Below are 57,288 nucleotides of genomic sequence, written 5' to 3'. Positions count from 1 at the left end.
AACCCGCGTCAGATCAGCCGGGAACTGCTGACGAGGGAACAACTTGTTCCCGCTACAACGGTGAACGCGCTTGTGGCCTCCTGGTTGCAGTTCATGGTCTTCGATTGGTTCGACCATGGCGAGGGCTCTGAAGCTGATCAATGGGAAGTCGAGCTGCTGCCGGAAGACCCCTGGCCCGAACCCAGCCTCCGCATCAGGCGCTTCATCCCCGACGGCACCCGCCCGGACCCCGGCGCCAATCCGCCGACGTTCCTCAACACCGAGACCCATTGGTGGGACGCCTCGCAGATCTACGGCAGCAACTCCGAAGAACAGCATTTCTATCGGACGGGGTCAAGCGGGAAGCTGTACCTCGACAACGACGGTCTCCCGGTACCGCCCCAGGATCCCGAGAAGGATCCGACCCGCAAGCCAGGCTTCTGGCTGGGGCAGCTGATGATGCAGACGTTATTCCGCCGGGAGCACAATGCGATCTGCGACCGGCTCCGGGCCGAGTACCCGACGTGGTCGGATGAGGAGTATTTCCAGCGGGCACGTCTGATCAACGCGGCGCTGATCGCCAAAATCCACACGGTTGAATGGACGCCGGCCGTGATCAGCCACCCCACCACCGCCACCGCCCTGCGGCTGAATTGGTGGGGTCTGGCGGGCGAACGCATACACCGGATCTTCGGCCGGATCAGCAGCAGTGAAGTCATCAGCGGCATTCCCGGCTCGCCGACGGACCATGACGATGTTCCGTTCAGCATCACCGAGGAGTTCGGGGCGGTCTATCGGATGCATCCGCTGATACCAGACGACTACCGCTTCCGCAGCAACGACGACGACAGCCTGCTCGGCGAGCGGACCATGCGCGACATTGCAGGCCCGGACGGTTCCTTCCAGACAGCGCGGGAGATGTCGATGGCGAATGCGTTCTACACCTTCGGCACGATGCATCCCGGCCTGGTGACCTTGCATAACTTCCCGAAGTTCCTCCAGACCTTCGAGCGGCCCGATGGGGCCCTGATGGATCTGGCCGCCACCGACATTCTTCGGGAGCGCGAACAAGGAATTCCGCGGTACAACGAGTTCCGGCGCCTGCTGCACATGAAACCGTTCCGGACGTTCGAAGAACTGGCGGAAAACCCTGACGATGTCCCGACCCTGCGCCGGCTATATGAGGACGACATCGAAAAGGTCGATCTGATGGTCGGCATGTTCGCCGAAAAGCGGCCTGCAGGGTTTGCCTTCAGCGACACCGCGTTCCGGGTGTTCATCCTGATGGCCTCCCGCAGGCTCAACAGCGACCGGTTCTTCACCACGGACTACCGCCAGGAGGTGTACTCCAAAGCGGGCATGGACTGGATCGCCGACAATACGTTCGCCACGGTACTGATCCGGCATTATCCCGAATTATCCGACGCGCTGGGCGGCCTCAAGAACGCCTTCCTGCCTTGGCGGTCGGCGGCGACGGAACCGTGAGCGGCTACCGGGAGCTGCGTCTGGCGCTGGTCTGCACCGGCGGCGTCTCCCTCGCTGTGTACATGTTCGGGATCACCCGCGAGATCCAAGAGCTGCTCATCGCTTCGGCCGAGAACGAAACCGGCGGCGAGGGTACCCACGAACCGGCCACTCTCCGGGGCATCTACCGCGAAGCGCTGGCCCGCACCGGCCGCGACAGCGTTCCGGTGAAAGTCGTCGTCGACACCATCGCAGGAACGTCTGCAGGCGGCATCGACGGCGTCTACCTCGCCAAAGCCATCGCCGGGGACCTCACCCAGGACCCGTTGAGGGAGCTGTGGTTCGAGCAGGCGGACATCAGGAAGCTGCTGGCCGGGACCGGACCGGCGTGGTTCAAGGTGGCGCTTTTCATCAGCCGGCTGCTGTTCAGCGGTGGCCATGCCGAGGCGCCGCTGGGCGGCCGCCGGATGATCCGGCTGATCCATGAAGGCCTGAAGCAGATGGATCAGGAGGATGCCCGCCCGGGTGGAAACGGAACCCTAATCCCTCCCAATCAATCCCTGGACCTCTACATCACCCTCACAGACGGACGGGGGTACCGCAGATTGGTCAACGTGGTCCCGGGCGGAGAACTTCTGCAGGACAGGACGCACCGGCATGTGATGCATTTCCGGGCCACCCCGCCTGACCGTTCACCCGGGGCCTCGGGCAGCGGACGGAAAAACCAGTTCTCCGCGGCCTACAACCGTGCACTGACCTTCGCGGCGCGTGCCACGTCCAGTTTCCCCGGCGCTTTTCCGCCGGTCACACTCGCGGATTTCGGTGACGAAGTTTCCCTCTCAGGATTGGGCGAGTTTGATCCGGAACGGTTCTGCAGCGAATTCTTCGCGGAGTACGGCCTGCTCGAAGAGGATCCCCGGAAGTCCTGGTTCGTTGATGGGGGCGTGCTCGATAACCACCCCTTCGGACATGCCATCAAAGCCATAGAGCGCAAGGGCGCAGGTGCCGAAGTGGACCGGCGGATCGTCTATGTCCAGCCGTCTCCCGCCGGCCGGCCAACAGACCATCCGGAGACGGGAACCGCAGCCCGGCGCGGCGGCGCGGTGAAACTTCCGTCGTGGCTGGAGACGGTCCTGGCCGCGAAGAGCACTATTCCAGCCCATGAGCCCATCCTCGACGAGATCCTGTCACTCAGGAACCGGAACGACCGGATCCGGCGCCTCGCAGTGCTGGCGACGGAACAACTGCCGGACATACTCCACGTCTTGTCCCGCCACCCCGGCTGGCAGGCCGAGCCCGACTACGAGAAAATCCGGTCGCTTATCCACGCCATGCATGAGGAGGCCGAGCGTCGTCTCGGTATCCACATGGAGACATACCGCACCCTGAGACTTCAGTCATTGGCTGCAAACCTAGGCGATGCCGTCTGCACCGGTTTCGGCTACCCGACCGCCTCATCCCCGGCGGCGCTGATCCGCGACATCCTGACCCTCTGGATCCGGCGCATCGCCGCCGAGCTGGGAGACGCAGCCGGTTCCATGGCGTTCCTGAGCCTCTATGACCTTCCGTTCCGGGAACGCCGGCTGCGTTTCATCATTGACGGCCTCAATCTGTTGTACAAGTCAGACATGGCCTCCCCTGACAGGCCGGCGGTGGACAGGCTCAAGTTCCAGCTCTACGAAGCCCTGGACCGGCTCTGGAGTTTGCCCGGCCGAATGGGATCGGCCCTCGATCTGGAGGCCTACGCGCTCTTCGGACAGGATGCATTACGACCCTGGCTTGGCAAGGATCCTTCCGGTTTCATCGCGGAGCATGTGAGCGGGCTCGAAGTGTTCCTCAACGACGTCAAGAACTGGATGGATGCGGAACTCAACGATCTCGAGCGGCATTGCTGGGAGCAGATACATGAAGCAACGCGGTCATGGGCTCCGGAGGTCCGGACAAACATCCTGGCCCGATTCCTCGGCTTCCCGCTGTGGGACGTCACGAGCTTTCCCGTCACGGCACTGTCACAGGTGCCGCAATCCACCCCGATCAATATCAACCGTTTTAATCCCGATGACGCCTTGGCGCTGCAATGGGAAGGGCCGAAGCTCCTCAGCACCGACTTCAAAAGCTTCGGCGGGTTCTTCGAACGCCGACGACGTGAGAACGACTTCCTCTGGGGCCGCCTCGACGCAGTGGAACTGCTTCTGCGCCTAATCGACCCGGAGATAGATGACCGCACGCTCGCGGCCGCTTTCCGCTGCGTCCTGCAGGAGGAACACGCGCTGGGCGTCCTGGCCGGAGACGCTGACGGCGACCTGCGGCCCCGGCTGGAAGCAGCCATAGCCGGTCTTGAATCGCGGCCAACCGGGCAGTCCAGCAGCACCAACATCCGCCACAAATTGATCGCATAGGAGACGCATCATGGCTAAGAACATTCTGCTCATTCACGGGTTGTGGCTCACGCCGCGGGTGTGGGACAACTTCACCGGCTACTTCGAGGAGCGCGGGTACCGCGTGGCAGCACCCGGCTGGCCGGGAATCGGCGACCGCACCGTGGAGGCCGTGCGCCAGGATCCCGCGGAACTTGCCCAGCTGAGGATCTCCACTCTCGTGGACTTCTATGCAGAAAGCATCAGCAGCATGGAAGAACCTCCGGCCCTGATCGGCCACTCCATGGGCGGTCTCATTGTTCAGCTGTTGCTGGATCGCGGCCTTGGCTCGGCGGGTGTGGCCATCGATTCGGCGGCGCCCGCGCGCGTCCTGTCCTTCCCGATCTCCACGATGAAGGCGGTCTCACCTGCCCTGGCCAACCCGCGCAACCGGCAACGCGCCGTCGGACTGACACCCAAACAGTTCCACTATGCCTTCACGAACTCAATGTCCCCGGAAGCCAGCGACGAATTCTACGAGCGGTATTGCATACCGGCCCCCGGAAGGATCGTTTTCCAGAACGCCCTCGGCCACATGGTTCCACGCGCCGAAAGCCGGGTGAACATGCGCAATAGCAGCCGCGCGCCATTGCTGTTCGTCGCCGGCGGCGCAGACCACACCATCCCGCCCCAGACCAACAAGGCAAACTACCGCAAGCAGCGCAAATCAGCGGCCGGCACGGAATTCATGGAATTTCCCGGCAGGAACCACCTGCTCCTGGTCCAGGACGGCTGGGACGAAATTGCCGGCAGCATCGAGAAATGGCTAGCGGTACACGCAGCGGTCTGACCTGAACGAAAAGCACAGAGGACCCGCAAAACCGGCAGCTCCGGCCCTAGATCGGAAGGGTCACTCACAAGCAGCCAGTCCTTGATGGTCATGGCTTGCCGGGCAAGGAAACACGTCCTTGTGCCGGCGGCTGGGTCATGCGCGGGCGGCCAGGAACCGCTTGTCGAACACTTTATCGCCTGCTCCAAGCCTCAAGGGGACGACGACGCGGCCGACCCACTGGCCTAGAAATTAATCCCGGACTCCAGCACCACATTAGGCAGCCGGCGATTAGGGCGCTCCGTCGTCAGGTGTCTTCGGACAGTTCCTGGAGGTCGAAGGCATCGCGTGCCTGTTCGATGTGGGGCATCTGCGCTGCAGCCCATTCCAGGAGCACGTCGATGGGGTGGCGAAGTGTCTTGCCCAATGGTGTGATGCGGTACTCAACCGCCACGGGGCGCGAGCTCAGCAGCTTGCGTTCGACGATGCCGTTGCGTTCGAGGCGCCGCAGCGTCGCCGTCAAGGACTTCTGCGACAACGCGGGGATCGCGCGCCGCAGTTGGCTGAACCGGCACGGCCGCTCGCAAAGTTCGTTGAGCACGCTCAGTGACCACTTGTCGAGAACTTGATCGAGCAATTCCCGGTGTGGGGAGCTGATCTCCAGCGGGTCAGTGTGGCTAGTGGTATCCGGCATGAAACCTGGTCTCGTTGAAGTGTCCTGCATCTACTAGGTATCAAAGATATACCAAGTTCATCTCTCTTCTAAGGAGTCTCATGTCTGTTCAGCGTTTCAGCCCTGAAGGCCTGATGCAGCCCACCCCGTACCACCATGTCGCGCTCGGCACCGGTACGCGTCATGTTCACGTTGCCGGCCAGATCTCCCGCCTGGCGGATGCTACGCCCGTCGCGCCGGGTGATCTGGCCGGTCAGGTCGCCCAGGCTCTTCGTAATACGGCGACCGGGCTAGCCGGCGGTGGCGCGACCTTCGATGACGTGGTGCGTTTGACGTTCTACGTGACCTCCTGGGCTCCGGAGAAGATCACCGCTCTCATGGAAGGTATCGAAAGTGTCGCCGCAGAGACCGGACTGCCCACGCCGATGCCGCCGACCTCGCTGATCGGCGTCGAGTCTCTGTTTGAGCCCGACGTGCTCGTCGAGATCGAAGCAACCGCCGTTCTGGATTAGCAACACCGCCAAAGGCGACCGTCTGCGTACCTTGTAGTTCATGCAGCACCCGATCCGTACGGACGCGTGATCGCCTCGAGAAAATGCCCGTCAGGATCCGCGAAGTAGACGCCCCGTCCGCCATCGTTGTGGTTGATCTGCTGCGAGCGGGACCGTCCCGGGTCCGCCCAGTAGGGGATGCCCAGGGCCTGGATCCTTGCGAAGATTCCGTCGAAGTCCTCCTCGCTGACCAGGAAGGCGTAGTGCTGCGGGGAGATGGGCCGGTCTGCCGTGGCGAAATCGAGGGCAACTCCGTGGTCGAGGGGCACGGTCATGAAAGACCACATGGGCTGGGGCTTCGGCAGACCGAGCACGTTGGCCAGGAACTCCGCCGAACGGCGCTTGTCCGTTGCGTAGACGATGGTGTGGTTGAAAGTGACCGTCATGGTGACCTCCTCGGGTGTTTTGTCCAGCAGTCGGGGAAGCTTCGCACTTCGGGAACGTGCTTCAACATGACGGGTTCCACAACGTTTGATTTAAGGTTGGTCAGGCCTTGGCGACCGGGAGCACGAGCATGTAGCCGGCCGGCAGATTGCTGCTCCAGCGTCGCGGCTCGCGGACGACGAACTGCGTCGCCAACTGCTTCGGCGTGAGCAGGGCGTTGGGCGCGGGGGACGGTCCCCACCGCTCGTCGCCGTACGGGTAGAGCGGATCTTGAACGCGGATTCCGGTGACCGAGAAATCAGGGAACTGGTCGGGGTCGCCGAGTGACGCGAAGCCGCTCATCACCCATACGTGGCGCCCGCGCCACATGACCAGCCCGACCGGCCGGCCCGTGTCAGCGATGGCGCGCGCCGCGGTTCGTAGCGCTTCCTGGTAGTCGGCAATGCTGACGACGGTGTACGGACCCATTCCGACCTTGGTCAGCACTTGCGCCCAGCCCAGGGGATTGGCACCGTTGAACGAATTGGACGACCGTGCCCGGGCCATCTCCCACAGCTGACCCTGCTGAACGGGATCGGCCCAAGTCCGGCCCCTCGTGTCGTCGATGAGATTGTGCATGATCTGGATGCTCGCCGCCACACACCACTCGAAGGTGTACTGGGGAACGAAGTCCCCCTCCTGGTAGAGGTTGAGGGCGAACGCCCGGGGCACCGGCGCCGGCGTGGGAACCAATGTCGGAGTGGGGGATGGGGGCTGGTGAGGAGCTGGGATGTCATCGCGTGCGGCTGGCGGGGCCGAGGAGGTCTGGACCGGTCGATCGGTGGCAGCCTCATCGAGGCTGGTGGCGGGCGTGCAGCCCGAAAGAAGGGTCGCTGGGACGACGAACCAGGCCAGAATACGGAGCTGGACACCGATCATGATCAATCCATTTTATCGCGACGCGGCGGGAATGCGTCCTGCAGGGCCGGGCAGGGCGTCTCCACGGCGGGCGACCTCATGGCCTTGGCCGAAGCCCTCACTGATGGCAAGCTGCTCAACCCGGACCTTCAAAAGAAGCGGAGGGCTTGGCACACTGAGGTGACACTTCAATCCCCAACTGACGCTAAACGGGAAATGAGCGGTTCAGGTCAAATGGTCGAAGTCTCTTCGCGCCCAAGCAGCGTGCCGGTTGGCAGAATCATGCAGAACGGCCTTGGCTTCGGACGCGATTACATTGTTGAAGTTGCCGTAGATCCGGTCGAACGTGAGCCCTCCCAGCTGCGCGGCGAGTCGCAACGCCACCGCGCCGGATAGCGGCAAATGATTCGGGTAGCTGCGCATGAAGGCGATTGAGCGACGGTCTGGATTCGGGAATACGCTGTCACCGCTCAGCAGCACTCCTCTGCCGCCCGCTCCTGCAGCCCAGTGCGCCACAGCGCTGCCCGGGAAGTGCCCCCCGGTCTGGTGTAGCGTCAACCCTTCGGCGATGGTTCGCGTGCCGGACCAGTATTCGATGGTCGGATCGTTGCGCCCCAGCCATTGCCGGTCTGCGTCGGCAACTAGGACGGGGACGCCACCGAGCCGATGCGACCATTCGACCTGCACGCCGAACATGTGTGGATGGCTGGCGGCGATCGCCAGGACCTGGCCTCGCTCCAGCACTGCCTTCACAGCGCTGTCATCGACGTAGCCGACAGGATCCCACAGCAGCGAACCCTCGTGTGTCACGACAAGCTGGGCGGTCTGGCCGATCCCGACCTTTGGCTCGGTTTTGATCGCGATAAGTCCCGGCTCATTCTCCGTCAACAGTGTCTGCTGGCCCTCGTGCGCCAGCCCGTCCAGTGTGAGCCATCTTTGTCCGTCCTCGGGCACATACTGCCGCTCATCGGTGCAGATCGGGCAGACCACTGGGGTGGGTTCGTCGCGTTCGACGGCACAGGTTGCGCAGATCAGCATGGTCGGTCCCTTCTAAGCGCCACATATCCTGCTTTCCCGCCTTCTTCACCTCTGGTGGCGGGTTGGCGTGCCCAGACTATGGCACCGGAAAGTGTCCTAGGAAGAGATCCCTGCGGTATCTCAGTTAGCAGCCATTTCGTGCGCGAACTCGAGGGAATCCACGGGAGCCGGGCGAAGCCGCGACAGCATCTTGGCGCTGGCCGCCTCCACGAAGCCATGGAACAGCGCTTTCTCTTCCGCGAGCTGTTCCGGGTGCCACTGCACCCCCACACAGAAGCCCGCGCCGGGGTGCTCAATTGCTTCGACTATCTGGTCTTCACTCCAAGCGGTGGCGATGAGCCCTTCGCCAAGGCGGTCCACGGCCTGGTGGTGCGAAACGGGAACGGCTTCCAGTGCGTCAGCCCCCAAGAGCCGGCCCAGCCGGGAATCGCGCCGGATGTCGACACGGATGCCATTGAACTGGTAGCCGCCCAGCTGGTAATGGCCGGTTCCCAGGACGTCGGGCAGGTGCTGGTGCAGGGTGCCGCCCAGCGTGACGTTGAGCAGCTGTTCACCCCTGCAGATGCAGAGAAGAGGAACATCCTGGCGGATCGCTTCAAGGATCAGGGCGGCTTCCCACTCATCGCGTTCGGCATGGGGAGAGTCCGTTTCCGGATGCGGCTCCTGACCGTATCGGGCCGGATCCACATCCCAGCCGCCAGGTATGACCAGCCCGTCCAGCCTGCTGACAAGATGCTCTATCATGTCCCCGGTGGTGGGCTGCGGCGGGAGAAGGACCGGAACTGCGCCCGCGTCAAGGATGGGCGTGAGGTACTTCTCGGGGAGGAACGCCGCGCGCACGTTGCCGCACCCGTCGGTGCCGGCCCGCTCAAGATAGGTGGTCAGCCCAATGATCGGCTTGATTGCGGTGTCTGCGGCATTCATCCACATGTCCTTCCGGGAAAGTTCCTACTGCAAGGCTACGAACGGCATGTGTAATCCGTGTTACAGGGCCGTCACCATTGGGTATCCATACCAGCTCGCCGCCGGCAGGCCGGAACTCGGATCCAGTGGTCCCGCCTCAGTGGTGGGCCGGTCTGACCAATTCGTTGGTGAGGCGGGCAATGGCGTCCGTGGCTAGCCAAGTATTTGCCATAACCAGTCGCTTGTCGCGGGCGCTGAAGGGTGGTGTCGCTCAGCGGCAATGCAAACGGGGATGTCGCAGCGCCAGAAATACGACGCGGATTCCCGGAGGCGTCAGCGGGTCAGCAGCACGCTGATCTGGGTGCGGATGTCCTCCACGATCGTGTCGATGCTCAAAGCGGCGTTCACACTTATCGCCATGCTGAGGAACATGATCGCCGAGACGATGTGTGCCGTCGTTGCGGCGCTACCAGCCCCGAGCCGCTCATCCCTGCCAAGGACGGCAGCAACGGCTTCCTCGGTCTGCGCGACGATGGAGAGAGCCTTTCCGTGGTGTGGCTCCGTCGGATCGCCGAAGACCATCTCCCGCAGGTAGGTGCGCCCGTTGTCGACCTGGACGCGGTTGCATTCCACGATTGGCCGCACGATGGACATCACAGCATCCAACACATCCGGGATGGTTTCAGCATCAGCCCGGCCCCGCTCAAGGGCTTCCGCGTAGTGGGCGTTCTGCACGAGCAGGAGGAGTTCACCCTTGGTTTTGGCGTAGAGGAACAGGGTTCCAGTGCCGATGTCAGCCTTGTCAGCGATCTGCTGCGTCGTGACATCCTCGACGCCGTGCTCAGCGAACAGCTCGCTGGCTGCGGCAGTGATGCGGTCGAGTTTCTGCTGCTTGTTCCGCTCGCGCCGTCCGAGCGGATGGGAAGCGACAGACATGACGGTTCCTCCCCCGGAATAAACTGACTGGGCTCAATTATGAGTATAGGTCCCCGGTCCCATCAGCGTGCGAGGAACTCGACGGCGACGGCAGAAAACTTGGCGTGGAACTGGAAGATGCCGCCGTGACCGGAATCGGAGTAGAGGATCAGCTCGGATCCCTTGATGCGACGGTGCAGGTCCTCGGAGAGGATCGACGGCACCATGCGGTCGTTGTCGCCGTTGGCGATGAGGGTGGGCTGGGTGATTTTCGACAGGTCCGACGGGGCGGAGCGGCCGAACTTCTGGATTGCCTTCAGCTGGGTCTGGAAGGCCTTGGTGCTGATCGACTTGTCACGGTCGACGGTGCGCTCCTGAAGGCGCCTGACGAACGCCTTCGCGGCCGGCTTGCCGGTGGCGTTGCGGTTGAAGAACAGAAACTCCTTGGGGTCCGATCGCGTGAGGGTCGCACGGAGGGTGTCCCAGTAGGTGGTGCCGACAACCTTGTCCATGTCCTTGCCGCCGCGCGGCCCTGTTCCAGTCAGGACGAGCTTGCGGACCAGTCCGGGATGCTTAAGGATCAGGTCCTGGGCGATCATGCCGCCCATCGAGAAGGAGAAGACGTCGATCTTGTCGTACCCGAGGGCCTTGATGAAGGTATGGGCGTCGTCGGCCATGGCCTCGATGCTGTCGGGAACCTGACCCGTCGAGGCTCCGACGCCGGGCTGGTCAAAGGCGATGACGTGGCGGTTCTTCGCGATGGGGTCGATGATGCGGGGGTCCCAGTTGTCCAGAGTCGCGGCGAGGTGCACGAAGAAGACCACGGGGATGCCTCCCCTGGGTCCCAGCTCGCGGTACGCATAGGTGACACCCCCGGCGGTGACACTGCCGGCCGGTGCCTTGGCGTACGAGGTAATGACGGATTCGTTCGAAGCGTCGGTCTTTTTCATGATGCTGGTTCTCCTGGATTGCTGGGGATGCATGGTTGTCCGAGGCTCAGCTGCTGAGAGCGACGACGGCTTTGCCTCGGATGCCGCCCTCGGCCAGGGATTCCAGTGCCTGGGGAGTCTGGGCGAAGTCGAAGACCTTCCCCACGATCGGGCGCAGCACGCCCTCGTCCACGAGGGCTGCGATCTCACGCAACTGGTCGCCGCTGGCCCGCATGAAGAGGAACTCGTAGCTGACGCCGAGCTGCTTCGCCTGCCTCCGGATCTTGCTGCTGAGTACCGCGATCGCCAGACGCAGCACAGGGCCTAAACCGGCATCGCGCGCGAATGTGGGGTCTGGTGGGCCGGAGATCCCGATCGCCTTCCCGCCGGGCTTCAGGATGCGCAGCGACTTCTCGAGGTTCTCCCCGCCCAGGCTGTCCAACACCAGGTCGTATCCGGTGAGGAGTTGCTCAAAGTCGTGCGTGCGATAGTCGATCACGGTGTCCGCGCCGAGGTCGCGCACGAACTCGGCATTGGGACCGCTCGTGGTGGTTGCCACAGCAGCTCCGAGGTGTTTGGCGAGCTGGATCGCGATCGAGCCGACCCCGCCGGCGCCGGCGTGAATCAGAACCTTCTGCCCCGGCTGCACATTGCCCTTCTCGACGAGGGCCTGCCACGCTGTGAGTGCCACGAGTGGCAATGAACCTGCCTCGTCCATGCTGGCCGATGCGGGCTTCAGTGCCAGGTCGCCTTCGGCGACGGCGATGCGTTCGGCGAACGTGCCGATGCGGTCCTCGTCGGGGCGGCCGTAGACCTCATCGCCGGGCTTGAACCCTCGCACCTTTGCTCCGACACGGACGACGGTGCCGGCGACGTCATTGCCGAGGATCAGCTGGAGCTTGTAAGGCAGGATCTGCTTGAACTCACCCAGCCGGATCTTCTCGTCCAACTGGTTCAGGCCCGCTGCATGAACCTGAACGAGCACATCGCGGTCCCCGACGGTCGGCTCAGCGACGTCCGCTTCACGTAGCGGCTCCTTGTACTTGGTGATAACGAACGCCCGCATCGGGTGGTGCTCCTTCTGTGACCTGTGTTCATTGGTGCCCTCCCTGCGCGAGCATGACTTGTCCTGCAGCTCGCCCGCCTTGAGAAGTGAGCCTACTCAATTATGACTCTACTCAGTAAATTGTCAAGGACAATGGGCAGGCGCGGCTACACCCACAGGCGTTTTGTGGAGACTGTCCAGACGACCTGGGCACGCGGAAGACGCCGGCGCGCTCACCGAGGCAGCGCAGGTGGTGGCGCCACCAGCGTGCTGTCCGCCGTGGGTAGGGCAAGGGTGATCGATGGCTATTAGCCGTCCGGCCGGGGCGCTTTCTCGCGGCGCAGCAATTCCAGCTCTGAAAAGTTGTCCAGCGGAGGCCGCGTTCCCTTGTGGAAGACCATTCCTTCCGGCAGTCCCTCCACCGCCGCCCGCGTTCCGTTGATGTCCACGCTAACCCTCGCCGTGCCGACCGGTGCATTTGAACCATGCATGAAACCCCATGATTCCGGCAGCACAGGGTCCATCCAAAGCCCGCCCAGGGAGACATGGGCCTCGTAGCGCAGCAGGCTGCGGAGGAGCATCACCGGGGCAGCGGACGCCCAAGCCTGCGGAGAGCAGGCCGTCGGGTAAGGGAGCGGCTCCGGGCACCGGGAGCGGCTGAACCCGCAGAACAGTTCCGGCAGCCTGTTGTCCGTATATTCGGCGGCCTCTAAAAGCGCGGTGGAAAGGGTCTGGGCCTCCTTCACAAATCCATAGCGCATGAGGCCCGCAACTATGAGCGCATTGTCATGCGGCCAGACAGAGCCGTTGTGGTAGCTGACCGGATTGTACGCACCCATGTCCGTCGCCAAGGTGCGGACACCCCAGCCGCTGAACATCTCCGGAGACATGAGCCGGTCGGCCACCTGTTGGGCCTTGTCGGCATCCACAATGCCGGACCACAGGCAGTGGCCCATGTTGGAGGCGCAGGCATCGACCGGCCGCTTGTCCCGGTCGAGCGCGATCGCGTAGTACCCGCGCTCAGGCAACCAGAACACCTCGTTGAACCGCTTCTTCAACTGGGCTGCCCGGTCCTGGAGCTCAGCTGCCAAGTCCCGGTCGCCGGCGTCGTGGGCCATCCAGGCACGGGCGATATAAGCGCTGTAAACGTAACCCTGCACCTCGCACAACGCGATGGGAGGCTCCGCGAGGCTGCCGTCGGCAAAATTGATTCCATCCCAGGAGTCCTTCCAGCCCTGGTTGATAAGGCCTTGATCGTTAAGGCGCTCGTACTCGACGAACCCGTCACCGTCACTGTCGCCGTAGTCCCGGATCCAGTCCAGGGCACGGTCCGCGTGCGGAAGCAGTGCTGCGATGTCCTCCGCGGGAACCCCCCAGCGGGAGACTTCGCCCAGCAGGGCCACGAACAGGGGTGTGGCGTCGGTGCTGCCGTAGTAGGCGGACTTGCCGCCAAGTGCCAGACCCGTGCCGACGCCGAACCGCACCTCGTGCAGGATCCGCCCCGGTTGCTCTTCAGTCAGGACGTCCTCGACTGATCCCTGCCGGTCGGCCAGAGTCTGCAGCGTTCCGAGGGCGAGCGACGCATCGAGCGGCAGAATCATGGACGAGGACAGCAGCGAGTCCCGCCCGAACAGGGCCATGAACCAAGGCGCGCCCGCGGCGGCGACCATGCGGTCGGGATGGTCCGGGTCGACGATGCGCAGGGCGCCGAGATCGTCATGGCTGCGAAGCATCGTTCGCTGCACAGAAGGATTGCCCATTTTCACAACAGGGATAGTTGCAGCCCAGGCCTGTTGCCGCCGGTCCTGGGGAGAAACGGTATCCGGAGCCGGCTGGAAAAGCAGTCCTTCCGCGACGTCCCCCAATTCCGGAACTACTGTCGCCCGGACGCTCCACTCTCCTTGAGCAGGAATAACCGTGTGGAACCGGAGACCATCGGTGCTGACCTCGCAGTCAGCTGCCCGCACGATGACGTCCTTCCTTACCCCTTGCCAGACGGCCTCGATCCTCAGTGACCCGTCCTCGGGTCGACGTGTCTGTTCCCATTGCCGATGGAAGCGCCCATCTTTGACTTCAAAGAGGTCAGCGAAATCCGCATCCACGGAGAGCACGATTTCACAGGGGGACGGCTCTCGGGAGTAATTGTGAATGGTGATGTCCTCGAGTATTCCGGCCCCCAACTCCCGGTTGCGTATCACCGTTAGCGGGCTGTCTGCCCGGCCGTCGGCACGTACGGCCCTGCATGTGTAGGTTGCGCGAAACGGGGAAGAAGTCCAGGCACCCAGCGGCTCCAACTCCTGGCCGTTGACCGTGAGGCACCAGCGGGAAAGGATTCTCGTGTCCCGGTGGAAAACACCATGAGGGTGGTGGGCGAAGATGTCCCCGTTCTGCAGAGAAATGCAGAAGGACGATCCCTCCACGAGCGTTACCGCACCAAGTCCGGTAGGACCGGCTGCATTGTCTGCATTCCATCCGGCCATTGGCTCCCCTTTAAAGAAATCCTTCGGCGTTGCTTCGGTTGCTTGAATCTACGCCTCTCAGCGAATGCGCGCCATATCGTTTTCAATGAGCTAAAGAGGCCGAGCATCTGGGAAGTCGGTCGCGGGTGAGGCATGCCAATAGCGGGCTGAGGAAATGTCCCTCAACCCGCTATGGCAAAGCACCATTCTGCTGCTATCCGCCTGCAAAGACGAGGCTTGCCAGCGGGTATCCGACCAGTACGATGCTGAGGGCAGATACCAGCGTGGCATAGACGCCGTACCGTACGACGGCGCCGGGCTTGACCCAGGGGTCGCCAAAGATCAGGGCCACTGACGCGAGGGACGATGGCAGGGCAAAGCCCATTTGGGCCGCCAGGATCACCAGCGTTCCGACCAAGCGGTTGTCCACTCCGAGCGCTTCGGCGAGGGGAACGCAGACTGCAACGAACATGATGATCACTGGGACGTGATTGGCTACGTTGGTGATGAATGCGATGGCCAGTACCAGGACGAGCATTATCAGGAGCGGGCTCAGGCCGGACGCGAAGAGGGGGCTGAGGGCTCCGACGAGGAAGGTGGTCAGGCCCACCGCGTCCGAGGTAAGCAGCGTGCCAAAGAGCATCGCGCAGGCCACCAGTGAGATGACGCCCCAAGGGACAGTACGGAGAGCTGAGGCGTGATCGAGGAGCGGCTTGCCCTCAATCCGCAGGAGCATCAGCAGGATGACGCCGAAGAGCGTCGGGACAATCAACGTGATCTCGTCAAAGAAGGTGACGATTCCCGCTTGAGGATCGATGAGGCTGATGAGTCCAGGGAGAACCCAGGTGAGGACCACCAAGGAGAAGATGATCGCCGTGGCGGCTTCGCGCCGGCTCAGCGGTGCGGCGTTCTCGGATGCCAGCTCGGCGTAGTCGACGTTCTTGAACCGTTCCAGGCTTGGCTTGACGACGTATCGGAGGAACAGTGCGATGAGGCCGCCCGCGACGATTCCCACGGGAATTCCCACGAGCATGTACTCGACGAATCCGATCGATGCACCGCCGGAAGCGCCGGTGAAAACACCCAGGCCAATGAGGGTGACGGGATGGGAAATCGGGGTGATGGCGAAAGCGATGTTGATCAGGAACGTACAGCCGATGATGACGACGAGGGGATACTTCTCGCCGTAGGTGTATCCGAGCTTGCGGAAGACGGCGTTAAGGAGGGCGATCATGAACACCAGCGTGGGGATGAGGTCCAGGAACATGCCCAGGAAGAATGCGCAGGCGAATAGCGTGTAAGTGAATGCCCAGGGGCTTCGCTGCGCCCACCGGCGCGAGAGGAACCAGTCGGCGATCCTGCTGGTGAGCCCGGATTCGTTGAGGGCGTAGGTCAGGAGGAGGCTGCCAATAACAAAGGCCACTACCCAGTTGCCCACGGATTCCTGGAGAGCCTTCCAGATGCCGTGGAGAGCTGCCGGCTCCATCACTGAATTGATAAAGAAGGCGCTCAGCGTGATGCCGAGGACGCTCGGCCACACCAAGTCCACGGTGGTCCATAGGTAGAGCGTTCCAGCAAAGACCCCGACCACCGCCATGCCGGTGGGTGTCATAGGAGCCGGGGCGGGGAGGAGCGAAATCACCGCCATCAGGGCAAGGCCAATGACCGTGTGGACAAGGTACGACGACTTTGTACGAGGACTCGTGGACTTTGTGAGTGGACTCGGCGCGGTTGTCTCAGTACGCCCGAGAGTTGTGGAAATCATGATTTGGTCCTTTGTGTAAGTTGTCCCGGGATCACCTCGACGTGATCCGGGAAGGCGTGTCCGCTAAGACGGGGAAATGATGAAGTCGCTGAATCCGCGGCTGCGGGCCGATATGCCGGAGATGGGCTCATTAACCCGGTTGGGGACTGTGCCGCACGCCTTGATCGAGATGAGCACGTCCAGGGGGCCTGGGGAAGGAGCTGGTGCCTGTTCGAGCACCATCGGGGCACTGACATTGTGCATTCGTGCTGCCAACATCGTTGTTGTTTCATCAGTTCTGGTCCTATGAAAATTCAGGGTTCGCGGACGGGCCGCACCAAGATAAACGGGGAACTGCAGGGATTCCTGTGAGTCATGAACGTCCTCTGCAGTGTCATTCAAGTGTTGCCGGTCACAGATTGCCCTGCCATCGGTTTCCCGCTGGGCGGGAAAGATGTTCATACGCTTTCGCAGGAGGCATCTGCGCACATCGGCCCTGAATTACGGCACAGCAAAAGGAGACTGGGCAGTCAATGACTGCCCAGTCTCCTTGTCCCGGCCCTGATAACGACGTCGAGCGTCAGGGCGCGCCAACGCGCGCGTAGGGGTCGGCGATGCCGAGGTATTGGGTGGTGGTGTATTCGGCGATGCCTTCGGTGCCGCCTTCGCGGCCGAGGCCGGAGTGCTTGACGCCGCCGAAGGGGGCGGCGGCGTTGGAGATGATGCCGGCGTTGAAGCCGACCATGCCGAATTCGATCTGTTCGGCCACGCGCAGGAGGCGGTTGAAGTCGCGGCTGTAGAGGTAGGAGGCGAGGCCGTATTCGCCGGCGTTGGCCAGGCGGATGGCGTCCGCCTCGGTGGCGAAGGTGGTGACGGGGGCTACGGGTCCGAAGATTTCCTGCCGGAGGATCGCGGCACCGTTCGGCACGTCACCGAGCACGGTGGGCTGGTAGAAGTAGCCGGCGCCGTCCACGGGTGCGCCGCCGGTGAGGGCGGTGGCTCCGGCGTCGACGGCGGCAGCCACGAGGGCGTGCACGTCGTCGCGGGCGCCGGCGTCGATCAGGGGACCTACTTGGGTGGCGGGTTCGGTGCCTCGCCCGGTGGTCAAGGCACCCATGGCTGCAGCGAACTTACGTGTGAACTCCTGCGCCACTGACTCATGGACGAGGAAGCGGTTGGCGGCGGTGCAGGCTTCGCCCATGTTCCGCATCTTGGCGGCCATGGCCCCTTCGACGGCGGCATCCAGATCGGCGTCTTCGAAGACGATGAACGGGGCGTTGCCGCCGAGCTCCATGGAGGTCCGCAGGACGTTGCCGGCGGCGTCGGCCATGAGGCGTTTGCCGACGGGGGTGGAGCCGGTGAAGGAGACTTTCCGCAGCCGCAGATCGGCCAGCAGCGGCCCGGAAATCCCGGCGGCGGAAGAGGATGCGACGACGTTGAGGACGCCGGCGGGCAGTCCGGCTTCCAGCATGGTCTGCGCGAAGTATTGGGCGGTGAGCGGGGTGAGTTTGGCGGGTTTGAGGACCATGGTGCAGCCTGCGGCGATGGCGGGGGCGACTTTGCGGGTGGCCATCGCGAGGGGGAAGTTCCAGGGCGTGATGAGCAGGCAGGGTCCGACGGGTTTGTGCTGGACGAGGATCTTGTTTTTGCCTTCGGGGGTGGTGAGGTAGCGGCCGTAGTCGCGGACGGTTTCTTCGGAGAACCAGCGCAGGAACTCGGCGCCGTAGGTCACTTCGCCGCGGGCTTCGGCCAGTGGTTTGCCCATTTCCAGGGTCATCAGCAGGGCGAAGTCCTCGGCGCGTGCAGTGACCAGGTCAAAGGCGCGCCGCAGGATCTCGGCCCGCACGCGGGGTGCGGTGCGCGCCCAGGACGCCTGGGCTGCGTCCGCGGCGTCCAAAGCGGCGAGAGCGTCCTCGCTGGTGGCGGAGGCGAGGGTAGCGAGTACCTCCCCGGTGGCGGGGTCGTGCACATCGAACGTGCCGCCGTCGGACGCGTCCCGCCATTGCCCGCCGATCAGCAGGCCGGCGGGGACAGAGGCAAGGAGTGCGGCTTCACGCTCGGATGAGATGGAGCCGGGTGAAACGGCAGGGGAGAATGCGGGGGAAATGGTCATGCGGAAGTCTCCTTGGGAATGCGAAGGTCTGAGGGGTTAGCAGGAGGATGGAGTGTCGCCGTCGGACGCTGGGTGCCGGGCGGAGGCTTAGTAGGCTTTGACTCTTTGCTCGACCACGAGGTGGATGAGCGCGAACACGTGGTCTTCGTCGATGGCTTTAAGAGCTGCTTCGATGGCTGCCGGGATGTCGGAGTCATATTCGACTTTGACGCCGAAGCCGCCGAACGCCTGGGCCATGAGCGCGAATTCCGGGTTCTTCAGCTGGGTACCGGAGATCCGTTCCGGGTAGTGCCGTTCCTGGTGGGTGCGGATGGTTCCGTATTCCTGGTTGTCCATGACGATGACCAGGGGAGTGGCGCTATATTGGGCGGCGGTGGCGAGTTCCTGGCCGTTCATGAGGAATTCGCCGTCTCCGGCGATGGTCACCACCCGCCTGCCCGGATACTCCAGGGAGGCTGCGATGGCGGAGGGAACGGAGTACCCCATGGAACCGTTGCGGGCGCTGATCATCGAGGCGTAGCGCTGGGTGGGGAAATAGCGGTGCGCCCAGTTGGTGTGTTCACCCGCCCCGAGGGTGACCATGGCGTCGGCCGGCAAGGTCGGCACCAGGTTGGCCATCAGAGTGTCCATCCGGGCCGGACCGGCAGTCGGCGTCGCCGGGGGGAGCGTGGCGAAGGACTCCTGTTCGGTGCGCATCCGCGCTGTCCACGCTTTCCACTCCTCTTTGACCGGAAGCTGGATCTTGGCCAGGTCCCGGATGAACACGTCAGGTTTGGCCACGATCTGGTAGGAAACCGGGCCGGAACGGCCCCGGAGGGAAGGATCGATGGTGACGAGGAAGTTCTTTTTGTTCCAGTCCTGGCGGCACAGAAACCCGTCGGTGATGACGTCGCCGGGGACAGTGCCGACGAAGATCAGCAGATCAGTTTCTTCCAGCAGGTCATAGGTGGGCCGTGGGCGGCCGTAACCGATAGGCCCCACGTACGACGGTGAATCGAACGGGACGGTGCCCTCGGTGCGCCATTCGGCGGCGGCCGGGATATGGTGCTCTTCCAGCCACTCGGTGAGCTTATCGGCCCCTTCCTGGGTCCAGTCGTTGCCTCCGGTCACAAACAGGGGCTTGGTTGAGGCGGCAAGGGCTCCCGCAAGGGCGTCTGAATCAGTGCCAGTCATTCCGCCGGTAGCCACAGGGATCGGCGGGTGCGGCGTCGGATCAATCTGTTTGCGGATCACGTCTTCGGGCAGCCCGACGACGACCGGGCCGGGTCTGCCACTCATGGCGGCGAAGAACGCCTCCGCCACGATTTCGGAGGCACGCTCGGCGTGGTCCAGGACCATAACGCGCTTGGCGCCGGTGTCGAACCAGGCTTTGATGTCGAACTCCTGGAAGGCCTCGCGGTCCCGGTGGGCGAAGGGGATCAGCCCCACAAACAGGACCATAGGCGTGGAATCCTGCCACGCGGTGTGCAGTCCCACATGGGCGTTCGCCGCACCGGGTCCCCGGGTGACCATCGCTACACCCGGCACTTGGTTCATTTTGCCGTCGGCTTCTGCCATGTAGGTGGCTCCGCCCTCGTGACGGCAAACAATCGTTTCGATGTCTGAACCATGCAGTCCGTCCAGGACGTCCAGGAAGCTCTCGCCCGGAACGATGTGGGTGCGCTTTACCCCATGGGCCACCAGGGAGTCGACGATGACGTGCCCTGCCGACTTGGTTGCTGGGGCTGCGACGTGTGTGGATGGAACCGGGCCGTTTGAAGTTTCTACTAGTGATGTCATCAGATTCCTGTGAAAAGTGGGATCGGGCAGTTGGTCATTGCTGGAGGGAACGCAGCTCCTAAGAGACGTAGCGGAGGCCTTTGGCCTCCAGTCGCGCGCGCATTCCGTCCTGAGCGTCAAGACTTAGGACCCCTTGGGCGTAGACAGCGCGTTTTTCCTCCTCAAAGGCCTCACGACGCCGGGCGGAGGCGAGGACACCGGAGGCGTCCTCGCGCGGAACTACACAGACGCCGTCGTCGTCCGCGACGATGACGTCGCCAGGGGAGATGAGGCGGCCGCCGCAGACGATCGGAAACTGGACGTCGGCGAGAGTCTCCTTGACGGTTCCCTGCGCACTGACCGCCTTGCTCCAGACAGGGAACCCCATGCGCCTGAGGATCGCGAGATCCCGTACACCTGCATCGATTACCAGGCCCCGGACGCCGCGCGCCATGGCGGACGTGGCGAGCAGGTCACCGAAATACCCGTCGTCGCACGGCGATGTGGGTGTCACGACGAGGATGTCGCCTGGCTGCGCTTGTTCGAGCGCCACATGGATCATCCAGTTATCGCCCGGAGCGACTTCGCAGGTGACAGCGGTGCCGGCGATCGAGACGTCTGACTGGCGCGCCTGCAGCCGCGAATGGAGTAGTCCTGTGCGCTCTTGGGCCTCATGTGTTGTCGCCACGCCCAGCTCTGCGAATGCAGATGCTATCTCGATGGGGGTGCGGACGGCGTTCTTCATGACTCGTGCCATGGGTCACGCCCCTACCGAAAAGTTGACGTCCACTACGCCGCCGGCGGTGGTCCGCTGCGACTCGTTGAGCAGGCCGGAACTGATCATGACGTCGATGGTTACCGCCAGCGCCTCGGGTGAGACTCGAAGCCCGGCCGGCCACATGCCCAGGCCCCGGGTGTATGTCAGGCCTCGGGCGGCAAGCTCAGGGTCGTCCGGGGTGGTAAGCCGCTGATAGATGGGCAGTGTTATGGCGTCGTTGGCCGGGTCATTGACGAAGTCGTGCGCTTCGGACAGGGCGGACACCAGATCCTGCACCGTTTCGTTGTTGTCACGCAGCCAGTCATCTTTGCCGATGATGGCGGCGAAAATGATCTCGGGAATAACATCAGCAACCTCCCCGAGTATGGTGTAGCCGGACTGTGCAGCGAGGAAGTTCCACGGCGCTGGTTGCGGGGCGGCATCAATTTCGTTTTCCTGCAGGGCAGCCCAGCGGGTGGTGTGCACCCCCGCGAGTACGAAGCTGTAATCTTCGGGATAGCTCAGCCCGGCTTCCTTGAGCATGAGCTGCGTGTAAATGGCGGTGCCTTCGGTGAGCGATGACGTGCCGATCCGCTTGCCGCGCAGCTGCTCGAGGGTGGTGATGTCCGGGCGCGCCACCAGCGACATCGGGAGCCGTTCAGAGTTGGACCCGACGATGCGCAGCGTGCCTCCTGACACGAAATCGGCCACAGCGCCTTCCGGCGGGGTGATCGCAAGGTCGGCTGTTCCGTCATGTACAGCGGCGGTCGCTTTATCGACTGAGCCGAGCCGCATGTACTCGATGCTGATGCCATGCCGCTCGAAAATGCCTTGCTCGTCGGCGATGAATACGGGGAGCCAGTTGAATCCCTGGGCTGCGCCGGCAAAGCGTACTTTCTTCAAGTTCTTGCTCATGTCTTCTCCGTGTTTCATGGGTTTACCGCCCCTGGGCGGTGAGTCGGGCGTCGAGGCGGGGGTAGACCCGGCGGGCATTGCCGCCCAGGACGGCATTCCGCTCTTTCGGGTCAATCTGCAGGGCGTCGATGTACCGCTTCGTGTCATCGAATGGGTGGCCTGTTTCCGGATCATCAGCTTTGACTGCTCCGAGCAGTTCGGAGCCGAATAAAATGTTTGAGGGGTCAATGACCGAGAACAGCGCGTTGATTCCCTCCTGGTGGTAGACGCAGGTGTCGAAGAAGACGTTGCGCATCAGGTGTTCGGCCAGCGGCGGCTTGTTCAGCATGAGAGACAAGCCCCGGTACCGGCCCCAGTGATAGGGAACGGCGCCTCCACCATGGGGAATGACCAGGCGCAGGTCCGGGTGCCGCTCGAACAGGTCGCCCGCGAGCAGCTGCATGAACACTGCGGTATCGGCACCAAGGTAGTGGGCGCCGGTGGTGTGCAGCGCGGGGGAGCACGAAGCTGAGACGTGAATCATCGCCGGCACGTCCAGCCGTTCCATGGCATCCCACAGCGGATCCCACCAGAGGTCGGTCAGAGGCGGGGCGGACCAGCTTCCACCTGACGGATCGGGGTTGAGGTTGCACCCCACGAAGCCAGCTTCAACGCAGCGTTCGAGTTCGTCGATGACAGGGCCTAGCTCTCCGTCGATGGTCTGTGGGAGTTGGCAGACGCCTGCAAAATTCTCGGGGAAGAGCTCGCAGATCCTCGCGATGGTGTCGTTGGACAACCGCGCCCAATCATTTGCGGTGTCCTGCCCGGGGACGTGATGGCCCATCCCTGATGCCCGCGGAGAAAGGATGGTGACGTCAGAACCGCGTTCGCGCTGCAGCCGCAGCTGGTTGGCAGTAATGATCTCGCGCAGTTCAACATCGGATATCCCGCTGTAGGGATCGGGAGCTTCACCCCGGCCCTCGGCGTAGGCGGTCTGCGCGGCACGGTAGTTATGGAATGCTGCCGGCTCAGTGGTGAAGTGGCCATGGCAGTCGATGGTCAGTGGTTGTGTCATTTGGGGTCCTTCGGGGAATTCGCTTCGGAGCTGCCGATGTTGCTCGGCCAGATGCCGTGCCTGCCGGGGGACAGAATCCCGTCAGGGTCCAGGGCGTCTTTGATCTGGGTGGCTACGCGCCGGTAGATGTTGTCGTTGAAGCTGTACTCGGCTGCGGCCAGGTCCATGAATTCCAGGTGGGGGCGGCTGTCACCAAACCCCAGCTTCCCCAGTTCGATGATCAGACGGCGGGCCAAGGCAAAGGCAGAGTCTGTGGAGTCTTTATCTGTCCTGTCGTAACGGACACCGGCGATCATCACCGCCGAACGTTCCCCTGTGACCATGATGCCGACGCCGAAATCGCGGCCGGCAGCCGTGAACTCCCGCCGGATCATATTGACGACGACCCGCATCGCGCTGCCCTGCAAGGGCACCACGGGGGACACATCAACGTGTGCGATGTCGGGCGGAGTGTTTTGAATTGCCTGGAGCGTTGGTTCGCCTGCCATGATCTGCTCGGCGGAGTATTCGAGCTGGTCGTACTCGTGAGGTGCGTAGGTTCGTCGAGCCTCCACCCGGCCGCTTGGAATGCTTTCCCAGGCATCACGGATCCGGCGCAGCTTCGCGTCGACGATCTCGGGTGCACCCCATACTGCCGCGCGCGCCGCCCACGCTCCGACGCCTGCCTGGGTTCCAATCTCGCGCAGCTCTGAGTCGGTGAAAGGGTGCTCCTGCCCCGGGACCGGCTCATCGCGCAGCATGTGGCACGCCCGGAGTGTGGAGTACAGCGCAGGCATGCCTTCGAGATGGCCGGCAAGGCGCAGTTCACGAACGGTGTCCACCGCCGCCTCGAAGTCCGCCTCGTCGTCGATGGCAAGGAGTAACGGAGCAAACGATTCGGGCCGGCGGGTCAGCCAGATGCCCATCCTGGTGACAATCCCGAAATTCGATTGCACGAACAACGGCTCAAGGTTGGGGCCCAGGCTCCGCTTATACGTGTGCCAGGCCGTACTGGAAGATATCGCTCCCTGGCCTGTTCGCAGAATTTCACCGTCAGGCATAACAACTTCAAGGCCCGCGGGAAGCATGTAGTCCGCACCGTACCGCTGGTAAGTGTGGCCGCCGTCCATGGTGTTGCCCACGATGGAACCCCAGCCGAGATCGGGGCAGGGGGTTGCGAGATCGTAGCCCTTCTCACGAACGGCGGCGTGGAGATCGAACCATGTCACTCCAGGCTCCACGACTGCGTAGGCGAGCTCCTCATTGATTTCAAGGATCCGGTTCATCCGCTGGAAGCCGACTTGGATGGACCCCCGAACTTTAGGGGAGGCACCTCCATGCCCGAGATTGCGCCCTTGGCTGTGGGGCCAGACCGGAATTCCGTAGCGCCGCGCAATTTCCAGGATCCCCTGAACCTGCTCCGTTGTGGTGGGCTGCACTACGGCTGAGGCGGCGTACTTCTCATCGCCGGTGAGCCAGTAATCGTCCTTGAACTCATCGATCCGGGCCCGTTCTATGTGAACGGCATCCTGTCCCAGGAGTCCGGACAGATCTTGGGTCATGGCATCGGAGATCGTGGGCAGCGCCGCGGCTTCGCTCATGGGACGCTAACCATGGGGGTTTTGGCGGCGAGGTTAACTCCAAGAATCTCCGTCAGGGCATCGGACAGTGCCTGCTTCGCCCCATCTCCGGCTGAGTGGAGGGAACGCCACGCGACGACGCCGTCAGGACGCACCAGCAGCGCACCGTCCTCATCAATCCCGCGGACCTTCTGCCAGCTGAAGTAGAGGTCTTGTGCGCTTTCGCCAATGACCCTCGCGCGTACACGGGAGTGCCCGATCTCCTCCACCGCGTTCACCCATGCTGTGCCCGAGAGCCCGGTCAGGAGCATGAAACAGCCGTCGCCCACCAGATCGAGCGTCGAGATGCGGTGGCCGGAGGCATCAACAAGCCAGGCGTGGGGGATCTTCGCGCCTGGACGGGTGGACGCCTGTGCGTAAAGTTCTTTGTCCCGGGCCCACACCTCGGGTTCGTCGGTGTCCGGAAGCACTGCCCCGGATTCGTAGCGGTGGTTCATCTCCACACCCTGTGCGTTGAACTCGTAATTCCTGAGCTCGAGCGCCCGTGCAAGTTCTGCCCGCGCCGCCTCGCCTTCGGCAGTTGGCGCAGTCAGTTTTTCGAGACCCGCCGGTCCGCCGGGACGATCCGCCGCGAAGGCCTGCTTCAGGGGCGCGAACTCCCGCCGCGACTGGTTCGCGCGCTCGACGATCTGCCGTCCGACGGGTGCCCGCTCATCGGTGTAGGAGTCCAGCAACGACGGTGCGGCGTCGCCGTTGATGACATAGGCCAGCTTCCACGCCAGGTTGAACGCGTCCTGGATGCAGGTGTTTGAACCCAGGCCGTTCGTCGGGGGATGGCGGTGGACGGCATCCCCACCGCAGAAGATGCGCTTGTTTGAGTAGTAGGGCGCGTAAGCCTCATTGACGTACCAAGGCCCCACCGAAGTGATTTCCGGCTCGAAATCCGGGTCGCCAATGTAGGCCTTGATCCGGGTCCGGGCTGTCTCAAAGCTCAGATCAGGATCCCCTTGTGAGATGTCGAACCCCCATCCGGCGATCCAGTTGTCCCAAGGCTTGACAGCGCGCAGAAGACCCAGGCCGATCTCACCGACAGCTGCATCCTGGTTCACGATCCAGTTCATGATCGACGGCCGGTGCGCGACGTACTTGGACAGGTCGCCGCGGAACTGCGCGTACACCGTCCCGGCCCGGGCCAGGACACCCTCGATGGGCAAGCCGGCGTCCTGGGCGACCTGGGAGCGTGCACCGTCGGCTCCAACGAGGTAGCGGGTGCGGTGCTGGTAGACGCGCCCGCTGGGGCGGTGTTCAAGCGTGACGGTGACGCCGTCGTCGTCCTGCACGCTGGACCGGTAAAGAGTGTTGAACTCGAACGATGCACGTCTCTTTGCCGCGCTGTTGAGAATAATCGGTTCCAAGTCCGACTGTGGAATGTCAACCATCGCGCAGGGGCTGGATAGACGGTAGTCTCCCTGCCGGTCGTCTCCCGTTCCGTAACTGCTGAGGCGCGCAATCTCCTTCCCGGCGAGGCTGGTCGTAAACTTTGTCTCGCCCATGAGGTGCCACGGGGTTGCCTGCTGCTTCACCTCTTCCTCGATGCCCAGGCTGCGGAGAACCTCCATGGCGCGGAGGTTGGTGATGTGTGCGCGGGGAGTGTGCGCGAGCCAGTTTTCCCGGCTGACTGCCAGCGTGCGTATGCCGTATGTCGCGAGTGCAAGCGCGGTGGTGGCGCCCATCGGACCTGTGCCGACGACCAGCACATCCGAGTCAAACGGCGCATTTGCGAGTGTCATGGTGCATCCTTCATTGGAGATCATTCATCGTCGTTGGGCGGTTGGGGACGCCACCTTCATGATTCGCGGCAGTGCGAACCTGAATCGGTGTCACGGGGTGGACGTCCCGGGTGCGGGCAGTATCTAGCCCAATACTTCAGCCGAACCTTCGGCTGTGCTCAGGGAGCGGTTCCGTTCAATGTGGACCCGCGAGAGGGCTGCAGCAGCATCGCGCACCGCATCAGCGTGGCGTTCGAGTTCCTGCTTGCCGCCGCGCTCGCTGGGGATGACCAGCGAGATGGAGGCGAGAACAAATCCGTCAGCGCCGAGGACTGGTGCGGCCACTGCGGAGACGCCTGCCTTCCATTCCTCGTTGTCGAACGCAACACCGGCTGCGCGGACCTCCCGCCACTTCTGCCGCATTGAATCCAGGCTGATGTCACTTGCCATGGCTTGTGACAGGGATGCGTATCTCGCCTCCCAGACTGTCTCCGGGGCGAACGCCACGAGGACCTTCGCGTCGGCCGACAGAAGTCCGCGGACCACCATGCCTGTCGAAGTGAAGGGTTTGAAGTGCCTTTCCGAGGTGACGACGTCCAGGGACAGCGTCCCCTCGTGGCCCCACACCGAAAGAAGGGCAGATTCAGTGGTGATCCGGGCCAGCTGTTCGAGGTATGGCCGGGCTTCATTCACCAGCAGGCTGGGGGATGTCTTTGCGTAAAGGCTTTGAAGCATACGCGGGCCGAGGGCGTAGTTGCCCGCCGCGTCTTGTTCCACCCACCCCAGCCGCTCCAGGGTGAGCATAAGACGCCGCACGGTCGCTTTCGGCAACTGGGATTCCTCCCGCAGCTCGCGCAGGGTCCACTCCGGCCGTTCCGTCGAAAAGAGTCCCAGCAGGTAAAGGCCACGCTCGAGAGTGCCCAGCGGCGCGGCCTCTCCTGCCTGATCGGCTGCGTAGTCAGGACCCTCGCTGTTGGTGGTCAAGGTGTTGGGAACGTCCACGGCGACCTCTTCCCCTTTCGTCAGATTCGGTGTTATGCTCCTCACAGAGTTCATTCAATGACTCTCTGAGGTTCACTCAGTGAACCATAGCAGGTAAATCGAGCGATAGCAATGGATGTCTCCACATCGGATCAAAGTAGATCCAGGCCTCCTATGTCGCGACCTTCTGCCTGAGTGACACGGCAGGACCAACCCCCAAGAGGCGGTGGGCCCGCCGACCGGGTGAACCCCTTAGTTGGGATTTGTGCCTAGGCAGAACCCATGAAAACGACCCCCACTGTGCTGTGGGAGAGGAGAACGACAATGACCGAGACCATGACTGCGGCACGGATGCATTCCGTCGGCGAACCAATGGTGATCGAAGAAGTGCCGCTGCCGATACCCACGGGCGGGGACGTCCGGGTCCGTGTTCACAGCTGCAACATCGTCCCCAACCTGGCTAACATCCTGGCGAACTGGACTACTTGGTTTCCGCAGAACCCGCTGCCGGCGCTTCCGGCCATCTTTGGGCTGGATCCCGCGGGCGTAGTTGAAGCCGTTGGCCCGGACGTGCGGGAATTTGCGCCCGGTGACCGTGTCTACGTGAATCCGGGACGTTCATGCGGGGCCTGCAAGGAATGCCGCAGCGGCCAGATCATGCACTGCCAGCACTTCGCATTCGCCGGCTACTTTGGGCTTACGCCGACCTCACAGCTGATGCTCGATCGATACCCCTATGGCGGACTGGCGGAAGCCATTCTCGCTCCTGAGGGTTCATTGGTCCGGCTTCCGGACAACCTCAGTTTCAATAAGGCGGCACGGTTCGGCTACCTCGGCACCGGGTATGCCGGACTGGCAAAGCTGCAATTGGGGCCGGGCAGCAGCCTGCTGATCAACGGCATCAGCGGAACTCTCGGACTTGGCACCGCGCTGTTCGCCCTGGCCCAGGGAGTAACCACCATCTTGGGCACAGGGAGGAACCGTGAGCTGCTGGAGCGGGTGCGGGCCATCGCTCCGGAACGAATCCAGGTCTTCTCCACGGATGATGGAGCCATCGATGAATGGGTGCGTGAGGTGACAGACGGTGGAGTGGACGGATACATCAGCGCGCTTGGTCCGAACACGCCCCACGCTCCCTTCCTTGAGGGGCTGCGTTCGCTGCGCAGGGGCGGCCGCGCAGTCAACGTCGGAGCCACGGCCGGCGACGTCCCCATCGATGTTCATCACCTGATGGACCAGCAGCAAACCCTCATCGGATCCTGCTGGTTCTCGCCCGGAGAAGGCCAGGAGATGGCGGCCCTGGCGGGTTCGGGCGCCGTCGATCTGTCGGTGTTTGAAGACGTGGTCTTCGATCTCGAGGAAGTAAATGACGCCATCAACGGTTTGGAAAACCGTAGTGGGGGCTTCAGCAACTACATCGTCTCTCCGACAGGTGGCCGGGAGCATGTTTGAACCGGTACTTGTGCCCGCGATTTCAGCGGCCGGAAAGGAAGCCCGTCAGGCCACACGGGAACAGGCTTCAGCCATCCGCCGGGTCGTGACGGGCGTCTCTGCCCAGGGTGAAGCCCGGATCGTGGCCGACGGTCCGCCGCCCCGTTCCCTTGCACACGTGGCGGTTCCGGGTATGGTGAACTCCGTCGTCTGGGCGACGTCGACGCCGCCACAGCCCGGGCACCGTGACGTCACGCCAGACCTCGTCACCGTCGTCCCGGAAGCCGGGGAATCGGTTGCCCTGCTGGTCACCTTCCCACCGGATACCGTCTTCACTGATCCCTTGTTCGACGCCGGTGAAGCGGCACGGGAACAGCTGGAGATCACGCCCGGGCTCGCGGAACTGTTCGAGCAGGACAAGCCAGGCTTCCATACGACTCCTACCGTCGACTATGGGGTCGTGGTGAGCGGAGAGATCATGCTCGACCTCGGGTCGGAGACAAGCATGCTGCGGCAAGGGGACATCATCGTGCAGAACGGAACCAGGCATGCATGGCGGAACCCAACGGATCAGCCGGCGACTGTGTTCTTCGTCCTTATAGGAGCGAAGCCGGCGTAAGAGATATCCGGGTATACCCGGATCCTCGGCGGTCCTCTCAAAAGCTTCGGCCGCGGGCCCAGCTCCCCAGGAGCGCAAAAGGCCCGCGGCCTTGGCGTCGCCACCCTTACTGGTCCTTCCGCATCCCGGATCCGCGGGGTCTAATGGATCTAACATCGCCTTGGGGGAGCTGCACTTCCTCGAGAGGATCAACTCATGGCTGGAAACAGCACTTATCCCGGTCTCTCGGTGGTCAGCAAGGCCGTCGCCATTTTGGGAGTCTTCTCCGAAGAGCGCACGGAGCTGGCGCTGACGGACTTGGCGCGGGCAACGGCCATGCCCACCAGCACGGTTCACCGCCTCGTTCAGGAACTGGTGGAATGCGGAGCCTTGGAGCGGACCGCCGCAGGACGTTACGTGATCGGGCTGAGACTGTGGGGTATTGCGGCACGTTCACCACACAACTACGCGTTGAGTGACGCAGCGACGCCATACATGCAGCAGGTGCTCGCATCGAACCATGGCCATGTCCACCTGGCAGCGTTGCACGGCCACGGCGCACTGGTCCTCGAGAAGCTGTCCTGGCCCCATGCCGAGAAGACCATCTCCCGGACAGGGAGCAAAATGCCGCTGCATGCCAGCGCCGCCGGACTGGTGCTGCTGGCGTATGCCCCCAATGCGTTTCAAGAAGCTGTGCTGGCAGCTCCCCTGAGTGCCTTTACGCCAAAGACCACAACAGATCCGCTTGTTCTCCGACGGATGTTGGCTGTGATCCGGCAAGAAGGCGTGTCCCGGAGCATGGAACAGCTTGTAGCCGGCATGGATGCCTGTGCAGCGCCGGTCTTCTGGCCTGATCACAGAGTGGCCGGCGCCATAGCCGGGATCGCAGCATCGGGAACCTACAAAATGGCGGACATGGAGCGGGCCGTCAGGAAGGCCGCCAAGGGTCTCACGGACTTTCTGGCTACCCCCGAATCTGCTGTGGGCTCACGCGCATCGTTCCATCCCGGGCTGCGGCCCATGGCCCACGCGGAATGAACTCCCTCGCAGGGGGATTGTTCCCAAAGAGCCCCATTTCAGGCGAGGTAGACGCCAATGCGATTGCCGTCGATCTCCTCGATCCTGATGTCGATGTCATAGACATCGTGGAGCATTGAGCCGTGCATAATTTCATCCGGGGTGCCCTGATGAATAAGGCGTCCGCTCTTCATGGCCAGGATGGTGTCCGAGTAGCAGGACGCGAAATTGATGTCGTGTACTACCAGGACAATGGTCTTGCCCAGCTCATCAGCCAGCCGCCGTAGCAATTTCATCATCTCTACCGAGTGCTTCATGTCCAGATTGTTCAGCGGCTCATCAAGGAGCAGGTACTCGGTGTCCTGGGCCAGGACCATCGCGATGTAGGCACGCTGCCGCTGGCCGCCGGAGAGCTCGTCGACGAACCTGTGCGCATGGGCGGTCAGGTCCAGCTGCTGGATCGCTTCTTCGACCACAGCAAGGTCCTCCACCGTGGGGCGGCCGCCCGAATGGGGGAACCGGCCAAAGGCCACCAGGTCACGGACCGTGAGGCGCATTGCCAGATGGTTTTCCTGTCGAAGGATGGCCATGGTCCTTGCGAGTTCGCGGCTCGGGGTGGCTGCCACGTCCAGGCCACCCACGGACACGGTTCCGCTTTCCAAGGGAAGCAGCCGGCTGATGAGGGACAGCAGGGTGGACTTGCCGGCACCGTTGGGCCCGATGATGGAGGTGATTCCGCCGCGGGGAATTACGCAGCTAACCGCATCCACGACGGTCTGTCCGCCGTACCTTTTGGAGACGTTCCTGACGTTGATCATGGGCGCGTCCCGGTCATTTCAATGAGCCTTTCAGCAGGAGGTAGAGGAAAAGAATGCCGCCGGTGAACTCGATGACCACGCTCAGGGCGGTTGCGAAGCCGAACACACGCTCCAGCACCACCTGGCCGCCCACAAGGGCAATTGTCCCGATGAGCACCACAATCGGTAAGAGCCTGGCGTGGCTGAAGCCGCGGCAGAGCTGATAGCCCAGGCTGACCACCAGCAAGCCGAAGAACGTCACGGGACCTACCAAGGCAGTGGAAACCGCCACCAGGAGTGAACAGGCCAACAGGATACGCATCACTGCCCGCCGGTGATCTACACCGACGTTGATGGCAATTTCACGTCCGAGCGCCAGGACGTCCAAGGTATGGCGTGACCTCCAGACACCGCCGCACACCAGGGCGATGATCAGGGCGGAGACTCCCAAAAGTGATGGCTCTACGTTGTTGAAACTGGCAAAGAACAGGTCCTGCAGGATAATGAACTCGCTCGGCTCCATGAGCCGCTGGAGCAGGGAAGAGAAGCCGCGGAAAAGGCTGCCCAGGATGATACCCACCAGGAGCAGCAGGTGAAGGGAACGCGTCGCGCCAGTGAACATCCACCGGTAAAGCAGCGCGCTGAAGGCAACCATGAGGATGACTTCCAGCCCAAACCGCAGCACAGACGGGGCAGCCACCACGGTGGCGGCCCCCAGGGTGAAGGTCAGCACGGTCTGCAGCAGGATAAACAGCGAATCGAAGCCCATGATGGAGGGCGTAAGGATCCGGTTGGCGGTGACGGTCTGGAACAGCAAGGTGGAAAAGCCAACCGCAACGGCCACCAGCAGCATGGCGGCCAGCTTGACGCTCCGCCGGGTCAGGACGTAGCCCGCATTGCCCTTAAGGTCGCTGAAGAGAAAGTAAGCGACGGCGGAAATGGCTGCAGCCAGGAGGATGCCCACCACAAGCCGCGGTGAGACGCTGCGCAGGGCAGCCCTGGGCAGGCCCGGTGCCTGGCGGATTGTTGTGCTATCAGGCACTGCGCTTCCTCAGGATCAGGAACAGGAACAGGATGGCCCCCACCACGGACATCACCACGCCCACGGGAACTTCGTAGGGATACCGGATCGTCCGGCCGATGACATCGCAGATGAGCACGAACCCTGCCCCGAACAAGGCTGTCCATGGAACGGCCCGGCGCAGATTGTCGCCAAACAGCAGGGAGACGATGTTGGGCACCACCAGACCGAGAAAAGGCACGGCGCCAACGGCAGTGACCACCACTGCGGAGATCAGCGAGACAATTACCAAGCCCAACCGCATGGTCCGCGCGTAGTGCAGGCCAAGGTTGGTGGTGAAGTCCTGTCCCATCCCGGCCACTGTGAAGCGGTCCGCGGCCAACAGTCCCACGAGCGTCAGGATGGCCACGATCCAGAGCAGTTCGTAGCGGCCGCGGAGGACGCCGGAGAAGTCGCCGATCATCCAGTTGCTCAGCGTCTGGAGCAAATCGTACCGGTAAGCGAAGAAAGTGGTGACGGCGGCGATGACACCGCCCAGCATGATGCCGACCAGCGGGATGAGGAGTGTGTTGCGGGCCGGCAGGCGGCGAAGAATGGCCAGGAAGAGGCCGGTTCCGAGCACTGCGAAGATGCTGGCCACCCCCATCGTGAGCAGCACCGGAGCCCCCGGCAGGAAGACGGTGACCACCAGGGTCCCCAGGGTGGCGGATTCGACCGTCCCCACCGTGGAAGGCTCCACAAAGCGGTTTCGTGCCATGAGTTGCATGATCAGACCGGCGACTGCAACGGACATGCCGGCCAGAACGACGGCGAGGGTGCGGGGGACCCGGGAGACCCAGAAGACATCCGCTGTTGCCGGATCGCCGGCCAGCAGGGATGGCAAGGACACGTCGCTGACGCCCACGAACATACTTCCGGTAGCCAGTGCCAGGACAACGACGGCGGCCGCAGCCAGGTCCGCACGCTCGCGGGTCCGGCTGCGGCGTGGCGGTGCTTCTGCAGACAGGGCCGTGGTGGTCATGGGATTATCAGTCAGTAACGGGTCAGTCTACCGATGCGGCTACCGCATCCACCATGGTCTTGACGTTGTTCAGACCGTAGCCCACGACGTACCAGCCGGCGGGGTCCAGGTTGATGACCTTGTTGTTCTTGGCCGCGTTGGTCGATTGGACGAGCTCGTTGTCCAGCAAGGAGTTGGCCGCTGCGGCCGTCGAACCGATGGCCGTGTCGCGGTTGATGACATAGAGGATGTCCGGGTTGGCCTCTTTGATGTACTCGAAGGAAACGGCCTGGCCGTGTGCTCCTTCGAGCTTGATATCGGCGGCGGTGGGAACTCCGAGGACATCATGGATGAGCCCGAACCGCGATCCGGCGCCGTAGGCGGTCACCTCTCCGCCGGAAGTCAGGAGGATCATTCCCTTTCCGGCGTCGGACGCTTTGGTCTTCGTCGTAGCGATCGCGGCGTCCACGGCGGCAAGCTTGGCTTCCACGTCCGCTTCCTTTTCAAAGATGGTCCCCAGGATTTTGGCCTGCGACTTGAAGCTTTCCATCGGCTGGGCGGCGTCAATGGACAAGTCGATGGTCGGGGCGATCTTGCTCAGCTCTGCGTAAGCGCCGGCCGTACGGCCCGAAATGATGATGAGGTCCGGTGCGCCGGCACTGACTGCCTCAAAGTCGGGTTCGGTGGGGGAACCGATCTTCGTGTACTTCCCGTCCGTGTATTTGCTGAGTGCCTCGGGGTAGCTGGCTTCGGGCACGCCGCTGGGCTCGACGCCCAGGGCATCAAGGGTATCCAGGACGCCGAGGTCGAACGTGAACACCCTTTCGGGGTTGACCGGTACTCCGTCGGTGGTTCCCTGAGCGTGGTCAACGGCAATAGTGATCGCCTTATCGGGGTTGGGCGTTTTTACCTCACCTCCGCCGCAAGCGGTCATGGCAAGAAGGGCTGCGCCTGCCGCCAGCACCACCAGATGGATCGACAGCCTCTTTGTCATGTCAGATTCTCCAGTTCGAATACATCACAGGATTGTTGCCTACTGGCTTTGTGACTCTATCCGTAAGGTTAGGCTGCCCTTCTAAACTCCAACGAATCATTTGGACTTTTTGTGCGGGAAATCACAAAGGCCACATCGGCCGTTGTCGGCCGTGAGGACGCGTTCTCGGCTCCGCCGATGGAGGAGCCGAGGCCGCCGGTTATGCCCGCGCCAGGCGTGCGGCCCCGGCTATTGCCGAGCTTCCAAGATCACTCTTTTCCAGAGCCTGCTGAGTTTCAACGGCATCGGTCCAAGCGTCGGTGGTGCTGACGGCGGCCCAGTTTGAGTTCAACAGTGCGAGCAGGGTGGTGTGCACTGTTTTTGCGTCGGCGAAGCCTGCGTCATTGGCGAGGTTGATGGCCCCGGTGGCGTTTGAGAGAACTTCGGTTTTGAAGCCGAGGAATTCCGCTTCCACGGCTGAGGCGAGGATGCAGTTGTTGGTCATGTAGCCGACGAGGGTGACGGTGTCGATGTCATGCTGGCGCAGCCAACCGGCGAGGTCGGTGTCTGCGTAGACGGAGCCGTACTGCTTGATGACACTCTTCCAGGCACCGGTCCTGCGGCGTTCGATGTCAGGATGAAGGTCGAATTCCGGTGTGCCTGGTGCGAAGACCGGTGCGCCTTCGCCTGCAGTGTGCTGAACGGCCACGACGGGGATGCCGGCGGCTGCCGCAGCGTCGACAGCCCGCGCGATCATCGGCAGGGACTCCTGGTGCGGCGGGTACTGGATCTCGAGGGGTCCATTGAAGTATTGCTGCTGGACGTCGATGAGGATGAGGGCGCGACGGGGCGTGTTCATGATGCTCTCCCGGATAGTGGTTTAGTGGCCGCCTGCTGGCAACCCTTCCATCTTTCGCGCTACAGCCATCGTCCACCAGTGGCACATATGCCTGTGTACGATTGATTTAGGCCAAACTATCGGGGAGGGGTGCATGCGGATCGCGGTGTACGCGTTTAACGACGTGACAATGTTCCACCTCGCAGTTCCGCAGATGGTGTTCGACGAGGTCGCGCGCCAGGGACTCGCTGAATGGAAGACCGTTCTTTTCTCCGACCAGGAGGGCCAGATTCGAACAGCAGAGGGCTACCTGCTGGGAGAGGTCCAGGGGCCGAAAGCTGCGGAAGACGCGGACGTCGTCGTCGTGCCCTCATGGTTCGACGACGGACGCGCTCCCAGCGAATCACTGCGGCAGGTCCTTCAGCAGGCACACGAGCGGGGCGTGACAATCCTGGGGCTTTGCCTTGGCGCTATCCCTGTTGCCGACGCTGGTCTGCTTACCGGACGTTCTGCCGTCACACATTGGCAGGCCTTCAATTCCTTCGGTGCCCGGCACCCTGATGTATTCCTCGATCAAACAGTGCTTTACATCGACCATGGTGACGTGTTGACGTCAGCCGGCACGGCGTCCGGACTCGATGCGTGCCTCCATCTGGTGCGGGGCCGTCTGGGTGCGGAGGCAGCGAACCAGATTGCACGCAGTCTGGTCATCGCCCCACACCGGGAGGGCGGACAGGCGCAGTACATTGAACACCCGCTTCCGCCCCGCTCCTCAGACGACCCGATGGCGCGCTTGCTCGAGTGGGCATTGGGCCGCCTGGGTGAGCCCCTGGACATCGATCGCCTCGCCGCACAGGCGCACATGAGTCGTCGAACCTTCGTCCGCGCCTTCCGGGCTTCAACAGGGACAACGCCGTCCGCCTGGATACGCACGCGACGCCTCGATGCCGCCCGGCGGCTGCTGGAAACCACCGACTTGTCCGTTGATCAGGTGGCCGCTGATTGCGGCTTCGGCAGCGCCGTGACCCTCCGACAGAACTTCGCAAGAGCCTTTTCCACCACCCCGACGGAATATAGACGCCACTTCGACGCCCAACTCAGCCGGGGTCCCTCACGCTCATTCGCTTGATTGGCCCTTACTTGTGGCGCTGTTCTTTATTGCTGCCCGGGCTGGCGGGGTGCGGCCAAGACCTGGTGGGGTAGTTGTCCAGCAGCCTGCTGGGCCGGAATTCGTCCTGGACGGGACGGCGCCGATGATACTGCGCCTATCAGCAGGCATGGCGCGGATTCCGACATGGAGTTCGGTGAGATGAGCGTTTCCCGTGTTCTTCAGGATCTCTTGGAGCCGGCGGATAAACTCGCTTGCCAAATCCGAATCGATGGCAGGGACAGTACCAGCTGTCGCGGTCGCATCAAGATCGAGTGCCTGCAGCAACAAGCGCCCACCGCCAGCGGGGCGGATGTTAAGCTTCGGGCTGGTCAGAATCCGGTCTATGGCTACAGGCAGGGGGTTCGTGACGGCAAGATACCCTACTGTCACATCGCCTGGCTCTTGGTACTCGGTAACCACCGGACCCAATCCTGCGGCTGCTGTGATGTCCATCTGACGCCAGAATAAGGGGCGTGGCACGATGCCTGCCCGGTCGGTCGCTGGCGCGAGCGGGCAGGCCGTTCGTTACCTGGTCTTCCACCAGCCCTGGCCGCCGCGGTCAAGACTGCGCCGTTATATCTGTTCCGCGGCTGCGCGAGAACACCCTTGGGCACACCGCGGGCATCAATCGATCCAGGGCCAACTTTCGCTTCTTTCGTTGCTCGAAATAATGCATTGCCCAAAGTGCAGTTAGTCGCGAGCTTCTTGTCTCGTACGTTCGTCTGACTGGATGCAAATCAAAGCCGGAATCGGGACGACCCATTGGCGATGCACTAACGAGTAAAAGAGGGGAAGGAGCACCTTATGGTCAAGGCGACCGTGATGAGCGATGCAACACCCGCAAGTCCCGGGAAGCGCACGCCCAAGGAAAATTTGGGTAGGCCATGCCGGGCTGATGTGTCCTTTCGCTTTTGAGCCAGGAACGACTTCAAGGTGAGTATCTGCGAGGCAACCCCGGGAGTGTCCCACGCCATCCGGCACAATGGCGGGATCTGCCAGATTCCCTTGGCTGCTCAAGCCTCGCCGATGATGCGACTTGATCCTGCTGCGGTGCCGGAGACGCGAGCGGGCCGCACCCTCTATGAAGGTACGGCCCGCTTGTCTAGCGTCAGGTCAAACGACGATCAGTCGAAGCCGTGGCAGTAGACCTTGCGGATGGTCTCGGTGACCTCCCAGCGGCCCGTCCAGCCCTTGGGCTGCACGACCACGTCGCCGGCAGAGACCTCGTAGACGTTGCCGGTGTCGCCGTCTGTTACGGTCACGCGGCCGCTCACGATGTAGCACACCTCGGTGTCCTCGCGGGGGGTGATGTTCCAGCCGCCGGGCTGGCACTCCCAAACACCGGTCTTGAAGTCGGTGTCGAACTTCAGGATGGCCGTCTTGGGGTCACCTGAGTCGTAGCCGGCACGGTAGCCGTTGGGCTCGAGCTCGCCCTGAATCTCGGCTGCAGGGACGTATACGTATGGACGCATGATTTTTCCTTCCACTGGGTTGTGAATTGTTGACGATCCTACTCTATCGATCAGTAGGCGTCTATGGCACGCCCGATCCAAAACCGCACCTGACATCGTTGCCGTCGGTTGCGTCCTTTAAGCTCCGGGCGGTCTTCAGCAGTGGCGCACGCATACCTCCGTCAGCACGCAGCCCGCGCCGAGCCTCGGCTGATCTGTACGCAACTCCGTTGCCCATGAGGACGTGCCGGCTGCGCTGAATTCCCAAGCTCGGTGCAGAGTGGCACGCCGTGTTGACCGCTGAGCAGGCCCAGGCCTACAAGCCGCGCTACCAGGCGTTCGAACGACATCTTCACGGTTAAGTCCCTGGACGAGCTGAACAAGCACCTCGGTCTCTAAACGCGGTTCAAATCCTAGAGCGTCAGTCAGATGACATAAGAGCATAAGCTGCAAGGGTCTGAGCACGGTATTGCACCGGGCTCAGGCCCTTGGGCTTTGTTGGGATTCTTTCGATGGTGTCCCAGCGCCGCCGGAACTCCGTGCCAGGCAAGCCCCAGCGTCATTACGCGCATGCACTCCATCAAGGTTAAGAAGTACGCTGCTGTCCTGAATACGGAGGAGGCCGGAGGGACGCATGGCTGCGAAGGATGGTTCCGAAGCCGCGCTTAAAACCAAGCCAACCAATGCATTCCGGCGGAAAAACGTAGTGCCGGATGTGACTGCCGGGCTATTGCTGTGCGCCTTTCTGATTCCTGCAGGCATGGCATACTCCACAGCCTCCGGGCTGCCGCCGGTGGCCGGGCTCTACGCCTCGATCGTCTCCCTCATCGTCTACGGCCTGATCGGTCCCTCACGGGTGCTGATCCTGGGCCCGGATTCAGCGCTGGCTCCCCTGATCGCAGCAGCTGTGATTCCCCTGTCAGGAGGCGACCCGCGCCGGGCCCTCGCGCTGGCCGGGCTGCTGGCAATCTTCGTCGGCGGCTTCCTGATCCTGGGCTACTTCCTAAAACTTGGCTTCCTGAGCAACCTGCTGTCCAGACCGATCCGCACGGGTTACCTGGCCGGGTTGGCCGCCGTCGTCGGGCTTAGTCAGTTGGCGGGTCTCCTCGGCAGGGATTCCGACGGCGTCAATGAGCCTTGGAGCCAATTCTCCTCCGCTATTGACCGCTTGGTGCGGGGCGATCTCAATGTCGTCGCCTCATTCATCGGTGGCGTAACCATCGTCATACTGCTCATTGCCGCCCGACTTCCGCCGAACTTCCGGCTCCTAGGCATCATCGTGTCAGTTGGGGGTTCCATGCTGGCATCCGCGACCCTAGGCCTGGACAAGATGCTGCCCGTTGTGGGCGCACTCCCAACTGGCCTCCCCATGCCCGCGCTTGGCGGGTTCGGCTGGGCAGACGTTACCGCAATGGCAGGTCCTGCTGCCGGAATCGCCCTGCTCGCTTTTGCCGATACCGCTGTTCTCTCCCGTAGCCTTGCCCAGCGCAACGGCGTGAGGGTGGATGGGGGCAAGGAAATGCTGGCTCTGGGCAGTGCCAACGCAGCTGCCGGTGTCCTGGGCGGGTTCCCCATCTCCGCCAGCACATCCCGCACGCCGGTGGCCTTGAACGCCGGCGCACGCACCAGGCTGGCTGGCCTGTCAGCGGGAATCTGGCTACTGGTGTTCATGTTGACGTTACCTGGAGTGACCGCCCACCTGCCCTCCAGTGTCTTGTCAGGAGTCGTCATTGTGGCAGCGGCTTCCATGGTAGATATCGGGGGCATGAAGGGCCTGATCAGAAGCAGCCGGATCGAAACCGCCCTCATGGCTGGTACGTTCGTGGGCGTGCTGGTGCTCGGAGTCCTGCCGGGCGTGGTCCTCGCGGTGGTGTTGTCGCTTGCTGTGTTCGTCCAGGCAGCGTTTTCTCCTTACCGGACCGAACTGGTTAAGGTCGAGGGAAGGCCGGGTTTCCACGATATAGGCCGCCATCCGGAGGGCCGGAGGATTCCGGGGCTGGCGTTGGTCCGGTTCGACGCGCCGCTGTTCTTCGCAAATGGTCAGGTCTTCGTCGAGCACGTGCGGGATATCGTGGACGCCTCTCCGCAGCCGGTCCACTCCGTCATTGTGGCGGCCGAGGGCATCACCGGCGTGGACACCACGGCCGTCGAGCACTTGGTTCAGCTGGACGAAGACTTGGAGAACAAAGGCATTAGCCTGGTCTTTGCTGAACTTAAGGGCCCGGTGAAGGATAGGCTGGCTAAATATGGATTGGCCGACCGCTTCGATCGGGCCCACCATTTCTCCACCGTCGAGAGCGCCGTAGAGCACTTCAGCGGGCAATCATGATGCTGCAGGACCTTCCCTCACCGGGCCGTCCCCGTTGATCCATAAGGACAGGACGATTTGCTAATGCCGTTGTATGAGTTTTCAGCCGTGGCCGTCTGCGTTGTGCTGGCCGGACTTGCGTTGTTTCAGGGTGCCCTCATTGGCGGGGCGCCGCTTGGCCGCATGGCCTGGGGCGGGCAGCACGTTGTCCTCCCCGTCAGGCTCAAGATCGGCAGTGCCCTCTCGATTCTCCTGTACGCACTGTTCGGCTACGCCGGGCTGGCGAAGGCAGGCTTGGTCCCGCCGCTGGTCAATGATGCTTTCACGGCGATCTTTGTCTGGGTGCTGGTGGCATACTTCGCCCTGGGCGTGCTCATGAATGCGATCTCCCGCAGCAAACCGGAACGTCTCACCATGACGCCGGTGGCGGCGGCCCTGCTCGGCCTCTACTTGTTCCTTGCTGTTGGCTGATGCAGTCCAGAGGCAGGTGCGGGAGAGACGCCCGGCGGGCACCCCTCCGCCGGTGATACTGGCGAAGAGATGCCCGTCCGGGGCTGCGGGTGCTGGTGCTCATTGTCTCCGGGAGCGGATCTATGACCTCTTTGACGCGGCACCATTCACTGTGAGCGCGTCAGGGATCTCACTTTCAATGTCCGCGGAGGACCACGCTGCTCCGGTTTGGACAGGATCCGACGCCAGTTCGGTGGCAGCCGAAGTTACGGTTTGGGCGGAGCCTGGCGACGGAGGTGCTGTGGCGGCCGCGGCGTGCTCGGCGAGGACGCCTGTCTGGTGCCGGATCTTCACGCGGTAGAGCAGCGCGCCGCCGATGGTGACGGCAGCGACGAACATGACGCCGCCCCACTGCAGGTACCACTCAAAGGGCGGCATCGAGTTGTAGATCTCCGGCCGCGGCCAGATCAGGTTCAGGGTCATGGCCCCGCCCCAGAGCACTGCGAGGATGTTCACGGGCAGGCCCCATTTGCCGAGGCTGAATCCTGCTTCTGCCCCGTCGTCCTGCAAAGGCCACTTCTTAAGGAACCGCCGCCGCAGCATCGGCACGGTGACCAGCAGGTAGGACAGGTAAATCAGGACGATGCTGATGCTGGAGAGGATGGTGAAAATCGCCGGCTGGGAGATGTTAACAATCAGCGGCATGATCGCGATGAGTCCAATGACGATGGCCGCGACAGTGGGGGTCTTCCGCTCGGGGTGCACCTTGCTGAGCTGACTGCTGAAGGGCAGGTTGTTGTCCCGTGCCATGGCGAACATCATGCGGATGGCGGCGGCGTGGACGGCGAGCGTGCAGACGATCACGGCCACGACAATGCAGACCAGGAAAGCCTTGCCGAACGGGCCGCCCAGCACGGAGAGCACAATGTACTGCAGACCGCCGTCGGCGGCTCCCAGCTTAGGGTCGTTCAGGTCAGGGGCGGCCAGGAGACCGCCGAGGAGGATCAGGCCGCCCAGCACGAAGGACGCGGTGATTGCGCGGAGGATGGCTTTGGGAGCGGTCTTTTTCGGGTCCTTGGTCTCCTCGCCGAGGGAACTGGCGGTGTCGAAGCCATACATCACGTAGCCGGACGCCATGGCGCCGATGAGGAACACCCCGAAGAAGCCAAGGTCATGGTCCTCGCCGAAGCCTGCGGTGTCGAAAAGGACCTCAGGTCCGCGCACCACATGCCAGGCAAGGGCCAGGATGAGGAGCACGGCAGCGGCGAGCTCCACGAAGACGCCGATGCTGTTGATCCTGGTCATCAACTTCACGCCGAAGGCGTTGATCAGGGTAGAGATGCTGATCATGATGCTGGCCAGCAGGACGCCGTTGACGGCGAAGTCGTAAGGGCCCGTTCCGTCTCCGATGATCTGGAAACCGGACCAGATCTGCGGCAGGGTGAGCTGCAGCGCAAGGGCCACGGCGCCAAGCGCCACGATCGAGGAGATCAGCAGCAGCCAGCCGGCCAGCCAGGCGAAGGTCCCTGACGAGAGCTGTTTGGCCCAGTTATAGACCGACCCGGCCACCGGGTAACGGCCGGCCAGTTCAGCGAAACACAGGGCCACCATGAGCTGGCCCGCGAAGACGAGGGGCCAGGACCAGGCATAGGCCGGCCCGGCCATGGAGAACCCAAAGTAAAACAGCTGAAAAACACCGGTAAGGATGGAGATGTAACTGACGCCGGCGGCGAAGCTGGCGAACTTGCCGATGCTCCGGTCCAGGGTCTGGGCATAGCCGAACTCGTCCATGCCGCTTGAATCAGTACTCTTGCTCGGTTCCAACATCTGAACTCCTAAGTCAGAAAAGCACGGTGGTGATGACCCGCGGCCGCCATTGGACGCGGGCGAAATCATCGGCCGGCCCCCGTGTGGCGGGTGCTCGGGCGTTTTCCCCCATATTGTTGATGCTTAGCCGGCTGCGCCTGCCCCCGTATCCTCAGCGGATGAGGCAGACCAGCAGGTGCGTGCGGGCTCGACGGGCTGCGGATGTGCCTGGCTCTGGTACTCGTCGAGGCCCGCGTCCGAGCTCAGTCGGCTCCTCGCCGGGGACAGACGCCGCATTTCCGCGAAGTCCCCCTAAGTGTGGCGCAGGTCATACGATGCAGACTAGTTGATGTTGAACATGTGTTCAAGACTTGTGGTGAACAGATGTTCAGGTTAGTCGCCCTCGTCCCGCCGGGATAAAGTGACAGAGGATCGACTCGGGCAGCCTCCGCGACGGTTGAGCAGGGCGCTGTGGATAAGGGTGAACCGGCGCTGGTCCGGAAAACGCGCGTGGAGGCAGCGTGGTGCACCCTCCACGGGCTCACCTGGCCAGCGCCGGATCCCGCCATGGGTTGCGCTGCCGGTCAGGCGAGGGAGGCGCTGAGCTCCGCCTCCGACGTCGTTATTTCGCCGGCCCCGCTGGCGCGAATGAGGTCGGCGCAACGCTCACCGATCATCATGACGGTGATGTTGGGGTTGACCGTGACGTGTTCAGGCATAACGGAGGCATCGGCGACGCGCAGGCCGGTGACGCCTTTGACCCGCAGCTCGGGATCGAGCGGCGACATGTCGTCGTACGCCGGTCCCATGCGGACGGTGCCGACGGGGTGGTAAACGGTGTTGTGCGTCTTGCGGATGTAGTCCTGCAGTTCCTCGTCGGTCTGCGCCTCGATTCCGGGGGAGAGCTCGCGGCCGGTCCAACCGGCCATGGCAGGCTGGGCGGCTATTTCGCGGGCCTTGCGGATACCGGCGACCATGACGCGCATGTCGTGGCCCTCCGGATCAGTGAAGTACCGCGGGTCGACCGCTGGTTTGTCGCGGAAGTCGCGGCTGCGCAGCCGGACGGTGCCGCGGGACCGGGCGTGCGTGACGTTCGGTGTGAGGCTGAAGCCGTTCTCCGTGGTGGGGTAGCCGTACCGCAGGGTGTTCATGTCGAACGGGACGGAGCCATAGTGCATCATCAGGTCCGGGCGGTCCAGGCCGTTCTCGGTCGGCGTGAAGATGCCGATCTCCCACCACTGGGTCGAAGTCTGCACCATCTGCTGCTTGGCCTCGAACTGCACGACGCCTTCGGGGTGGTCCTGCAGGTGCTCGCCGACGCCGGGGGAGTCGACCAGGACCTCGATGCCGTGTTCGGCGAGGTGCCCGGCGGGTCCGATGCCGGAGAGCATGAGCAGCTTGGGCGAGTCGATGGCACCGGTGGACAGGACTACCTCGCAGCGGGCGGAGAGCCGGTGGGTCCGGCCGAACGCCGAGTCCACGACGTCGACGCCGGTGCAGCGCTTGTCAGCGTCGAACACCAGCTGACGGGCGCGCAGCCCGGTCAGCAGCGTGAAGTTCGTGCGCTCGATTATCGGGTGGATGTAAGAGACTGAGCTGGAGGAGCGGGTGCCGTCCGCGCGGCGGTTGATCTGGAAAAAGTTGGCGCCGTTGATCACGGTGGTGCCGGAGTTGAACTTCGCGCGCGGAATGCCCGCCTGTTCGCAGGCGTCCAGGAGCGCGACGCCGGCGGGGTCCGCCGGGGGCACGTTCATCAGGTGCACGGGGCCTGAGGCGCCGTGGTGCGGTGCGTCCGGGCCGGCGTCCTCGTTGGTCTCGAGCCGCTGGTAGAGCGGCCAGGCCGCCTCAGCGTTCCAGCCGGTGGCGCCGTATTTGGACTCCCATTCGTCCAGGTCTTCGCGCGGGGCCCAGAAGGCTATGCAGGAGTTGTGGCTGGAGCAGCCACCCATGACCTTCGCGCGGGAGTGGCGCATGAAGGAGTTGCCGTTCTCCTGCGGTTCGATCGGGTAGTCCCAGTCGTAGCCGGATTCCAGCAGCTCCATCCAGCGGTTGAGCTGCAGTACCTCGGGCACGCCGCGGTCGTCCGGGCCGGCCTCCACCAGCGCCACGGACACGTCCTGGTCCTCGCTCAGGCGGGCGGCGACCGCAGCGCCGGCGGATCCGCCGCCGATGACGATGTAGTCGAACTCGCGGTCGTCGAGGTTCTCCACGTTGTCGATGTGCATCTAGTTCTCCTTGCCGTGGTCAGCGAACCAGCCGGTTACCTGCGGGCTGGTGTTCTGGTAGATGTGCTTGGGTTCCTGGTATTCGGCCAGGCCGGTCGGGCCAAGCTCGCGGCCGACGCCGGACTGGCCGAAGCCGCCCCACTCGGCCTGCGGGAGGTAGGGATGGAAGTCGTTGATCCAGACGGTCCCGTGCCGCAGCCGGCCGGCCACGCGCTGCGCCCTGCCGGCGTCCTGGGTCCAGACAGCGCCGGCCAGCCCGTAGATAGTGTCGTTGGCGGTCGCCACGGCCTCGTCCTCGGTGCGGAAGGTCTCGACGGTCACTACCGGGCCGAAGGCTTCGTCCACGACGACGGACATTCCCTTGTGTACGCGGTCCAGGACGGTTGGCTGGTAGTAGAAACCGGCGTCGTACTTCTCCCCGACAGGTGCCGCACCGCCGCACCGCAGCCGGGCACCCTCCTCCACGCCGCGCTGGACGTAGGCGTGGACCTTGTCCCGGTGGGCCGCGGAAATCAGCGGCCCGGTTTCGGTAGCCTCGTCGAACGGGCCGCCTAGACGGATGCCCTGCGCGCGGCGGACCAGCTCGTCGACGAAGCGCTCGGCGATCGATTCCTCGACCACCAGCCGCGCTCCGGCGGAGCAGACCTGCCCCGAGTGCACAAAGGCCCCGTTCAGTGCATTGTCGACGGCGGCGTCGAAGTCCGCGTCGGCGAACACCACGTTGGGGTTCTTGCCGCCGAGTTCCAGCGCCACCTTCTTCACGGTGCCGGCGGCTGCCGCGGCAATGCGCTTTCCGGTCTCCAGTCCGCCGGTAAAAGAGACAAGGTCGACGGCGGGATGTTCCGAGAGCGGTGCACCCGCCTCCGCGCCGGCGCCGGTGACGAGGTTGGCGACGCCGTCCGGCAGGCCCAGGTCCTGCAGCAGCTGCATGGCCAGGATGGCGGTGGACGGGGTCAGCTCGGAGGGCTTGAGCACGAACGTGCAGCCGGCGGCCAGGGCGGGCGCGATCTTCCACGCGGCCTGGAGCAGCGGGTAGTTCCACGGCGTGATCAGGCCGCAGACACCCACCGGTTCGTAGACGATCCTGCTCAGGACGGCGGGGTCCCCGGCGTCGACCACGCGGCCCGCCTGCTGCCCCGCGAGCCTTCCGAAATATTCGAAGCAGGCGGCGATGTCGTCGATGTCGATCCGGCTTTCGGCGATCCGCTTGCCGGTGTCCAGCGATTCGGCGCGGGCGAACTTCTCGCGGCGCTCGCGCAGTTCCGCGGCGACCTTGAGCAGGAAGGCCCCGCGCTCAGGTGCCGGGACCGAGGCCCAGATGCCGGAGTTGAAGGCCGCACGGGCCGCAGCGATGGCGCGCTCGGCATCTTCCCGGCCGGCCTCGGACACCGTGGCGACCAGTTCGCCGTCGGCGGGGTTGCGGATCTTGCGCACCGCGCCGGACGCCGCCGGCTCCCACGAGCCGTTGATGAACAGGGTGGATGCGGTTTCGGTCATAGTGTCTCCTTAGTAGTACGGCGACCAGTAATACGACGGCGACAGGCTCATCGACGGTCTTGTATCCGGGTTCCAATCCGCCTCGGGCGGAAAGCAGCCATGCGGTTGCAGCCATGGCTGCTTCCAGCCGCTGTGCCGGTCGGTCAGGTCCCTCTGGACCGGGTAGGTCTAATACTTGACGCTGTGTTGCCACCGTTGTGCGGGGCCAGCCCGCCCACCAGAAGCCTTCGGAGCTGGACTGTGTGGCTTGGGTCATACAAAGCAGAATAGTTCAGGTTGAACAAGTGTTCAAGACTTGTGCTGAACAAATGTTCAAGGCTAATCGCGAGTGGTACCCGCCCGGCGAAGTGGGCTTGGGACTTCCGAGACGCGTAGGCCGTGCGTTTATCGCGAAGCGGCGAAGGCGATCTGCTCCGTGCGGGTGATGCTTCGCTGGATGGAGGCGTTGTCCACGCCAAGGAGTGCTGTCAGCCACATGCCGTTTTGCACGACGACAATGTCGGCTGCCCGCTCCCTGCATTCATCGCGGGAAAGTTCGGGCTTGGCATTCCCAATCAGCGTAGCGAGCCCATCGAGATACCGCTCGAAGGCAGCCGCATTGATCAGAGCAAAGTCTTCATGGGCTTGCGCGAGAGCCCACAGGTGGAGACGCAGAGACAGGTACCGTGTGGTCAGGAGTTCCGCGGCCGCAACGCGCCGGAGGGCCTTTCGGAGCTGTTCGTCCGGGGGCGACCCCGGGTCGGGCGCGACCAGCATAAGATCGTGCTCGTCCATTCGGTGCAAGGCAGCACGGATCAAGCTCGACTTGTCTTCGTAGTAGTAATTCACGAGTCCCAGTGCGACGCCGGCTTCCCGCGCCACTGCACGCATATTGACACCTGAGATGCCGTGGCGCGACAGCAGGTCCAGTACAGCTTCGAGAATGCGCGACTGCCTGCCAACCTGTTCGCCGGGGTTCACGGTGCTTGTATCCACCCGGCCAGACTATTGCGAAACCAGAGAGAGTGCATCTCGCTAAGCTCGCGCGGGCAGGTCGCGGGCCTCGTATCCCAACGCTGGACGGGGGCGGATTCGGGCCCTTAACGCCTTGGGGAGTGCCTTCACGGTGGAAGACACTCCCCAAGCAGTTGGTGTCAGCATCTACGCTGACCGGGTTGGTGCTGGGCCTTACCGCAGTTCCTTGAAGGCACGACCCAGTGCTTCGATTAGGCGGTCGGCGTCATTCATGGAGAACGGCATCGGGGGGCGGAGCTTCAGGACATTGCCCTGGGCGCCGCAGGCCGAGATGAGAATCCGTTCTTCCCGGAGCCTATTTACGATGCCAGCGGCCGTATCGCCATCAGGGGTCAGCGTGGAGCGATCAGTCACCATATCGACTCCTACGAACAAGCCGCTTCCGCGGACTTCTGCGACCTGGTCCAAGCCCTGAGTGAGGTCCTTCAGTTCAGTGAGGATCTTTGCGCCAACTTTGAACGAATTTTCCATCAGCGATTCCTCGCGGATCACGTCCAGGACGGCCTGGGCCGCCGCGATGGCTACGGAATTCCCGCCGAAGGTGTTGAAGTAGCGGATGTTCTTGCCAAACTCCTGAAGCAGTTCGGGCTTGAAGACTGCCGCCGCGACGGGGATGCCGTTGCCCATGGGCTTGCCCATGGTGACGATGTCCGGGACGATTCCGTGACGCTGGAAGCCCCACCATTCCTCGCCCGTACGACCGAATCCGGGCTGGACTTCATCCGCGATGTACAGGCCGCCCACAGCATGGACTTCCTCAATGATCGGGCGCAGGAAGCCTGTCGGGCCGGCGAAGACACCGTCGGAGGAGAAGATGCTGTCGGCGATGAAGGCCGCCACTCCGATGCCGTGCCGGTGCAGGTCGGCGATGGCGGCACGGACCTGGTTCCGCAGGTGATCCTCCAGGGACCCCTGATCCGATGAGTACCGCAGGGCGTCCGGGGCGTCGATGACCCGGACGTTCGCACCCAGGGGCACACCGACGCCCAGGGACGGCGAGAAGGAGGACACTTCGGCTGTCAGGCCGTGGTACGCGCCGGAGGTGACGATGATGCCCTGGTTTCCGGTGGCGTATTTTGCCACGCGCATGGCGAGGTCGTTGGCTTCGGACCCGGTGCAGGTGAACATGACATGGCCAAGCTCGGCGGGGAACGTGGAAAGGAGCTGCTCGGAGTAGTCGAGGATGGATTCCTGAACATACCGGGTGTTGGTGTTCAGCGTCTGCATCTGCTCGTGGACGGCCGCGATGACCCGCGGGTGGGCATGACCGACAGAGGGGACGTTGTTGTAAACGTCGAGGTAGTCATTTCCCTCGCGGTCAAACAACGTGACGCCCTTGCCGCGAACGATTTCCAGGGGGTTGTCGTAGAAGAGCCGGTATCCGGGTCCGAGGCTCTGGTCCCGGCGCCGGATGCTCTTCTGCATCTGGTCCGGGAGCTCGCTAAGGCGGTTGGGATCAAAGCCGTTGACCATGGGTTTGGACGGCTTGCGGATGATCTGGGAAGAGTTGTCCATGGTTTCTCCTTGAGGCTAGTGCGTCTGGTTCAGGGTGTGGAAGGCAGTTTTGGTGCGGAGGCGGCGGCGGTGGCGGCGAGCCGGTCCCAGTCCGGCTTGGAGTGGGAGAGCAGATAATCGCGCCTTTGGGGCAATTGGCTTGCCCGCCACCCCGTGATCAGGGCCCGCAGGAGCAGGCGGGCCTGGGCTGAGATGATCAGGGCCTCCAACTCCTGAACGGGCAGCGGACTGGTACTCAAATAGCCATCCATGACGTGCAGTGCGTGCTCCCAGGGGCTGGACGGATCTGCTCCCAGGAGGTTGGCCATGGTGACGCTGAGGTCGAAGATCACCGGTGTCCGCACCGCGTCGCCGAAGTCGATAATCCCGGTCACGTAGTCCGCGCTGTCCGGGTCGACGAGGATATTGAACGGACTGAAATCGCCGTGGACTACCTGAGAGGTCAGGGTGTCCAGCAGCGGAACCACTGTCTCGTCGAACCGGTCGAAAATGTCTTCGGCCAGGGAGCGTTTGTGCTGCTCATCGACATAGTCAAGCAGCGGCCGCATCCGGTGGAAGTGTTTCAGGTCCCACAGGAGCAAACGGTCGGCGCGGGCATGATCGAAGTCCTGCAAAGCAACACCCAGACGGGCAAGGCTTGAGCCCACCAACTGAAGCTGGCCAGCCGACGCCCCGTGGTGGGCCAGCAACTCGCCTGGCATGAAGCGCATCACCCGAAGCACCCGGTCAAAGGGTCCTTCCGGTGACGGAATATGGACTTCGGTACTCCCCGTAAGGCTCTTTACTACACGCTGCACCGGAAGTTCGGGCGCAGTCCGCTCCAGATGCTCCATGCAAGCCGTCTGCAGGTGGACTATCACCGGATCCTCATCGGCTGTGGACAGCTTGACAAGATACATGTCATTTCCGTCCTGCAGACGAAAAGTCTCGTCCTTCTCAGTGGGAATGCGTTTCAGGTTGCCGTTCAGGCCGTAGGACTGTTCAAGGAGCTCCAGGACAGCTGAGTCGGCGAGCTGAGACTGTTCCACAAGGAGTCCGCTCTCTGATGCGACGGCGTCGATAAATTCGGAGTCGGTGCTGACATTCATGTCCTGGGCTCCTGCCGCTAGTGGGTAATTCGATGAGTAGGGAATTAATAAGTTGGGGGTTGAAGCCAGCTGCTGTGATTCACAACCCGTCATGCTGGCCCGAATCGGATGTTCTGCTGTTCTTCTGTTCAACAGTTCTACAGGCCAAAGTATGACACGTTCCCGACGGATCTAGCAAGGATTCCATGGCTTGTATGGGGCAGCGGGTTGCGTGGATGCATGCTTGACCCTCGCCATGCCGTCGATGCAGACAAGACGATGGATTGCCGGAGCCGCTGGGTTGGGTTAGGGGGAGTTAGCGGATTTCGGCTTCAGTGATGGCTGATTCGGCCAGGCCCCAGTACTCCAGGGACTCCTTGTATTCCGGGCTCTCCAGAACGGACTGGATGGCCTGCTGCAGGGCCGGTGTCAACGGTGAGCCCTTCTTCAGTGCCATGGCGACGTTGGTGTTCGTGCGGGTATCCATCCTCGGCTCCAGGATGGTGAAGTGGTCCGGCTGCTGCTCGTCGGCCCAGGCCAGGGCACTGGCGTCGTAGAAGACGCCGTCGATCCGCTTGGAGTCCAGCTGCGTCAGGGCCTCCTGGATGTTGGGCAGTGTCACGCCGTTGATGGCCGGCTGGCCCTTTTCCTCGCAGCTCCACTTCGAGACGTTCGGCAGGTGCCTCAGCTGTTGGGTGGAGCCCTTGGTTACACCGATGTTCTTGCCACAGAGCGTGTCGTTGGTCAGATTGTTCGGGTTGCCGTGGGGTACCGCGACGGCCGAGCCGCCCTTGAGGTAGTTGATCATGTCCAGGACCTTCAGCCGCTCTTCCGTGGCGGACATGGTGGTGGCGGTGAAGTCGTAGCGGCCGCCGTCAATGCCGGGAATGATGGTGTCGAAGGCGGTGTTTGCGAACTTCAGCTTCAGCCCCAGCTTCTTGGCGACCAGGCGGGCGAGGTCCGGGTTCACGCCGATGGGGGTGGTGTTGTCCTCGGCGAGGAAGGTCATTGGCGGGGAGCTTAGATCCATCGCCACGGTCAGCTCCCCCTTGGCCTTGTAGGACTCGGGCAGCAACGCCACGGCGGCTGCATCCGGCTGGACACCTTCGGAGATGTCACGGGTGTTTTGAGTCTTGGGAATGTCCGTTCCCTGGGTGTCCGTTGCCGTACCGCCACAGGCGGTGAGGGCAAGCAGGACAGCAAGCCCGGCGGCCCCAGTCTGGAATTTGTTTCTGGTCTTCATGGTGGTTCCCTTCGCATGCCCCTCAGACGAAGTTAATCCTTGGGTCAGGTCGATATTGAGGACAATCGGGGCATATTTCTGCTGAACAAGATGCAGATCTGGTCACTGCTCTACTTTCAATGGACTGTGATCTGGATCTCAGTTCACGTTTAATACAAGTACGCAATTGCTCAACTGTCAACAATAAAGACCTGTCTACTAGTCAACTGTTCAACTGTTGACAACAACTGCGGCGGGACTCTAGAGTCGACGTACTGGGCGGCCGGATCTTCACCACCAAGGGAAGCCGTGGAGCCCAGACACCTCATAAAAGCCGAAGGCCGCATGTGGCCTCTCCAAACTTCAATGAACGGACGAATCATGGCAGACTCCAACCGGCCGAAGTACATCTCCTTCGATATCTACGGCACGCTGATCAACTGGGATACTGATTCCACTACCTGCCGGCTGCTCGCGGGGCGTCTGCCTGAAGAGCAGTGGCCTGCGTTCAAGAAGGTGTTCCGCGGGTACCGGTTCGACGAGGTCCTTGGCGACTACAAGCCCTACGAGGAGATCCTTCAGAATTCCTTTGACCGGGTATGCAAGTTCTTTGGCATCGGGCCGACCCCTGGTGCGGGCGCAGAGTTCGCTGACGCTGTACGCAGCTTTGGTGCCCATGATGACGTGCCGGCTCCGCTGAAGCTCATGGGCGACAACTACAAGCTGGTGGCTCTGTCCAACGCCGACGACAGCTTTCTGGAGATCAGCATTCCCAAGCTCGGCGCTGACTTCCACGCCGTGTTGACTGCTGAGCAGGCCCAGGCCTACAAGCCGCGTTACCAGGCGTTCGAGTACATGCTCGATACCCTGAACGCCAAGCCGGAGGACTTCCTGCACATCGCCTCTCACACACGGTACGACATGCACCCCATGCACGACATGGGCTTCCGTAACCTCTGGGTGCTGGACCGTGGCTATGACCCCATCACCGGGGGCTACGACTACAACACCGTTAAGTCCCTGGACGAGGTCAACAAGCACCTCGGTCTCTAAACCGACGTCGAGGCGAAAGGTCAACCCGTGAAACTCAACCCCTATTGGCTGGACACTGCCGAACCATCCGGGGACTACCGGCGCACTCCGGTTCCCGAGAACGTCGATGTGGCAATCATCGGCGCCGGCTTCACCGGACTCTCCGCGGCCCTGGAATTTGCCCAGCAGGGCGCCAGCGTTGCCGTTTTCGAACGCCACACTGTTGGGTGGGGCGCGTCGGGCCGTAATGGGGGAATGGCGACGACCGGGTTGGCCATCGGTTTCAGCACGGCGGTGAAGCGCTACGGCGCCGCGCGTGCCGTGGAGATGTTCCGTGAATACAACGACGCCATCGACAGCATCGAGAAGCTGGTGCATGACAATGGCATCGAGTGTGACTACAAGCGGGACGGAAAGCTCTCGCTGGCCTTCCACAAGTCCCACTATGAGGGGTTCCTGAGGTCGCAGGAGAAGATGGCCGCCCTGGCCGACCATCATGTCACCGTTATCCCCAAGTCCGAGATCCACAGTGAAATCGGCACGGACTTCTACCAGGGGGCCATGCTGGACCCACTGGGAGCAGGGCTGCACGTGGGGAAGTTTGTGCATGGGTTGGGCGGGGCGGCTGTTGCCGCCGGGGCGGATATCTGCGAGGAAGCCGGTGTCACGGAGCTGAAGAAGGTTTCGGGCACGGTGCACGACGTGCACACCACCCGGGGCATCACCAGGGCCAAGCAGGTCCTGGTGGCTACCAGCGGTTACACCGGCAACGTCACACCGTGGCTGCAGCGCCGGGTTATCCCGGTGGGCAGCTTCATCATCTGTACGGAGCCGTTGCCCGAAGACGTGCTCAATCGGATCCTGCCGAACCGGCGGATGGCCTCGGACAGCAAGATGCTCTGTTACTACTTCCGGATTACGCCGGACAACCGTCTGCTGTTCGGCGGCCGGGCCCGTTTCGCGCTGTCCAGCCCGGACTCGGACGTCAAGAGCGCGGAGATCCTGCGCAAGGCCATGCTTGAGCTCTTCCCGTACCTGTCGAACGCCAAGGTGGATTACATCTGGGGCGGACTGGTGGACCTCTCCATGGACCAGATGGTCCACGCCGGTGTCCACGACGGGCTCTACTACTCCTTGGCCTACAGCGGACACGGGGTGCAGATGGCAGCCCACATGGGCAAGCGCATGGCCCACTACATGGCCGGCGACAAGTCCGCGAACGTGTGGGAAGGCCTGAAGAATCCGCCCGTGCCGGGCCACTTCGGCCCGCCTTGGTTCCTGCCCTTCATTGGTGGAGCCGCAAAAATCATCGACCGAGTCAAATAGGCAGGAAAGGACTCCCATGACTTCATCCACAATGGTTATTGAAGCCGGCCCGGATACAGGCTACGGCCGTGCCGAGGTTGCAGGCCTTCCCGGGGGTGCCTTCCTCGAAGGCCAATGGCAGACCACGGACATGGTTCTGGAAATTCGGGATCCTGAAGACGGCATCCTGCTCGGCCGGGTCTGCTCCTCTTCGCCCCAGGACGTCCGGCGTGCAATCACGCACATCCACCGCCACCTGCAGCACGAGGACTGGCCGTTGCGCTCACGCAGGGAGGCTCTCGAAAAGGCCACCCGCCTGCTGAGCGAGCAGTCCGTGCGCTTTGCGAGGATCATTGCGTCCGAAAGCAGCAAGACCATCACCGAAGCCGAACGTGAGGTGCGGCGCTGCGCCGAAACCCTGCGGCTCTCCGCCGCGGCCTCCGACGAGCTGGCGGGGGAGACCTGGGTTTCGAGGACAGCATGGCCGGTGCGGGCAAGATCGGCTGGTACAGCCGGAAGCCGGTTGGCATCGTCGCGGCGATCACTCCGTTCAACGACCCCCTAAACCTGGTGGCGCACAAACTGGGCCCTGCCCTCATCGGCGGGAACGGCGTCGTGCTCAAGCCCTCCACGCGCACGCCGCTGACCGGGCTGGCCTTTGTCCAGCTGCTGCTGGAAGCGGGCGTCCCGTCGGGGCGGATCGCCGCGATCGTCTCCGGGCCGGGCGTGTCCGAGGCCGTTGTCACCGATCCCCGGGTGGACCTGATTTCCTTTACCGGCGGTCCTGCGACGGCGGAACGCATCGCCGCGGCGGCGGGGGCGAAGAAGATCCTGTCCGAGCTCGGCGGGAACAACGCCACGATCGTGTGCGCTGACGCGGATCCGATTAAAGCAGCGGATGCCATCGTGGCCGGAGCCTTTGGTGTGGCTGGGCAGAACTGCCTCTCGGTTCAACGCGTCTACGTGCACACTTCGCTGTTCGAGGAGGTCCTGGAGCAGGTCGCCGCCGGTACCAGGGCGCTCAGGACGGGGCCGAAGCTTGACCGGGGCACCGATGTCGGGCCGTTGATTTCCGAGGCGGAGGCCCGGCGGGTGGAGGAATGGGTGGAAGAAGCCAAAGCGGCCGGCGCCACTGTCCATGTCGGCGGGGCCCGCCGGAACGCGTACTACGAGCCGACCGTCCTGACCGATGTGCCCACTGAGTGCCGGGTAATCCGGGATGAGGTATTCGGGCCGGTGGTCAGCATCCTGCCGTTCATCGAGGTCCGGGACGCGGTGTATGCGGCGAACACCACCGAGTTCGGTCTCCAGGCCGGGGTCTTCACCCAGTCCATTGATCTGGCCCTGGCCGTAGCGGAGAAACTGCACGTCGGCGCTGTGGTGATCAATGAGACCAGCGACGTCCGGATCGACTCGATGCCGTTTGGCGGCTTCAAGAAATCGGGGGTGGGACGCGAAGGCATCCGGCACTCGGTCCGCGAGATGACCGAACCCAAGAACACCATCATCAACCTTGGCGGCTCAACGGCCCGCTGGCAGATCGTCGGCGGCCTGACGGAACGGACATCCTCATGAGCAGCACCCACAGCATTGCCGTGATCGCCGGCGACGGCATCGGCAAAGAAGTCGTCCCCGCGGCCATCACCTGCCTCGAGCGGATAGCATCGATTCACTCTCTCAACTTGGCGTTCACCTATTTCGACTGGGGATCAGACTACTACGGCCGGCACGGGCGGATGATGCCGGCTGACGGGCTGGAACAGCTCGCCAAGCACGACGCGATCTTCCTGGGCGCCGTAGGCTCCCCGGAGGTTCCGGACACGGAATCGCTGTGGGGCCTGCTGATCCCGATCCGCCGGGAATTCCAGCAGTACATCAACCTCCGACCCGTGAAGACGCTCGACGGCGTGACCTCGCCGCTGGCGTCGGACAAGCCGATCGACATCCTGATCGTTCGGGAGAACAACGAAGGTGAATACTCCGAGGTCGGCGGGCGGATGTACCGCGGCCTGCCGCACGAGAGCGCGGTCCAGGAAACCATGTTCACCCGACTTGGAGTCTCACGCGCGGCCCGCTTCGCTGCCACGCTTGCTGCTTCCCGCCAGGGTAGGCTGACGTCCGCGACAAAGAGCAACGGCATCATCCACACCATGCCGTTCTGGGACGAAGTGGTGGAGGAAACCGCCCGGCAGTATCCCGGCGTGACCGTGACCCACGAGTTGGTGGACGCCCTGGCTGCGCATCTGGTCCTGAAGCCTTGGACGCTGGATGTCATCGTCGCGTCCAACCTCCTCGGAGACATCCTCTCCGACCTCGGCAGCGCCGTCACTGGCTCCATCGGCGTTGCGCCAAGCGCCAACCTGAACCCGGAGGGGGAGTTCCCATCCCTCTTCGAACCGGTGCACGGTTCGGCGCCGGACATCGCCGGGATGGGACTGGCCAACCCGGTAGGACAGATCTGGTCCGGAGCCATGATGCTGGAGCACCTCGGTCATCCCGAAGCCGCCGAGCACCTGCAGTCCGCGTTCGAATCGGCCCTGCGCGACGGTCACGGCACCCGCGACGTCGGTGGAACGTCGTCGACGTCGGAATTCACGGCAGCCGTCCTGACGGCCATCGACGCCCTCTCCCCGGTAGCGCCGGCATAACAACCGGCAGGACAGGCGCCAAGCGGGCCGTCATCGCCGTGCTCCGCCGGGAGGCGCTCCCGCCGCGCATTGCAGAACGGGGCTAGGACCAAAAAGCTTCGGTGTGTCATCGTCGGGGGAGGGGTTCCTGCAGCTCGCTTAGCTTGCTGTATGCCTCTCGGCGATAATGCCTCGGATCGATTCCCGATACTGGATGATCGTGTCTGAGATGACCTTCTCCGCCAGGACTGGGTCACGCGAGTCAAGCGCGTCAACAATGTTTTGGTGCTCGGCTTCGAGAGTATCCGGGTCCTCGTACTCGTGATGTTCAATGGAAAGCACGAACATGAAGTACCTCAGTTCGGTCACCAATTGCTGATAGAAGATCCTCAACTTCTGGCTTCCGAGGAGCCCGACGATCGCGCTGTGAACCGCAAGGTCCTTCTCGACAATCCTGAATGGATCTCCACTCTTCAAAACTGCCCGGAACTCCTCCATGGCGGCGTGAACCTCGTCCATGGAGGTGCTTTCGGAGATGCTCCGTGCGGCTGTGGTCTCCAGGTGATACCGCGCGTTGTAGACGTCCATGATCTCCGCGTCGGTGGGGTCCCAAACGATCGCGCCCTGATTTGCGCGGTGACGAATGAGGCCGCCGGCTTGAACTATGCGGACGGCTTCACGAACAGTGTTCCTGGAAAGTCCCAGGTTGTCGGCGAGGAGACTCTCCCTGAGGCGTTCACCTGGCTTGAGTCCTCCGCTCAGGATCATGGCTGTGAGACCATCCGCGACCTGCTGCACCGTGGACGAATGCACTATCTTAATCTGCTCAGCCATGCCTTCATGGTACAGCGTCGTCAACTGTAGGGCAGTAGACCACACCGTCGTTGCGGACGGCGTCTGCCGTTATGTTGCCCACCCGAGGGACTCACGGCTGCGCAGGACCGGTCAAGCCAGAGAAGGCCAGGTCCTGTGGACTTGGCCTTCTCTGGTTTTCAGTTTGCCAGGGTTCTGGTTGTGGGCTTGATTTCCTGGTTTGGGGTTGTGGTGGTGAGGTCGTCGACGGCCTTTTGCATGTGGTGTTTGAGGGCTCTCCGGAGTTCTTCCCTGTTGCCCGTTTCGAGGAAGCTGAGGATGTGCTCGTGCTCTTGGATCAGCGTCTGTGCTTGTGGGTAGGAGATTTCCAGCTTGCGAATGCACATTGTTGATTCGGCGGCCAAGGTTTCGTAGATTCTGGTCATTCTGCTGTTGCCGGCGGCTGCGACGATTGTGGTGTGGAATTGCATGTCCAGTTGGGCAATTGATTGCCAGTTGGTTGCGTCCACTTGTCTTTTCATGTTCCTGAGGATTGTTTTCAGGGCCTGGCAGGTGTTCTTGATGTGTTTGGGTGTGCTGTTGAGTAGGGAATCTGCGGCGTTTGTTTCCACAGCCTCACGCACGGCGTAGATTTCCTTGCTGTCCCGGGCTGAGATTTCGAGCACGAACACGCCACGGTTGCGTCGGCTGGTGAGGATGCCTTCCTGGCACAGGCGTTGCACGGCTTCCCGGACGGGGCTCCTGGAGGTGTTCAGTTGGACGGCGAGGATGGATTCGTTGATCTGCTCTCCGGGGTGGAAGATTCCCTGGATGATTTGTTCGCGCAGCTGATCGGCGATCAGCTGCGCGGTGGGCCTTCCCTCCATGGCGAACAGGCCTTTGGCTGCTATTGATCCGCTCATCTGAACCGGAGTTCTCAGATTGCTATTGCGGTGTATTTGATCTCGAGGAATTCCTCGATGCCGACCTTGCCGCCTTCGCGTCCCAGCCCCGACTGCTTGACCCCGCCAAAGGGTGCTGCCGGGTTGGAAACGATGCCGGTGTTGACGCCGACCATC

General features: G+C 62.9%; 51 protein-coding genes (1 of these 51 only partly in view). 15 read left to right on the top strand and 36 right to left on the bottom strand.

All coding sequences use genetic code 11. The features are described 5' to 3' along the window. The 3 genes in view from AC6CH3_RS07310 to AC6CH3_RS07300 are tightly spaced (at most 10 nt apart) and all read left to right on the top strand, a layout consistent with a single transcriptional unit that may run on beyond the window. Positions 1–1,464, top strand: the 3' portion of a protein-coding gene (locus tag AC6CH3_RS07310; RefSeq protein ID WP_498131796.1) for a peroxidase family protein. It extends 405 nt beyond the left edge of the window; the window shows 1,464 of its 1,869 coding nt (coding positions 406–1,869); its start codon lies beyond the left edge, outside the window; its stop codon occupies positions 1,462–1,464. Next, positions 1,461–3,842, top strand: a complete 2,382-nt coding sequence (locus AC6CH3_RS07305; RefSeq protein WP_498131795.1) for a patatin-like protein — start codon at positions 1,461–1,463, stop codon at positions 3,840–3,842. The genes AC6CH3_RS07310 and AC6CH3_RS07305 overlap by 4 nt, the downstream gene beginning before the upstream one ends. Positions 3,843–3,852: 10 nt before the next feature. After that, a complete protein-coding gene (locus AC6CH3_RS07300) occupies positions 3,853–4,650 on the top strand; it encodes an alpha/beta hydrolase (protein WP_498131794.1) in 798 nt (265 codons plus the stop codon). Positions 4,651–4,936: 286 nt separating this feature from the next. Here the strand turns inward: AC6CH3_RS07300 and AC6CH3_RS07295 are convergent, their stop codons facing one another. After that, positions 4,937–5,323 carry a winged helix-turn-helix transcriptional regulator gene (locus AC6CH3_RS07295; RefSeq protein ID WP_498131793.1) on the bottom strand — a complete coding sequence of 129 codons (387 nt, stop codon included), beginning with the start codon at positions 5,321–5,323 and terminating at the stop codon, positions 4,937–4,939. An 80-nt stretch (positions 5,324–5,403) separates the two neighbouring features. On the opposite strand from AC6CH3_RS07295, the gene AC6CH3_RS07290 reads away from it, so the two are divergent. After that, a complete protein-coding gene (locus AC6CH3_RS07290) occupies positions 5,404–5,814 on the top strand; it encodes a RidA family protein (RefSeq protein WP_498131792.1) in 411 nt (136 codons plus the stop codon). Positions 5,815–5,852: 38 nt separating this feature from the next. Here the strand turns inward: AC6CH3_RS07290 and AC6CH3_RS07285 are convergent, their stop codons facing one another. The 18 genes from AC6CH3_RS07285 to AC6CH3_RS07200 all read right to left on the bottom strand — a co-directional run bounded on the left by AC6CH3_RS07285 (position 5,853) and on the right by AC6CH3_RS07200 (position 27,148). Further along, on the bottom strand, positions 5,853–6,239 hold the full coding sequence (locus AC6CH3_RS07285) for a VOC family protein (protein ID WP_498131791.1): 387 nt from the start codon (positions 6,237–6,239) through the stop codon (positions 5,853–5,855). Between the two features lie 100 nt (positions 6,240–6,339). Continuing rightward, a complete protein-coding gene (locus AC6CH3_RS07280) occupies positions 6,340–7,155 on the bottom strand; it encodes a hypothetical protein (protein ID WP_498131790.1) in 816 nt (271 codons plus the stop codon). A gap of 204 nt (positions 7,156–7,359) precedes the next feature. Next, positions 7,360–8,172 carry an MBL fold metallo-hydrolase gene (locus AC6CH3_RS07275; protein WP_498131789.1) on the bottom strand — a complete coding sequence of 271 codons (813 nt, stop codon included), beginning with the start codon at positions 8,170–8,172 and terminating at the stop codon, positions 7,360–7,362. A 120-nt stretch (positions 8,173–8,292) separates the two neighbouring features. Continuing rightward, positions 8,293–9,096, bottom strand: coding sequence for a gamma-glutamyl-gamma-aminobutyrate hydrolase family protein (locus AC6CH3_RS07270; protein ID WP_498131788.1), 804 nt, complete (start codon positions 9,094–9,096; stop codon positions 8,293–8,295). A gap of 312 nt (positions 9,097–9,408) precedes the next feature. Beyond that, positions 9,409–10,011 carry a TetR/AcrR family transcriptional regulator gene (locus AC6CH3_RS07265; protein ID WP_498131787.1) on the bottom strand — a complete coding sequence of 201 codons (603 nt, stop codon included), beginning with the start codon at positions 10,009–10,011 and terminating at the stop codon, positions 9,409–9,411. 62 nt (positions 10,012–10,073) lie between these two features. After that, positions 10,074–10,940, bottom strand: a complete 867-nt coding sequence (locus AC6CH3_RS07260; protein ID WP_498131786.1) for an alpha/beta fold hydrolase — start codon at positions 10,938–10,940, stop codon at positions 10,074–10,076. A 46-nt stretch (positions 10,941–10,986) separates the two neighbouring features. Further along, on the bottom strand, positions 10,987–11,985 hold the full coding sequence (locus AC6CH3_RS07255; protein ID WP_498131785.1) for an NADP-dependent oxidoreductase: 999 nt from the start codon (positions 11,983–11,985) through the stop codon (positions 10,987–10,989). 287 nt (positions 11,986–12,272) lie between these two features. Beyond that, positions 12,273–14,444 carry an amylo-alpha-1,6-glucosidase gene (locus AC6CH3_RS07250; protein ID WP_498131784.1) on the bottom strand — a complete coding sequence of 724 codons (2,172 nt, stop codon included), beginning with the start codon at positions 14,442–14,444 and terminating at the stop codon, positions 12,273–12,275. 193 nt (positions 14,445–14,637) lie between these two features. Next, a complete protein-coding gene (locus tag AC6CH3_RS07245; protein WP_498131783.1) occupies positions 14,638–16,188 on the bottom strand; it encodes an SLC13 family permease in 1,551 nt (516 codons plus the stop codon). Positions 16,189–16,251: 63 nt separating this feature from the next. Continuing rightward, positions 16,252–16,446 (bottom strand): hypothetical protein, encoded by a 195-nt coding sequence (locus tag AC6CH3_RS07240; protein ID WP_498131782.1) that lies wholly within the window; start codon positions 16,444–16,446, stop codon positions 16,252–16,254. Positions 16,447–16,747: 301 nt separating this feature from the next. Further along, positions 16,748–18,280, bottom strand: coding sequence for an NAD-dependent succinate-semialdehyde dehydrogenase (locus AC6CH3_RS07235; RefSeq protein WP_498131781.1), 1,533 nt, complete (start codon positions 18,278–18,280; stop codon positions 16,748–16,750). An 87-nt stretch (positions 18,281–18,367) separates the two neighbouring features. Continuing rightward, positions 18,368–20,059: a thiamine pyrophosphate-dependent enzyme gene (locus tag AC6CH3_RS07230; protein WP_498131780.1), complete on the bottom strand. Its 1,692-nt coding sequence runs from the start codon at positions 20,057–20,059 to the stop codon at positions 18,368–18,370. Between the two features lie 58 nt (positions 20,060–20,117). After that, on the bottom strand, positions 20,118–20,795 hold the full coding sequence (locus AC6CH3_RS07225; RefSeq protein WP_498131779.1) for a 4-carboxy-4-hydroxy-2-oxoadipate aldolase/oxaloacetate decarboxylase: 678 nt from the start codon (positions 20,793–20,795) through the stop codon (positions 20,118–20,120). A 3-nt stretch (positions 20,796–20,798) separates the two neighbouring features. After that, positions 20,799–21,710: an ABC transporter substrate-binding protein gene (locus AC6CH3_RS07220; protein ID WP_498131778.1), complete on the bottom strand. Its 912-nt coding sequence runs from the start codon at positions 21,708–21,710 to the stop codon at positions 20,799–20,801. Positions 21,711–21,732: 22 nt separating this feature from the next. After that, on the bottom strand, positions 21,733–22,764 hold the full coding sequence (locus AC6CH3_RS07215) for an amidohydrolase family protein (RefSeq protein WP_498131777.1): 1,032 nt from the start codon (positions 22,762–22,764) through the stop codon (positions 21,733–21,735). Then, positions 22,761–24,344 (bottom strand): FAD-binding oxidoreductase, encoded by a 1,584-nt coding sequence (locus tag AC6CH3_RS07210; protein WP_498131776.1) that lies wholly within the window; start codon positions 24,342–24,344, stop codon positions 22,761–22,763. Before AC6CH3_RS07210 ends, AC6CH3_RS07215 begins: the two co-directional genes overlap by 4 nt. After that, positions 24,341–26,113 (bottom strand): FAD-dependent monooxygenase, encoded by a 1,773-nt coding sequence (locus AC6CH3_RS07205; RefSeq protein WP_498131775.1) that lies wholly within the window; start codon positions 26,111–26,113, stop codon positions 24,341–24,343. Before AC6CH3_RS07205 ends, AC6CH3_RS07210 begins: the two co-directional genes overlap by 4 nt. A gap of 123 nt (positions 26,114–26,236) precedes the next feature. Next, positions 26,237–27,148 carry an IclR family transcriptional regulator gene (locus AC6CH3_RS07200; RefSeq protein ID WP_498131774.1) on the bottom strand — a complete coding sequence of 304 codons (912 nt, stop codon included), beginning with the start codon at positions 27,146–27,148 and terminating at the stop codon, positions 26,237–26,239. A 249-nt stretch (positions 27,149–27,397) separates the two neighbouring features. Here AC6CH3_RS07200 and AC6CH3_RS07195 point away from each other — a divergent pair, with 249 nt between their 5' ends. From AC6CH3_RS07195 to AC6CH3_RS07185, 3 genes are all read left to right on the top strand, one after another. Beyond that, positions 27,398–28,525 (top strand): alcohol dehydrogenase catalytic domain-containing protein, encoded by a 1,128-nt coding sequence (locus AC6CH3_RS07195; protein ID WP_498131773.1) that lies wholly within the window; start codon positions 27,398–27,400, stop codon positions 28,523–28,525. After that, positions 28,518–29,123: a cupin domain-containing protein gene (locus AC6CH3_RS07190; RefSeq protein ID WP_498131772.1), complete on the top strand. Its 606-nt coding sequence runs from the start codon at positions 28,518–28,520 to the stop codon at positions 29,121–29,123. Before AC6CH3_RS07195 ends, AC6CH3_RS07190 begins: the two co-directional genes overlap by 8 nt. Before the next feature lie 195 nt (positions 29,124–29,318). Beyond that, positions 29,319–30,140, top strand: a complete 822-nt coding sequence (locus AC6CH3_RS07185) for an IclR family transcriptional regulator (protein WP_498131771.1) — start codon at positions 29,319–29,321, stop codon at positions 30,138–30,140. A gap of 38 nt (positions 30,141–30,178) precedes the next feature. Here the strand turns inward: AC6CH3_RS07185 and AC6CH3_RS07180 are convergent, their stop codons facing one another. The 5 genes from AC6CH3_RS07180 to AC6CH3_RS07160 all read right to left on the bottom strand — a co-directional run bounded on the left by AC6CH3_RS07180 (position 30,179) and on the right by AC6CH3_RS07160 (position 34,769). Next, positions 30,179–30,937, bottom strand: coding sequence for an iron ABC transporter ATP-binding protein (locus tag AC6CH3_RS07180; protein WP_498131770.1), 759 nt, complete (start codon positions 30,935–30,937; stop codon positions 30,179–30,181). Between the two features lie 13 nt (positions 30,938–30,950). Continuing rightward, positions 30,951–31,958 (bottom strand): iron chelate uptake ABC transporter family permease subunit, encoded by a 1,008-nt coding sequence (locus AC6CH3_RS07175; RefSeq protein ID WP_498131769.1) that lies wholly within the window; start codon positions 31,956–31,958, stop codon positions 30,951–30,953. Then, the gene (locus AC6CH3_RS07170) at positions 31,951–32,958 is read right to left on the bottom strand and encodes an ABC transporter permease (RefSeq protein WP_498131768.1); all 1,008 of its coding nucleotides are present in this window, start codon (positions 32,956–32,958) and stop codon (positions 31,951–31,953) included. The genes AC6CH3_RS07175 and AC6CH3_RS07170 overlap by 8 nt, the downstream gene beginning before the upstream one ends. Positions 32,959–32,980: 22 nt before the next feature. Beyond that, positions 32,981–33,931: a siderophore ABC transporter substrate-binding protein gene (locus AC6CH3_RS07165; RefSeq protein ID WP_498131767.1), complete on the bottom strand. Its 951-nt coding sequence runs from the start codon at positions 33,929–33,931 to the stop codon at positions 32,981–32,983. Between the two features lie 199 nt (positions 33,932–34,130). Beyond that, complete coding sequence (locus AC6CH3_RS07160) at positions 34,131–34,769, bottom strand: isochorismatase family protein (RefSeq protein ID WP_498131766.1); 639 nt, start codon at positions 34,767–34,769, stop codon at positions 34,131–34,133. A 133-nt stretch (positions 34,770–34,902) separates the two neighbouring features. Here AC6CH3_RS07160 and AC6CH3_RS07155 point away from each other — a divergent pair, with 133 nt between their 5' ends. Beyond that, entirely contained in the window at positions 34,903–35,877 is a 975-nt protein-coding gene (locus AC6CH3_RS07155) for a GlxA family transcriptional regulator (RefSeq protein ID WP_498131765.1), read from the top strand. Here AC6CH3_RS07155 and AC6CH3_RS07150 read toward each other — a convergent pair. Together AC6CH3_RS07150 and AC6CH3_RS07145 are read right to left on the bottom strand one after the other, a co-directional pair. Next, positions 35,866–36,351 carry a hypothetical protein gene (locus AC6CH3_RS07150; RefSeq protein WP_498131764.1) on the bottom strand — a complete coding sequence of 162 codons (486 nt, stop codon included), beginning with the start codon at positions 36,349–36,351 and terminating at the stop codon, positions 35,866–35,868. The two genes, AC6CH3_RS07155 and AC6CH3_RS07150, sit on opposite strands and share 12 nt — an antisense overlap. Before the next feature lie 671 nt (positions 36,352–37,022). Continuing rightward, the gene (locus AC6CH3_RS07145) at positions 37,023–37,370 is read right to left on the bottom strand and encodes a cupin domain-containing protein (RefSeq protein ID WP_498131763.1); all 348 of its coding nucleotides are present in this window, start codon (positions 37,368–37,370) and stop codon (positions 37,023–37,025) included. Between the two features lie 613 nt (positions 37,371–37,983). Here AC6CH3_RS07145 and AC6CH3_RS07140 point away from each other — a divergent pair. Further along, complete coding sequence (locus AC6CH3_RS07140) at positions 37,984–39,678, top strand: SulP family inorganic anion transporter (protein ID WP_498131762.1); 1,695 nt, start codon at positions 37,984–37,986, stop codon at positions 39,676–39,678. A 63-nt stretch (positions 39,679–39,741) separates the two neighbouring features. Then, positions 39,742–40,128, top strand: coding sequence for a hypothetical protein (locus AC6CH3_RS07135; RefSeq protein WP_498131761.1), 387 nt, complete (start codon positions 39,742–39,744; stop codon positions 40,126–40,128). A gap of 120 nt (positions 40,129–40,248) precedes the next feature. On the opposite strand, the gene AC6CH3_RS07130 is transcribed toward AC6CH3_RS07135, so the two are convergent. The 7 genes from AC6CH3_RS07130 to AC6CH3_RS07100 form a co-directional block, all read right to left on the bottom strand. Continuing rightward, positions 40,249–41,934, bottom strand: a complete 1,686-nt coding sequence (locus AC6CH3_RS07130; RefSeq protein WP_498131760.1) for an APC family permease — start codon at positions 41,932–41,934, stop codon at positions 40,249–40,251. Positions 41,935–42,497: 563 nt separating this feature from the next. After that, positions 42,498–44,138 carry a GMC family oxidoreductase gene (locus AC6CH3_RS07125; RefSeq protein WP_498131759.1) on the bottom strand — a complete coding sequence of 547 codons (1,641 nt, stop codon included), beginning with the start codon at positions 44,136–44,138 and terminating at the stop codon, positions 42,498–42,500. Next, a complete protein-coding gene (locus AC6CH3_RS07120) occupies positions 44,139–45,635 on the bottom strand; it encodes an aldehyde dehydrogenase family protein (protein ID WP_498131758.1) in 1,497 nt (498 codons plus the stop codon). Between the two features lie 384 nt (positions 45,636–46,019). Beyond that, positions 46,020–46,610 (bottom strand): TetR/AcrR family transcriptional regulator, encoded by a 591-nt coding sequence (locus AC6CH3_RS07115; RefSeq protein WP_498131757.1) that lies wholly within the window; start codon positions 46,608–46,610, stop codon positions 46,020–46,022. A gap of 192 nt (positions 46,611–46,802) precedes the next feature. Beyond that, the gene (locus AC6CH3_RS07110; RefSeq protein ID WP_498131756.1) at positions 46,803–48,164 is read right to left on the bottom strand and encodes an aspartate aminotransferase family protein; all 1,362 of its coding nucleotides are present in this window, start codon (positions 48,162–48,164) and stop codon (positions 46,803–46,805) included. A gap of 29 nt (positions 48,165–48,193) precedes the next feature. Then, complete coding sequence (locus tag AC6CH3_RS07105; protein ID WP_498131755.1) at positions 48,194–49,252, bottom strand: phosphotransferase; 1,059 nt, start codon at positions 49,250–49,252, stop codon at positions 48,194–48,196. Between the two features lie 295 nt (positions 49,253–49,547). Next, complete coding sequence (locus tag AC6CH3_RS07100; RefSeq protein ID WP_498131754.1) at positions 49,548–50,474, bottom strand: ABC transporter substrate-binding protein; 927 nt, start codon at positions 50,472–50,474, stop codon at positions 49,548–49,550. A gap of 360 nt (positions 50,475–50,834) precedes the next feature. Here AC6CH3_RS07100 and AC6CH3_RS07095 point away from each other — a divergent pair, with 360 nt between their 5' ends. From AC6CH3_RS07095 to AC6CH3_RS07075, 5 genes are read left to right on the top strand one after another with little or no spacing between them, the layout of a single operon-like run. Next, positions 50,835–51,506: a haloacid dehalogenase type II gene (locus AC6CH3_RS07095; RefSeq protein WP_498131753.1), complete on the top strand. Its 672-nt coding sequence runs from the start codon at positions 50,835–50,837 to the stop codon at positions 51,504–51,506. Positions 51,507–51,533: 27 nt separating this feature from the next. After that, complete coding sequence (locus tag AC6CH3_RS07090; RefSeq protein ID WP_498131752.1) at positions 51,534–52,811, top strand: NAD(P)/FAD-dependent oxidoreductase; 1,278 nt, start codon at positions 51,534–51,536, stop codon at positions 52,809–52,811. 16 nt (positions 52,812–52,827) lie between these two features. Beyond that, positions 52,828–53,355 (top strand): aldehyde dehydrogenase family protein, encoded by a 528-nt coding sequence (locus AC6CH3_RS07085; RefSeq protein WP_498131751.1) that lies wholly within the window; start codon positions 52,828–52,830, stop codon positions 53,353–53,355. After that, on the top strand, positions 53,271–54,365 hold the full coding sequence (locus tag AC6CH3_RS07080; RefSeq protein ID WP_498131750.1) for an aldehyde dehydrogenase family protein: 1,095 nt from the start codon (positions 53,271–53,273) through the stop codon (positions 54,363–54,365). The genes AC6CH3_RS07085 and AC6CH3_RS07080 overlap by 85 nt, the downstream gene beginning before the upstream one ends. Beyond that, positions 54,362–55,438: a tartrate dehydrogenase gene (locus AC6CH3_RS07075; protein ID WP_498131749.1), complete on the top strand. Its 1,077-nt coding sequence runs from the start codon at positions 54,362–54,364 to the stop codon at positions 55,436–55,438. The genes AC6CH3_RS07080 and AC6CH3_RS07075 overlap by 4 nt, the downstream gene beginning before the upstream one ends. 138 nt (positions 55,439–55,576) lie before the next feature. Here AC6CH3_RS07075 and AC6CH3_RS07070 read toward each other — a convergent pair whose 3' ends face one another. From AC6CH3_RS07070 to AC6CH3_RS07060, 3 genes are all read right to left on the bottom strand, one after another. Then, complete coding sequence (locus AC6CH3_RS07070) at positions 55,577–56,251, bottom strand: GntR family transcriptional regulator (protein ID WP_498131748.1); 675 nt, start codon at positions 56,249–56,251, stop codon at positions 55,577–55,579. Between the two features lie 158 nt (positions 56,252–56,409). Continuing rightward, positions 56,410–57,132 carry a GntR family transcriptional regulator gene (locus tag AC6CH3_RS07065; protein ID WP_498131747.1) on the bottom strand — a complete coding sequence of 241 codons (723 nt, stop codon included), beginning with the start codon at positions 57,130–57,132 and terminating at the stop codon, positions 56,410–56,412. 14 nt (positions 57,133–57,146) lie between these two features. Continuing rightward, on the bottom strand, positions 57,147–57,288 hold a 142-nt coding region (locus tag AC6CH3_RS07060), incomplete at its 5' end, for an aldehyde dehydrogenase family protein (RefSeq protein WP_498131926.1).

Source organism: Arthrobacter sp. GQ119, assembly GCF_059759125.1.
Note: the sequence above shows the minus strand (reverse complement) of the source record. Positions and strands in the feature narration are given on the sequence as shown.

Coding starts and splice junctions, on each gene's coding strand:
- AC6CH3_RS07160 (WP_498131766.1), bottom strand. CDS start 34,769: ATGAACACGCCCCGTCGCGCCCTCATCCTCATCGACGTCCAGCAGCAA.
- AC6CH3_RS07300 (WP_498131794.1), top strand. CDS start 3,853: ATGGCTAAGAACATTCTGCTCATTCACGGGTTGTGGCTCACGCCGCGG.
- AC6CH3_RS07260 (WP_498131786.1), bottom strand. CDS start 10,940: ATGAAAAAGACCGACGCTTCGAACGAATCCGTCATTACCTCGTACGCC.
- AC6CH3_RS07185 (WP_498131771.1), top strand. CDS start 29,319: ATGGCTGGAAACAGCACTTATCCCGGTCTCTCGGTGGTCAGCAAGGCC.
- AC6CH3_RS07220 (WP_498131778.1), bottom strand. CDS start 21,710: ATGAGCAAGAACTTGAAGAAAGTACGCTTTGCCGGCGCAGCCCAGGGA.
- AC6CH3_RS07210 (WP_498131776.1), bottom strand. CDS start 24,344: ATGAGCGAAGCCGCGGCGCTGCCCACGATCTCCGATGCCATGACCCAA.
- AC6CH3_RS07270 (WP_498131788.1), bottom strand. CDS start 9,096: ATGAATGCCGCAGACACCGCAATCAAGCCGATCATTGGGCTGACCACC.
- AC6CH3_RS07140 (WP_498131762.1), top strand. CDS start 37,984: ATGGCTGCGAAGGATGGTTCCGAAGCCGCGCTTAAAACCAAGCCAACC.
- AC6CH3_RS07240 (WP_498131782.1), bottom strand. CDS start 16,446: ATGTTGGCAGCACGAATGCACAATGTCAGTGCCCCGATGGTGCTCGAA.
- AC6CH3_RS07075 (WP_498131749.1), top strand. CDS start 54,362: ATGAGCAGCACCCACAGCATTGCCGTGATCGCCGGCGACGGCATCGGC.
- AC6CH3_RS07190 (WP_498131772.1), top strand. CDS start 28,518: ATGTTTGAACCGGTACTTGTGCCCGCGATTTCAGCGGCCGGAAAGGAA.
- AC6CH3_RS07255 (WP_498131785.1), bottom strand. CDS start 11,985: ATGCGGGCGTTCGTTATCACCAAGTACAAGGAGCCGCTACGTGAAGCG.
- AC6CH3_RS07065 (WP_498131747.1), bottom strand. CDS start 57,132: ATGAGCGGATCAATAGCAGCCAAAGGCCTGTTCGCCATGGAGGGAAGG.
- AC6CH3_RS07275 (WP_498131789.1), bottom strand. CDS start 8,172: ATGCTGATCTGCGCAACCTGTGCCGTCGAACGCGACGAACCCACCCCA.
- AC6CH3_RS07170 (WP_498131768.1), bottom strand. CDS start 32,958: ATGACCACCACGGCCCTGTCTGCAGAAGCACCGCCACGCCGCAGCCGG.
- AC6CH3_RS07205 (WP_498131775.1), bottom strand. CDS start 26,113: ATGACACTCGCAAATGCGCCGTTTGACTCGGATGTGCTGGTCGTCGGC.
- AC6CH3_RS07180 (WP_498131770.1), bottom strand. CDS start 30,937: ATGATCAACGTCAGGAACGTCTCCAAAAGGTACGGCGGACAGACCGTC.
- AC6CH3_RS07285 (WP_498131791.1), bottom strand. CDS start 6,239: ATGACGGTCACTTTCAACCACACCATCGTCTACGCAACGGACAAGCGC.
- AC6CH3_RS07215 (WP_498131777.1), bottom strand. CDS start 22,764: ATGACACAACCACTGACCATCGACTGCCATGGCCACTTCACCACTGAG.
- AC6CH3_RS07165 (WP_498131767.1), bottom strand. CDS start 33,931: ATGACAAAGAGGCTGTCGATCCATCTGGTGGTGCTGGCGGCAGGCGCA.
- AC6CH3_RS07250 (WP_498131784.1), bottom strand. CDS start 14,444: ATGGCCGGATGGAATGCAGACAATGCAGCCGGTCCTACCGGACTTGGT.
- AC6CH3_RS07155 (WP_498131765.1), top strand. CDS start 34,903: ATGCGGATCGCGGTGTACGCGTTTAACGACGTGACAATGTTCCACCTC.
- AC6CH3_RS07080 (WP_498131750.1), top strand. CDS start 53,271: ATGGCCGGTGCGGGCAAGATCGGCTGGTACAGCCGGAAGCCGGTTGGC.
- AC6CH3_RS07230 (WP_498131780.1), bottom strand. CDS start 20,059: ATGACATCACTAGTAGAAACTTCAAACGGCCCGGTTCCATCCACACAC.
- AC6CH3_RS07100 (WP_498131754.1), bottom strand. CDS start 50,474: ATGAAGACCAGAAACAAATTCCAGACTGGGGCCGCCGGGCTTGCTGTC.
- AC6CH3_RS07235 (WP_498131781.1), bottom strand. CDS start 18,280: ATGACCATTTCCCCCGCATTCTCCCCTGCCGTTTCACCCGGCTCCATC.
- AC6CH3_RS07070 (WP_498131748.1), bottom strand. CDS start 56,251: ATGGCTGAGCAGATTAAGATAGTGCATTCGTCCACGGTGCAGCAGGTC.
- AC6CH3_RS07120 (WP_498131758.1), bottom strand. CDS start 45,635: ATGACCGAAACCGCATCCACCCTGTTCATCAACGGCTCGTGGGAGCCG.
- AC6CH3_RS07085 (WP_498131751.1), top strand. CDS start 52,828: ATGACTTCATCCACAATGGTTATTGAAGCCGGCCCGGATACAGGCTAC.
- AC6CH3_RS07130 (WP_498131760.1), bottom strand. CDS start 41,934: ATGTTGGAACCGAGCAAGAGTACTGATTCAAGCGGCATGGACGAGTTC.
- AC6CH3_RS07200 (WP_498131774.1), bottom strand. CDS start 27,148: ATGAACTCTGTGAGGAGCATAACACCGAATCTGACGAAAGGGGAAGAG.
- AC6CH3_RS07245 (WP_498131783.1), bottom strand. CDS start 16,188: ATGATTTCCACAACTCTCGGGCGTACTGAGACAACCGCGCCGAGTCCA.
- AC6CH3_RS07105 (WP_498131755.1), bottom strand. CDS start 49,252: ATGAATGTCAGCACCGACTCCGAATTTATCGACGCCGTCGCATCAGAG.
- AC6CH3_RS07135 (WP_498131761.1), top strand. CDS start 39,742: ATGCCGTTGTATGAGTTTTCAGCCGTGGCCGTCTGCGTTGTGCTGGCC.
- AC6CH3_RS07110 (WP_498131756.1), bottom strand. CDS start 48,164: ATGGACAACTCTTCCCAGATCATCCGCAAGCCGTCCAAACCCATGGTC.
- AC6CH3_RS07125 (WP_498131759.1), bottom strand. CDS start 44,138: ATGCACATCGACAACGTGGAGAACCTCGACGACCGCGAGTTCGACTAC.
- AC6CH3_RS07095 (WP_498131753.1), top strand. CDS start 50,835: ATGGCAGACTCCAACCGGCCGAAGTACATCTCCTTCGATATCTACGGC.
- AC6CH3_RS07145 (WP_498131763.1), bottom strand. CDS start 37,370: ATGCGTCCATACGTATACGTCCCTGCAGCCGAGATTCAGGGCGAGCTC.
- AC6CH3_RS07265 (WP_498131787.1), bottom strand. CDS start 10,011: ATGTCTGTCGCTTCCCATCCGCTCGGACGGCGCGAGCGGAACAAGCAG.
- AC6CH3_RS07290 (WP_498131792.1), top strand. CDS start 5,404: ATGTCTGTTCAGCGTTTCAGCCCTGAAGGCCTGATGCAGCCCACCCCG.
- AC6CH3_RS07280 (WP_498131790.1), bottom strand. CDS start 7,155: ATGATCGGTGTCCAGCTCCGTATTCTGGCCTGGTTCGTCGTCCCAGCG.
- AC6CH3_RS07225 (WP_498131779.1), bottom strand. CDS start 20,795: ATGGCACGAGTCATGAAGAACGCCGTCCGCACCCCCATCGAGATAGCA.
- AC6CH3_RS07150 (WP_498131764.1), bottom strand. CDS start 36,351: ATGGACATCACAGCAGCCGCAGGATTGGGTCCGGTGGTTACCGAGTAC.
- AC6CH3_RS07295 (WP_498131793.1), bottom strand. CDS start 5,323: ATGCCGGATACCACTAGCCACACTGACCCGCTGGAGATCAGCTCCCCA.
- AC6CH3_RS07195 (WP_498131773.1), top strand. CDS start 27,398: ATGACCGAGACCATGACTGCGGCACGGATGCATTCCGTCGGCGAACCA.